The 57,671-nt window shown below is 40.7% G+C and carries 52 protein-coding genes and 1 riboswitch (2 of these 53 cut by a window edge); of the genes, 34 read left to right on the forward strand and 18 right to left on the reverse strand.

The features are described 5' to 3' along the window. From BP74_RS10055 to BP74_RS10070, 4 genes are all read right to left on the reverse strand, one after another. Positions 1–1,561: the 5' portion of a TonB-dependent receptor gene (locus tag BP74_RS10055; RefSeq protein WP_496373661.1), read on the reverse strand. 920 nt of this gene lie to the left of the window's left edge; 1,561 of the gene's 2,481 nt are visible here — the first part of the coding sequence; the start codon lies at positions 1,559–1,561; its stop codon lies off the left edge, out of view. 46 nt (positions 1,562–1,607) lie between these two features. Further along, positions 1,608–2,354 carry a class I SAM-dependent methyltransferase gene (locus BP74_RS10060; protein ID WP_496373663.1) on the reverse strand — a complete coding sequence of 249 codons (747 nt, stop codon included), beginning with the start codon at positions 2,352–2,354 and terminating at the stop codon, positions 1,608–1,610. A gap of 76 nt (positions 2,355–2,430) precedes the next feature. After that, a complete protein-coding gene (rpe, locus tag BP74_RS10065; protein WP_496373665.1) occupies positions 2,431–3,081 on the reverse strand; it encodes a ribulose-phosphate 3-epimerase in 651 nt (216 codons plus the stop codon). A gap of 84 nt (positions 3,082–3,165) precedes the next feature. Continuing rightward, on the reverse strand, positions 3,166–4,143 hold the full coding sequence (locus BP74_RS10070) for a tetratricopeptide repeat protein (protein WP_496373667.1): 978 nt from the start codon (positions 4,141–4,143) through the stop codon (positions 3,166–3,168). 110 nt (positions 4,144–4,253) lie between these two features. On the opposite strand from BP74_RS10070, the gene BP74_RS10075 reads away from it, so the two are divergent. Together BP74_RS10075 and BP74_RS10080 are read left to right on the forward strand one after the other, a co-directional pair. Further along, positions 4,254–5,306 (forward strand): TolB family protein, encoded by a 1,053-nt coding sequence (locus BP74_RS10075; RefSeq protein WP_496373669.1) that lies wholly within the window; start codon positions 4,254–4,256, stop codon positions 5,304–5,306. Between the two features lie 125 nt (positions 5,307–5,431). Beyond that, a complete protein-coding gene (locus tag BP74_RS10080; RefSeq protein ID WP_496373671.1) occupies positions 5,432–5,905 on the forward strand; it encodes a hypothetical protein in 474 nt (157 codons plus the stop codon). Positions 5,906–5,964: 59 nt separating this feature from the next. Here the strand turns inward: BP74_RS10080 and BP74_RS10085 are convergent, their stop codons facing one another. Both BP74_RS10085 and BP74_RS10090 read right to left on the reverse strand, forming a co-directional pair. Further along, positions 5,965–6,480: a metallophosphoesterase family protein gene (locus BP74_RS10085; RefSeq protein ID WP_496373673.1), complete on the reverse strand. Its 516-nt coding sequence runs from the start codon at positions 6,478–6,480 to the stop codon at positions 5,965–5,967. Between the two features lie 187 nt (positions 6,481–6,667). Beyond that, positions 6,668–8,746 carry a protein kinase family protein gene (locus BP74_RS10090; RefSeq protein ID WP_496373675.1) on the reverse strand — a complete coding sequence of 693 codons (2,079 nt, stop codon included), beginning with the start codon at positions 8,744–8,746 and terminating at the stop codon, positions 6,668–6,670. A gap of 216 nt (positions 8,747–8,962) precedes the next feature. On the opposite strand from BP74_RS10090, the gene BP74_RS10095 reads away from it, so the two are divergent. The 3 genes from BP74_RS10095 to BP74_RS10105 are packed head-to-tail and all read left to right on the forward strand — an operon-like array spanning position 8,963 to position 12,446. Next, on the forward strand, positions 8,963–10,930 hold the full coding sequence (locus BP74_RS10095; RefSeq protein ID WP_496373677.1) for a PKD domain-containing protein: 1,968 nt from the start codon (positions 8,963–8,965) through the stop codon (positions 10,928–10,930). Continuing rightward, positions 10,908–12,170 (forward strand): PKD domain-containing protein, encoded by a 1,263-nt coding sequence (locus BP74_RS10100; RefSeq protein ID WP_496373679.1) that lies wholly within the window; start codon positions 10,908–10,910, stop codon positions 12,168–12,170. The genes BP74_RS10095 and BP74_RS10100 overlap by 23 nt, the downstream gene beginning before the upstream one ends. A 3-nt stretch (positions 12,171–12,173) precedes the next feature. Beyond that, positions 12,174–12,446, forward strand: coding sequence for a hypothetical protein (locus BP74_RS10105; protein ID WP_496373681.1), 273 nt, complete (start codon positions 12,174–12,176; stop codon positions 12,444–12,446). A 126-nt stretch (positions 12,447–12,572) separates the two neighbouring features. After that, positions 12,573–12,689, forward strand: a riboswitch (SAM riboswitch). Positions 12,690–12,767: 78 nt separating this feature from the next. On the opposite strand, the gene BP74_RS10110 is transcribed toward BP74_RS10105, so the two are convergent. Continuing rightward, a complete protein-coding gene (locus BP74_RS10110) occupies positions 12,768–12,947 on the reverse strand; it encodes a hypothetical protein (RefSeq protein ID WP_496373683.1) in 180 nt (59 codons plus the stop codon). 49 nt (positions 12,948–12,996) lie between these two features. On the opposite strand from BP74_RS10110, the gene BP74_RS10115 reads away from it, so the two are divergent. The 9 genes from BP74_RS10115 to BP74_RS10155 all read left to right on the forward strand — a co-directional run bounded on the left by BP74_RS10115 (position 12,997) and on the right by BP74_RS10155 (position 26,156). Next, a complete protein-coding gene (locus BP74_RS10115) occupies positions 12,997–13,719 on the forward strand; it encodes a phosphoadenylyl-sulfate reductase (protein WP_496373685.1) in 723 nt (240 codons plus the stop codon). Positions 13,720–13,727: 8 nt separating this feature from the next. After that, a complete protein-coding gene (gene cysD / locus BP74_RS10120; protein ID WP_496373687.1) occupies positions 13,728–14,633 on the forward strand; it encodes a sulfate adenylyltransferase subunit CysD in 906 nt (301 codons plus the stop codon). A 35-nt stretch (positions 14,634–14,668) separates the two neighbouring features. Continuing rightward, on the forward strand, positions 14,669–15,907 hold the full coding sequence (locus tag BP74_RS10125) for a sulfate adenylyltransferase subunit 1 (protein WP_496373689.1): 1,239 nt from the start codon (positions 14,669–14,671) through the stop codon (positions 15,905–15,907). A gap of 42 nt (positions 15,908–15,949) precedes the next feature. Beyond that, complete coding sequence (cobA, locus tag BP74_RS10130) at positions 15,950–16,786, forward strand: uroporphyrinogen-III C-methyltransferase (RefSeq protein WP_496373691.1); 837 nt, start codon at positions 15,950–15,952, stop codon at positions 16,784–16,786. A 9-nt stretch (positions 16,787–16,795) separates the two neighbouring features. Beyond that, positions 16,796–18,472 (forward strand): diflavin oxidoreductase, encoded by a 1,677-nt coding sequence (locus BP74_RS10135; protein WP_496373693.1) that lies wholly within the window; start codon positions 16,796–16,798, stop codon positions 18,470–18,472. Between the two features lie 45 nt (positions 18,473–18,517). Next, a complete protein-coding gene (gene cysI / locus BP74_RS10140; protein ID WP_496373695.1) occupies positions 18,518–20,191 on the forward strand; it encodes an assimilatory sulfite reductase (NADPH) hemoprotein subunit in 1,674 nt (557 codons plus the stop codon). Between the two features lie 8 nt (positions 20,192–20,199). After that, a complete protein-coding gene (locus BP74_RS10145; RefSeq protein WP_496373697.1) occupies positions 20,200–21,711 on the forward strand; it encodes a TSUP family transporter in 1,512 nt (503 codons plus the stop codon). A gap of 222 nt (positions 21,712–21,933) precedes the next feature. Beyond that, complete coding sequence (locus tag BP74_RS10150) at positions 21,934–24,918, forward strand: TonB-dependent receptor domain-containing protein (protein WP_496373699.1); 2,985 nt, start codon at positions 21,934–21,936, stop codon at positions 24,916–24,918. Positions 24,919–25,040: 122 nt separating this feature from the next. Next, positions 25,041–26,156: a sulfatase-like hydrolase/transferase gene (locus BP74_RS10155; protein WP_496373701.1), complete on the forward strand. Its 1,116-nt coding sequence runs from the start codon at positions 25,041–25,043 to the stop codon at positions 26,154–26,156. Positions 26,157–26,180: 24 nt separating this feature from the next. Here the strand turns inward: BP74_RS10155 and BP74_RS10160 are convergent, their stop codons facing one another. Together BP74_RS10160 and BP74_RS10165 are read right to left on the reverse strand one after the other, a co-directional pair. Beyond that, a complete protein-coding gene (locus BP74_RS10160; protein WP_496373703.1) occupies positions 26,181–26,396 on the reverse strand; it encodes a hypervirulence associated TUDOR domain-containing protein in 216 nt (71 codons plus the stop codon). 210 nt (positions 26,397–26,606) lie between these two features. After that, entirely contained in the window at positions 26,607–27,278 is a 672-nt protein-coding gene (locus tag BP74_RS10165) for a BON domain-containing protein (protein ID WP_496373705.1), read from the reverse strand. Between the two features lie 286 nt (positions 27,279–27,564). Between BP74_RS10165 and BP74_RS10170 the strand changes: the two genes are divergently transcribed. The 13 genes from BP74_RS10170 (at position 27,565) to aroQ (ending at position 37,417) form a co-directional block, all read left to right on the forward strand. Then, positions 27,565–28,224, forward strand: a complete 660-nt coding sequence (locus tag BP74_RS10170; protein WP_496373707.1) for a dienelactone hydrolase family protein — start codon at positions 27,565–27,567, stop codon at positions 28,222–28,224. An 11-nt stretch (positions 28,225–28,235) separates the two neighbouring features. Further along, positions 28,236–28,868 (forward strand): phosphoribosyltransferase, encoded by a 633-nt coding sequence (locus BP74_RS10175; protein WP_496373709.1) that lies wholly within the window; start codon positions 28,236–28,238, stop codon positions 28,866–28,868. Positions 28,869–29,199: 331 nt separating this feature from the next. Further along, positions 29,200–30,357 carry a homogentisate 1,2-dioxygenase gene (locus BP74_RS10180; protein WP_496373711.1) on the forward strand — a complete coding sequence of 386 codons (1,158 nt, stop codon included), beginning with the start codon at positions 29,200–29,202 and terminating at the stop codon, positions 30,355–30,357. A gap of 796 nt (positions 30,358–31,153) precedes the next feature. Beyond that, the gene (locus BP74_RS10185; protein ID WP_496373713.1) at positions 31,154–31,561 is read left to right on the forward strand and encodes a hypothetical protein; all 408 of its coding nucleotides are present in this window, start codon (positions 31,154–31,156) and stop codon (positions 31,559–31,561) included. Positions 31,562–31,665: 104 nt separating this feature from the next. After that, positions 31,666–31,884 (forward strand): translation initiation factor IF-1, encoded by a 219-nt coding sequence (gene infA / locus BP74_RS10190; RefSeq protein ID WP_072833861.1) that lies wholly within the window; start codon positions 31,666–31,668, stop codon positions 31,882–31,884. Positions 31,885–31,906: 22 nt separating this feature from the next. Further along, a complete protein-coding gene (gene ykgO, locus BP74_RS10195; protein ID WP_072833860.1) occupies positions 31,907–32,023 on the forward strand; it encodes a type B 50S ribosomal protein L36 in 117 nt (38 codons plus the stop codon). Positions 32,024–32,094: 71 nt separating this feature from the next. Continuing rightward, a complete protein-coding gene (gene rpsM / locus BP74_RS10200; RefSeq protein WP_496373716.1) occupies positions 32,095–32,475 on the forward strand; it encodes a 30S ribosomal protein S13 in 381 nt (126 codons plus the stop codon). 192 nt (positions 32,476–32,667) lie between these two features. Then, positions 32,668–33,090 carry a 30S ribosomal protein S11 gene (gene rpsK / locus BP74_RS10205; RefSeq protein ID WP_072833858.1) on the forward strand — a complete coding sequence of 141 codons (423 nt, stop codon included), beginning with the start codon at positions 32,668–32,670 and terminating at the stop codon, positions 33,088–33,090. Between the two features lie 137 nt (positions 33,091–33,227). Next, complete coding sequence (gene rpsD / locus BP74_RS10210; protein ID WP_072833857.1) at positions 33,228–33,833, forward strand: 30S ribosomal protein S4; 606 nt, start codon at positions 33,228–33,230, stop codon at positions 33,831–33,833. Between the two features lie 120 nt (positions 33,834–33,953). Beyond that, on the forward strand, positions 33,954–34,955 hold the full coding sequence (locus BP74_RS10215; RefSeq protein WP_072833856.1) for a DNA-directed RNA polymerase subunit alpha: 1,002 nt from the start codon (positions 33,954–33,956) through the stop codon (positions 34,953–34,955). Between the two features lie 144 nt (positions 34,956–35,099). After that, on the forward strand, positions 35,100–35,624 hold the full coding sequence (rplQ, locus tag BP74_RS10220) for a 50S ribosomal protein L17 (protein ID WP_496373719.1): 525 nt from the start codon (positions 35,100–35,102) through the stop codon (positions 35,622–35,624). A gap of 153 nt (positions 35,625–35,777) precedes the next feature. Next, positions 35,778–36,878 (forward strand): glutamine-hydrolyzing carbamoyl-phosphate synthase small subunit, encoded by a 1,101-nt coding sequence (gene carA / locus BP74_RS10225; protein ID WP_496373720.1) that lies wholly within the window; start codon positions 35,778–35,780, stop codon positions 36,876–36,878. 119 nt (positions 36,879–36,997) lie between these two features. Continuing rightward, positions 36,998–37,417, forward strand: a complete 420-nt coding sequence (gene aroQ / locus BP74_RS10230; protein ID WP_496373722.1) for a type II 3-dehydroquinate dehydratase — start codon at positions 36,998–37,000, stop codon at positions 37,415–37,417. Here the strand turns inward: aroQ and BP74_RS10235 are convergent. Next, positions 37,392–39,539, reverse strand: a complete 2,148-nt coding sequence (locus tag BP74_RS10235) for an FUSC family membrane protein (protein ID WP_496373724.1) — start codon at positions 39,537–39,539, stop codon at positions 37,392–37,394. The two genes, aroQ and BP74_RS10235, sit on opposite strands and share 26 nt — an antisense overlap. 121 nt (positions 39,540–39,660) lie before the next feature. Between BP74_RS10235 and BP74_RS10240 the strand changes: the two genes are divergently transcribed. Then, positions 39,661–40,947, forward strand: coding sequence for an acetyl-CoA hydrolase/transferase family protein (locus BP74_RS10240; protein WP_496373726.1), 1,287 nt, complete (start codon positions 39,661–39,663; stop codon positions 40,945–40,947). Between the two features lie 269 nt (positions 40,948–41,216). Next, a complete protein-coding gene (locus BP74_RS10245; RefSeq protein ID WP_496373728.1) occupies positions 41,217–42,386 on the forward strand; it encodes a zinc metalloprotease in 1,170 nt (389 codons plus the stop codon). 22 nt (positions 42,387–42,408) lie between these two features. Here BP74_RS10245 and BP74_RS10250 read toward each other — a convergent pair whose 3' ends face one another. Then, on the reverse strand, positions 42,409–44,916 hold the full coding sequence (locus BP74_RS10250) for a WD40/YVTN/BNR-like repeat-containing protein (RefSeq protein ID WP_496373730.1): 2,508 nt from the start codon (positions 44,914–44,916) through the stop codon (positions 42,409–42,411). Positions 44,917–44,961: 45 nt separating this feature from the next. On the opposite strand from BP74_RS10250, the gene BP74_RS10255 reads away from it, so the two are divergent. Continuing rightward, positions 44,962–45,660 (forward strand): toxin-antitoxin system YwqK family antitoxin, encoded by a 699-nt coding sequence (locus BP74_RS10255; protein ID WP_496373732.1) that lies wholly within the window; start codon positions 44,962–44,964, stop codon positions 45,658–45,660. Positions 45,661–45,697: 37 nt separating this feature from the next. On the opposite strand, the gene BP74_RS10260 is transcribed toward BP74_RS10255, so the two are convergent. Beyond that, on the reverse strand, positions 45,698–46,570 hold the full coding sequence (locus BP74_RS10260; RefSeq protein ID WP_496373734.1) for an alpha/beta hydrolase: 873 nt from the start codon (positions 46,568–46,570) through the stop codon (positions 45,698–45,700). Positions 46,571–46,799: 229 nt separating this feature from the next. On the opposite strand from BP74_RS10260, the gene BP74_RS10265 reads away from it, so the two are divergent. The 3 genes from BP74_RS10265 to BP74_RS10275 all read left to right on the forward strand — a co-directional run bounded on the left by BP74_RS10265 (position 46,800) and on the right by BP74_RS10275 (position 49,826). Continuing rightward, positions 46,800–47,225, forward strand: coding sequence for a single-stranded DNA-binding protein (locus BP74_RS10265; RefSeq protein ID WP_496373736.1), 426 nt, complete (start codon positions 46,800–46,802; stop codon positions 47,223–47,225). Positions 47,226–47,366: 141 nt separating this feature from the next. Next, complete coding sequence (locus BP74_RS10270) at positions 47,367–48,458, forward strand: Ldh family oxidoreductase (RefSeq protein WP_496373738.1); 1,092 nt, start codon at positions 47,367–47,369, stop codon at positions 48,456–48,458. A 48-nt stretch (positions 48,459–48,506) separates the two neighbouring features. After that, positions 48,507–49,826, forward strand: coding sequence for an aspartate kinase (locus tag BP74_RS10275; protein ID WP_496373740.1), 1,320 nt, complete (start codon positions 48,507–48,509; stop codon positions 49,824–49,826). A 68-nt stretch (positions 49,827–49,894) separates the two neighbouring features. Here the strand turns inward: BP74_RS10275 and queA are convergent, their stop codons facing one another. From queA to BP74_RS10295, 4 genes are all read right to left on the reverse strand, one after another. Continuing rightward, on the reverse strand, positions 49,895–50,944 hold the full coding sequence (gene queA, locus BP74_RS10280) for a tRNA preQ1(34) S-adenosylmethionine ribosyltransferase-isomerase QueA (protein ID WP_496373742.1): 1,050 nt from the start codon (positions 50,942–50,944) through the stop codon (positions 49,895–49,897). 314 nt (positions 50,945–51,258) lie between these two features. Next, positions 51,259–52,944: an ABC transporter ATP-binding protein gene (locus BP74_RS10285; protein WP_496373744.1), complete on the reverse strand. Its 1,686-nt coding sequence runs from the start codon at positions 52,942–52,944 to the stop codon at positions 51,259–51,261. Positions 52,945–52,952: 8 nt separating this feature from the next. Next, complete coding sequence (locus BP74_RS10290) at positions 52,953–53,330, reverse strand: hypothetical protein (RefSeq protein WP_496373746.1); 378 nt, start codon at positions 53,328–53,330, stop codon at positions 52,953–52,955. A gap of 2 nt (positions 53,331–53,332) precedes the next feature. Further along, the gene (locus BP74_RS10295; protein ID WP_496373748.1) at positions 53,333–54,103 is read right to left on the reverse strand and encodes an AMP nucleosidase; all 771 of its coding nucleotides are present in this window, start codon (positions 54,101–54,103) and stop codon (positions 53,333–53,335) included. A 30-nt stretch (positions 54,104–54,133) separates the two neighbouring features. Here BP74_RS10295 and BP74_RS10300 point away from each other — a divergent pair, with 30 nt between their 5' ends. After that, positions 54,134–54,580: a type I restriction enzyme HsdR N-terminal domain-containing protein gene (locus BP74_RS10300; protein WP_496373750.1), complete on the forward strand. Its 447-nt coding sequence runs from the start codon at positions 54,134–54,136 to the stop codon at positions 54,578–54,580. Between the two features lie 88 nt (positions 54,581–54,668). Here BP74_RS10300 and BP74_RS10305 read toward each other — a convergent pair whose 3' ends face one another. Next, entirely contained in the window at positions 54,669–57,059 is a 2,391-nt protein-coding gene (locus tag BP74_RS10305; RefSeq protein ID WP_496373752.1) for a M1 family metallopeptidase, read from the reverse strand. Positions 57,060–57,154: 95 nt separating this feature from the next. After that, positions 57,155–57,671 carry the 3' portion of a HupE/UreJ family protein gene (locus tag BP74_RS10310; protein ID WP_496373754.1) on the reverse strand. The gene runs 194 nt beyond the window's last position, so only the last 517 of its 711 coding nucleotides appear in the window; the start codon falls outside the window, past its right edge — the gene reads right to left on this strand; the stop codon is at positions 57,155–57,157.

Genomic DNA, 57,671 nt, shown 5'->3' on the forward strand with positions numbered 1-57,671 from the left:
TAAATCTTACGCCTCCATTGAAAGTATATGTATTGCCTTTTTGATGAAAAGCAATATTATCCTGCAGATAACCATTAAACTTATTGATATCCAGGTTGGCTGATGAATTCAATACTTTGTTCAATTTGAGTACATCAGGTTGATAGGGGAGTGAGTACCCTGCCGAATCCTGGTACTCCCATTCATGGAGCTTGTCCTCAATTTTCGTTTTATCATATCCTAATCCCCATTGAATAAAATGCTTTTTCCATTCATAGCTTCCTTTGTGAGACAGGTTATAATCAACAATGTTAAGCCGGTTGCGGGCAAAGTTCTGGTTGATGCCTGCTCCTAATGGGTTAACAATAACTCCATAAGAAGTGCTGGTCTTATCAAAATCCCTGTCACCAAAAAGGTAAGCTCCGGCTATATCTATATTTTCCTGTTCATCATTTTCAAAACGAGAGGACAGCCATTTTAGTTTTAATCTTTTATTGGGCTGGTAAGTGGTAGATATACCTAACATTGCGGTACTGTATTGATCTTTTTCCCTTCCTTCAAAATAAATATCCACTCCAACATTGGCTGTGAAAAAAGGAGAGAAAACACTGGAGGTTAACTGGCTGAATTCAGGAATGAGACTGAAATTTGTTTTTGATATATTTCCCAATAATTCAGTACTCCATTTTTCATTGATTTGGTAATTCACCAATGCTTGCAGGTCAGCTGAAGATGGCGTATAGCTTCCTTGGGTCTCCTGGCGTTTTAAAAGGTTTTGATTGCTGCGGTTCCTTACGCCCAACAGGTAGGTAAGCCTATTTTTTGAACCTATTCCTTCCAAATGGAAACCTTGTTCCAATAAGCTTATATAAGCAGAACCTCCTGCAGTTTTTGGCTTATTGTACTGGATGTCGAGAACAGAACTCATTTTATCTCCATACCTGGCCTGGAATCCTCCATTGTAAAAGCTAATGTTGCGAACCAATTCTGGGTTAATAAAACTGAGGCCTTCCTGCTGTCCATTTCGTACCAGGTAAGGACGAAAGATCTCGAAGTCATTTACATATATCAGGTTCTCATCAAAGCTTCCACCCCGCACATTATATTGTGAAGTAAGCTCATTGTTAGAACCCACGAAAATCTTTAGCATACTTTCCACACCCATTATGGGAGATGGAATATTAATGATTGTTTTGGGATTGGGTTTAATGAGGCCGATCTCTGTTCGTTCTCTCTGGTCTTTAACTACTACTTCTTCCAAAACTCCGGTGCCCTGTTCAAGCCTGATTGTTACATGTTCTGTTTCCTCCTCATTGAGCAAGAAATTTTGTTGGGCAGTCTTGAAGCCACTGTGTGAGAAGACGAGGGCAAAAGCTTTTTCTGCGGGAACTTTTAAGGTAAAAGTTCCGGAATCTGTTGTGGTTACCCCCTGTTGGCGACCCAGAATTGTTACTGAAACATGCGATAATGGCCGTTCTGAATCATCAAGCACTTTGCCTGTAACATTTGCCATTCTTTTTTGTGCAAAACATACAGAAGCAAATAGCAGGCTTATAATAAGGATTGGATGTCGGAGGTTCACAAAAGCAGATTTGGAATAAAAGTAATAGATAAACCAGGAAACTATATTATTTTATGATTCGCCCCATTCTCAAAGCCACAGGAAAATAAAACGGCTTTGCTTCATTGCCTGGCCATAACCTGTTCAGATCTTCCGTTATTAAAGGAAATGGTGATTTGCCGGTTTGCTTATAATAGGACCTGGCGCCAGACCAGGTAGACAAATACCCCAAAAACTGGTCTTTGGTATAAGTTAATTCAATGGTGAATGTTTTAGAAGGTAGTGGTGCAAAGTCAAATGGCACTGACCGATATCCTTCTTCTACATATTTCCTGGCACTGTCCCAGTAAGGTCCCGTAATGTCCCTGTAAAAATGTTCAATGATGCGGTTGAGTGCTTCTTCTTGCGAACGTACTAAATTATAGGTCCAGACGGCTACAACAGCAGATGGCTTGCCCACGCGGGTAGCTTCACGGTAAAAATTCTCCCAGTTCAGCCAATGATAGGCCTGTGCAACAGTAATAAGGTCAAAGGAGTTGTCTGGGAAATCTGTTTGTTCGGCTGGTGCTACAATATATTTTATATTGGGTTTATGAATAGCATTATTTAATTGTTCGGTACTTATATCAGATGCTGTTACTTTTTCAAAATAGAATGCTAATATAGAGGCCGCCTGTCCATTCCCAGTTGCGCAATCCCATGCTGCTTTACGTTCCCGGACAAACCCTAATATATATTCAAAAAGCTGGGATGGGTATACCGGACGGTATTTGGCATATGCCTCTGCATGTTCTGAAAACAGGTCTTTGGTCATATGACAAAATTATAAACTAGCCAGGCAAAAATGTTATTAAGAAACATTTGCGACATTGAAACTCAGAACAAGAGCGTTACCTGATATGTTTCAGTTGGCTGATTGTCTTTTGCGGATCACCAGAGCGGAATACCGTATTTCCTGCCACCAGGGCATGGGCCCCGGCATCAATAATATCTCCCGCATTTTCTAAAGTTACCCCACCATCCACTTCAATTATGACATTTAGTTTATTATCGTCTATCATTCGGCGCAGCTCCCTTATCTTATCCAAAGTACGGGGAATAAATTTCTGCCCTCCAAAACCCGGGTTTACACTCATCATGCAAACCAGGTCAATATCACCCAATACATCCTGCAGGGATGAAACGGGTGTGTGGGGATTGATGGCTACCCCCGCTTTCATGCCGAGTGATTTGATCTGCTGGATATTTCTGTGCAGGTGAACGCATGCTTCAATATGTACTGATAACTGATCTGCACCTGCAGCTTTAAAAGCTTCAGCATAGCGTTCGGGTTCCAGGATCATCAAATGAACATCGCAAACTTTTGTAGTTGCTTTGCGGATATGTTCTATAATTGGGAAACCAAAAGAGATATTGGGAACAAAACGCCCATCCATAACATCAAGGTGAAACCAGTCAGCTTCACTTTCATTGAGCATTTTACAATCTTCTTCTAAGCGTAAAAAATTTGAGGATAATAAGGATGGTGCAATAATTGGCATGAGATAAGATTTGCGGCCGCAAGATAAAGGAATTTATAGAGTCAGCTTTTCTTTGAATACCGGGCTCCATCTGAAGCCGGCATACTATAATTTTTCTGCAGCATCTTTTGCCTCCGAAAGCGTTTTATCCAGGCCATAAGCCCTTAGATAATTTAATTTTGCTTCCGTATTATCCCCCATGGCCTGTTGCGTTTTTCCTAAAAGGAAATAAAAGTCTGCTGATGCCGGGGCTACCTTCAGCGCAAGCGTATAGTTTTGGATTGCTTCCTTGTATCTTTTTCGATTCATTAGCAATTGACCTTTGTCCCTATAGGCATCTAAAAAATTGTAATTGAGTCTTATTGCATGATCAAAACTCTCAAGTGACTTATCTCCATTTCCTGTATTAGCATAATAGACTCCTTTGATATACCAGGCTTTTTCGCTTTCGTCCGCATTGGCTTTGATCAATGAATCGGAGAGTGTAATTGCTTTTGGATCTTTTGCATCAGCATAGGCATAAGCAAGATCATAGGCGATGGATGGGTCTGAAGGTGCAATACTATAAGCTTTTTCTAAGCTGGCCAGTGAGCCTTTTTTATCATCCTTACTGGCCAGAATCTCTGATTTAATGCTTAGTGCATCTAATTGACCAGGGTAACGGCTTATGATGCTGTTTGTAATATCCAGGGCTTTATCCAGCTCACCTTTATTTTGATACCCTCTTGCTAATCCAACCTGTAAGGCCACGCTTTGCGGAATCTTCCTGTTAGCATTTTCCAAAAATAAAATAGCAGAATCAGGAGAGCTTTTCTTTAAAAGAGTTGTCATGCTTAAGGCATATTCTTCACGAGGCGAAATTTGCCAGGCCTTCTGAAAATCCTGTTTTGCAAGAGTTAATTGATCATTTTGGTAAAGTAATACTCCTCGCTTGTAATACAGATCTGCGCGTTCAGGCGCCCTGGAAAGACTATCTGTAAAACTTGCATAGGGAGGTTGATATAAAACATTATCACGTCCTGATTCATTGCTGTTACAGGAAAATAGTATTAGTATCATTACAAATGAACACAAACTGCGCATACCCAAAACTAAATAAGGAAATCATCATATGATAATTCCCTGACAACTTTAGAGGCTTCAATTCCTATTTTTGAAACAGTTTAACAACTTATAAATTGGTTATGATGAAGATGTCTTTACTATTTTGCGCGGTTTTATATTCCTGTTGCTTACTGGCACAAGCCGATACCCTTCATTATCCAGAGGAAAAACATTTTAAGAATATCCGGCAATTGACTTTCGGAGGAGATAATGCTGAAGCCTATTGGAGCTATGATGGGAAAAATCTTGTTTTTCAAAGAACCTCTGTGAAAGATGGTATTCCCTGCGACCAGATATTTATTGGTACTCTTCCTAAAAATGATGGGAAGTTCAGTTACAGGATGGTTAGTTCTGGGAAGGGAAGGACGACCTGTGCTTTCTTTACAAAAGATAATAAGCATATTATTTATGCCTCTACCCAGCAGGCGGGTGATCAATGCCCCCCTGTTGTTGACAGGTCAAAATATGGCAACCGATATATATGGCCGGTTTATGCAGGTTATGATATCTATATGGCAGATACCAAAGGGAAGATCATTAAAAAACTTACAGATTCACCGGGTTACGATGCAGAAGCCACACTTTCCCCTGATGGGAATAAAATGTTATTCACATCCGTCCGGAATGGAGATCTTGACCTGTACCTAATGGAATTGAAGTCCGGGAAAGTAAAACAAATAACCAATACACTGGGATATGATGGTGGCGCGTGGTTTAGTCCTGATAGTAAAAAAATAATTTGGAGAGCCAGCCGCCCTTCTACTCCTGCAGAAGTCAAAGACTACAAGGACTTGTTGGCAGAAGGACTGGTGGCACCTACACAGATGGAAGTTTTTATAGCTAATGCCGATGGCACCGGGGCGAAGCAAATAACAAATTTGGGTCAAGCCAATTGGGCGCCGAATTTTTTGCCGGATGGGCGTATCATATTTTGTAGCAACCATGAATACAAAAGAGGTTTCCCGTTTAACATGTATATCATTAACCAGGACGGAACCGGATTGGAGAAAATTAGCAGGGATAAAGGGTTTGATGCATTTCCCATGTTCAGTCCTGACGGAAAAAAGATCCTTTTTTCAAGTAACAGGAATAATGGAGGAACAAGGGATACCAACGTATTTGTTGCAGATTGGATTAATTAACAGGGCTGCATACAGTCTCGAAATACAGCCTGGTAAAGAATCATGACCTAAAAAAGTCCATTTATGTATTCCGGTTGATGATTGCCGTTTCTGTTGTAGATTTGGCGCAACCAAAATCATTCAGCATGGATACCAGTTTATATGACGTTTTACTACATGTGCATAGCATAGGACGTTGGATAGTTTTATTATTGCTTCTATTTGCAATTATCAATAGCCTTATTGCTGGCAATCGTCCCTATATAAGAACTGATAACCGCCTTGGTCTTTTGCTTACAATCTCTGCAGATTTGATGTTGGTAATTGGTATTGTGCTTTGGTACTTTGGAACGCGTGGATATAAAATGATAGAGGCAGCAGGGGGAATGAGTAATGCAATGAAGGATCCTGTTACCCGGTTTTATGCTATTGAGCACCTTGTAGGTATGTTGATAGCAATTATACTTCTGCATATCGGCAAAGCCCAGGGCAAAAAACGTATAAGCGATAAAGCAAAACATCGAAGGACACTGATATTTTACTTTTTGGCATTATTGATCATCCTGGCTTCTATTCCGTGGCCATTCAGAGAAATTGGTGCTGGCAGGGGATGGTATTAATGTCTTGAAAATAAGCAACAATGAAAAGCCGGGAACTTCCCGGCTTTTCATTGTTATGGTTAGCGGGCACCCAACTCGATCACTTCGCAATCTCTAATAGCAGAACCATCAATCGAAAAGCGCAGAAGTGTCCGTACTTTATGCCACCCTTGCTTTCCCGCGGCGCCGGGGTTCATATGCAGACAATCAATTTTGTCATCATAGATCACTTTTAGAATATGCGAGTGGCCAGATATGAACAGCTTTGCTTTGTTGCTTATGATCTCCTGTTTTACACCAGGAGCATACCTTCCGGGATATCCTCCAATATGTTGCATAAAAACTTTTACGTCCTCGCAATTCCATAATAATTTTTCCGGGTAGATACTCCGTATATCATAACCATCAATATTGCCATATACACCCCTTAAAATAATATTTTTTCCGTGCTTCTTTCCAAAATCGATTAACCTATTGGCTATTTCAATTGTGCCAAAATCCCCGGCATGCCAAATTTCGTCACATTGGTCAGCGTGAATAAAAACTGACTCATCCAAATAATTATGTGTATCAGAAAGTAAAACTATTCTTTTCAATCTTTTAGTTTTGAAGCCTGAAGTTCCATTTTTTGATTAAAATCTTTTGATGTGAAATGGTCTGTCATCATTGATTCTAATCCGCTCCATTTTATGGAGATCACTTTTTTATATTTTTAGAATATTCGTTGTAGTCAATAGATAACATTTATTTGAATACTGCGAATTGTTGTTTGTCGCTTAATATTTAATTTGCCGTTTTCTCAGCCAAAATACTATAAGAGGGATCAAGTGTATACTTTATAGTTGTGTTGTAATTTTCAGTTCTGCTTCTTCTTGTCTTTTTCAGTTTTTCATTGATTGTTATTTCAACCTGGCATGTTTGATCACCGGGGTGAATGGTCATACTTGAAAAATCTGGTGCGCATTTATAAAAAGCCGGTTTAATAAAAAGGTCATTGATAAGGACCTGGAGCGAATCTTTGTTTAATTGATTGGAGCTATAATATTCATTGATGACAGGAGCGTAAAATTTCATAATAGATTGTATGTTTCTATTATTATAAGAATCATAAAGGTTTTGCAGTAAGCTGGTTACTTTGTCTTTTGTAAAGGAAACTGTTTTAGTCACTGATTGCTTTGGTGCTGTGACTGCAGTCCTGGTCGCAGCTGCTACTTGTGTATTGCTCTTATTAGAAGAAATATAATTGAACATTAAAAAGCTAATAACAAGGACTAATACGAAAACTATTGCACCAATCTTCAACTGATTGCCTTTCGCGGATTTGTAAGTGGGTTCAGGAATAACATAAGATTGTTCAGTTTGACTGATTTCGGGGACAGCAATTGGGGCCTGTGGAATAATTCGCTGAGGTTCAGGTTGAACATTTATAGTTAAGGACCTGTTTTTGGATCCGATGGTTAAAACATAATCCGTTGTATTTCTCAGAACAACCTTTTTTGTACCTGTTTTTTCAGCAACATCTCCCATGTTAGATATATGAATCCTGCTGTTGCCCCTGACTTTCCAATTGATAGTAGCCAATTCTCCTTCCCGTACATTGTATCGATCTGCATTGAATTCCAGTATCTCATCCTGTTCCACGATAGGTGGAGCTATATCTGGTTCTTTTACCGTAAAATCAAACTCGTAGATCTTTTTCCCTTCCTGTATAGGTACAATCGTTTTTTGCGACCCATTATAGATCGTAACATGATCAAAATCTTTTCTGAGAAGGCTTAACCTAAGTGGGGTAATGCCTTTTTTTATGCCATAAACCATTACATCCTTTCCTGATGGAATAGACTTGATCTCAAATTCAAACCTTTTCCATAAGTCATCATTTTCTTGTTCTTGCTTAGTTAATGGGGTTGGCGGTATGGTCCATTTTTGATGGGAAACGGGTATACCAGAAGCATCTTTATACAGCCTTGGTTTTTCAATAGTGTTAAGATCACTGAATTGGCTGAAACGTATTAGCTTATCCAGGTAAAACTGCAGGTCTTCATTAATTCCTTTTAATTTCTGAATTGTTTTGGAAGCTGAGGGATTAAAGAAATCAGATGCAGTAAAAAGTGAATGTTCATTATTGAACCCACCTTGCTCAATGTTTTCCCATATGGCAACATCTGATTTAACAGCTTCAAGGGTGGTAAGCATTACCCAAATGGAAAAACGATCTATAGATTCAAAGAAATGGGAAGACAATCTTTTTAGAGGCTGGAAGCCCGGGCTTCCTGTCTCCAGGTTTTTTCTGCCCCTGAAAGCAGGTATAAACATAGAATCATAATCTATAAGCTTTAGGTTGAAATCTGTAGCAGAAGGATGGATAAGGATATTATTGTATTTAAGATCGCCATGCCCTATTCCATCTTTTTCAAGCCCGGAGGAAAGATCTACCAATTTTTGCTGAAGAAGATAAAGTGCCTGGCTATCAGTCATATATCTATCAATGAACCGATGAAGGGGTGTGCCTTCGTCCCAATCCATTTTAACTACGGGGTAATAATGGCCGTCAATGAGTATCTCGTTATCAAGAAATTCGAAATTTACACGCCAGGACGGGTTTTTAGCATCCAGAAAAGCTGAAAGCTGCTCATATCTTTTAAAAGTTTCCAGTTCCCCCCTAAGGAAACATCGTATCGCATAGGTTTTACCATCTTTTACAGCTTTAAAAACCGCAGCTGATGTTCCAACATTAAAGCAATACTCTTTTCCAAATCCATTATCTGCATACTTAAATTCATGATCAAAAAGTGTAGAAAGGGTAGTGGGGTCTTTTCTTTCAAAAACATGGGAATATTGCTCAACTGATGGTAAGGGCATGATAAGGGTTTCTTTTATCCTGATTTTCTAATGGTAACAAGTAAAAAATTATAGCCATAAAGTGGTATAATTTTTTCTGTACATGAATAATACCAAACTTTTTAAACACCATTCTTTACATGCAGAGAATTCTTCCCGTTGCCAGCCTGTGTATAAAGCAATTTAACATTAATTATGTGAACCCTGTGGAAACGAAACTTATTGAAAACTAGTGTTATGAAGATTAGAACCCTGATTTTCCTAACCTTTTGCATTCTTTTTATAGGGTGTAAAAAATTTATAGATACTCCAAAGGAGACCTGTTTTATTCCTTATGTGGATTTTGTAGCCTATAATGTTAACCCAAGCACTCTTGAAGTTAGTTTTTCATCCATTTCTTCTTATAATGGCACTATTTCTTCGCATCACTGGGATTTTGGTGACGGTACCAGTTTCGATGGGGAAATTCCGCCAGCTCATAAATATCCCACACAGAATGCAAATTCAGCTGATAACATTTACAGGGTAAAGTATACAGTCACCAATGCCTGTGGTGAAGCTTTTTGGACAGATGATATCAAGATAAGCAAGTGCCTGGCTGATGTAAAGTTTTCTTACAAGCTTTTAAACGATTCTACAGTTCAATTTACCAATAGTACTACCAGTTCCTCCCCTGTAACCTATGTCTGGGATTTTGGAGATAGTACCAAAAACACTTCAGGAGCTACCAGCATCAATAAGGTCTATTTGTTTGATGGTAAATACACTGTAACATTAAAAGCTACAAATGCCTGTGGAGTCAATTATTTTATTGCAACCATTCCGGTATGTAAAAAACCGGTTCCATCTCAAAAAGTTACCCAATCTGGCTGTTCTACAATTGATATTGATGCTTCCGGATCGAAGAATGGAGCTTTCTATCAATGGGATTTTGGAAATGGGACAGTATTGCCTGAAACTTTTTCCCCTTCATCTCATATTAGTTATACGTATCCCAATAGCGGATCTTATAAATTGACCCTAACTGTAGTTAATAAAAACGGCTGTGACACTGTCCGGTTATCTACACAAGTAAAGATCAATGCTGTTAATGTGGTTCCAAATAATCAGTGGAGTTATACCTCTGACGATCTTGAATTTGATTTTAAACGTGAACCTGTGATCAATGCTACAAGCTATAGCTGGGATTTTGGGGATGGCACCACCTCTAATGAACAAAATCCAGGGAAAAAAATATATAGTAAACCAGGTGTTTATACACTAACGATTGGTGCAAAGAATGCATGTGGCGAATATAGTTTCACTTCATCCTTGAATGTTCCTGACTACAAGGAAATTAATAATGCCCCCAATACCAGCTTTACTGATGTTGAAGTATATTCAGCACAGGAAATATATTTCCTTGGTACCAACGGTAAATTATATAGAACAGATACTGCAGGTCATTGGTCAAATGCCATAAGCCTTCCCGGAACACTGGCTTTTAATAATGAAACCAGGTTATTTGTTGATGTCAATAATGATCTTTGGGTATATGGTAAAAAAGAGATAGCAAAGCTGGACAGGTCCTCCTTAACATGGAATTCTTTCTTTAATGAAACAGGATTTGACCGCAATACTACTATCACATCAATGGCTGTTGATAAGGCAGGAAATCTCTGGACAATTGGAGACAGGGAAGCCAGGAAAAATAATAAACCGATCAACCTGCGAAACACGAATTTTTCTTCGCTTGCTTATGATGCTTCTACAGAAAGAATCTGGTTACTGGCAAGCAATAAAGATGTACTGTATTATACCAATACAAATAGTGTTGATATTAAGAGTGTTGCTGTAAATGGAATGAGTAATGGCGCAACTGATATTAAAGTGCAACCTAACGGCGAAATATTTTTTAGCACTGTTTCAGGCATAATGAGGGTAAATAATACAGGAACAGTATTGGGAAACTTCAATGCATCAAATACAGGTGGATTGCTGGCAGGTTCGCCTAAAGATTTCGTTTTGGATGGAAGCGGCAATATCTGGGCTATTCATGTAGGTCGTTTGTTAAAGATCCCACTTAATGGTGGTGTCACTCAGAACTATTCCATTACCCCCGGCCTTACCAATCCTTCTTCACTGGATATTTTAAAGTTGTCAGCAACAGATAATGATATTATACTTTCAAAAACAACAGGTGATGCGGCTATCCAAATTAAATAAAGCATGGTTGCTTTGCCTGGTATTCCTTTTCAGGTTCTCAGCCAGTGAGGCCCAGGAAATTGTCAATAACGTTAGCATTGAAAAGGATAATGCCTCACAGTTCAGGGTCAGGTATAAATTAAACAGGAATGATGATAGCTTGAAATATAGTTCTATCCAATTAAAGATCTATCGTAAAAGAGCAGAAGCAGTTGAAGAAATATTCTCAAAAATAATCCTGGCAGACAGTGCGGCTATCCAAACTGAGAAAACCTATAGTTATACCTGGAAGCCTGTTGGTGGTACAGTTATTAACGGTGATGAATTACAGGCCCGGATCATAGTGAATTATCAAAAACCTGTTCCCAGGATTGAAGCTCCCGCACTACCTGTGAATGTGCCACCAAAAGCTAATGCCGGAGGTAATATTTCCATTCAATTGCCATTGAACCTGGTGGTTATTTTAGATGGCATCCGGTCTTATGATGAGGATGGAAAGATTGTCGCCATCCAGTGGCGACAGCTATCAGGTCCCAATAACCTTAATATATCTTCACCAACCTCCTATAAAACGTACGTAACAGGTAATTACCAACCTGGCATATATACTTTTGAATTAGCAGTTACGGATGATAAGGGAACACGTTCTACTGACCTGTGCACCATTTCGGTGAAAGCTGCTGCAACACCTGCACCGGTAGGTAATGCCGGAACTACTATAAAAAAAAAGGATAGCACCGTAGTTCGTCAGCCCGTTAAATATGAGATGCCTGCTTTGAAGGGCGGACCAGGAAATGCCCTGATTAATATATTATTGCCGGGTTTAGGACATTATTTTGTAAGCGGCGATCATTACGGAAATGACAGAAATCCTAAGGTATTTATTGTAACAGCCTTATATGCAGGTTCAATAGGTGGAGCGGTTTATTATAAACTAAAATCCAACCGGGAGTATAGTAAATACCTGCAACTGGCTCAGTATCGTGAATTTCAATTAGATACAGATGGAAATATTATTGGAGTCAGAGGCTACAACCAGGCAGAGGCAACTCAATACTTGTCTGATTCCAAAAACTCAAGGAACAACTTTTTAATTCTTACGGGTGTCAGTGCCGGTATTCTGGTTGCTGACCTAGTTTATACCTTTATAAAGGGTAATAAAAATAAAAATGCATGGAAAGTTGAAGGGGGAATGACGGTTCAACCCATACTTTCTTCTGATGGCCGCAATTTTATTGCTGGTGTTCATTTAAATTTTTAAGCAATGACCAGATCAATCATAGTCTTTTTCTTTTGCTTGTGGAGCTCTGTGGCTTTCTGCCAGGATGAAAACGTAATGCTAACCGCAGAGAAATCAAGTGATTGGATCAAAGTAGAAATGCCTGCAAGCACTGTTTCGCGCAGTCCTGCCACAGCAAGAAAAAAAACGACCCGTCCCCGTTCGCAAACTTCAGACAGGCAACCAGCTTTGCCAGCAACTCCAAAAGATGATTTTGATAAAACCAATAACAAGGTAAAAAGGTTTAAGAAAGGTTAAATAGTTACAAAAGAGCTATATTCTATACGCTATGAGCATATAAATTGAAACATGGTTGAAAAAATAGCAGGTAATTATTATTGAATATATCAATGCGAAGCCTACATTTGTAGCAGTTCTTTTAGTCACTTATCAAGAAAGGTGTAGGGAATTGGCCCGATGATACCTTAGCAACCGCTCACGATTTCTAAGGAACTTGTGAAAAAGGTGCTACTTCCATCCCGGGAACGGGAGAGATAAGTCAGATGCTACTATTATTTTAACGACTGTTACATAATGAAGCACTTCTGATTTATCAGGAGTGCTTTTTTTTGCCCTGCATTAAAAGCTCCTGGTAAGTCTTGATGGGTGATTGGATTCAATCACGTTTAATTTAAAAAAGATGAAAAAGGCAACAACATTTACAATGACGAACACAGGCAAATCTTCCAATATTTTGGATGCTTGTTGTTGTTGCTGCGCTTCTTCCTGTTGTATGCAGTAGTATATCCTTCTCTGCATTTTCCCGATTGCTTACTATTTACTGGTTCACTAATTAATACTTAACAGTATGTCTGTTTTATTAAAAGACAGTTTCCTGTCTTTAAAAAAAGATGTTTTACAATTATCTGTAACGGACACCCTGAAAAAGCTTTATGAAGCTTTCCCTGGGAAACTGGTCTTTTCTACCAGCTTTAGCTATGAGGACCAGGTAATTACAGATCTTATTAGCCGATCGGCTCCTGTTCAGATATTTACTTTGGATACAGGACGCCTATTCCCTGAAACCTATACTACATGGACAAGGACACTTGAACAGTATGACATTTTTATACATGCCTATTATCCAAATGAAGCTGATCTGAAACAGTTTGTTACGAGCAATGGTCCTAATGCTTTTTACCAGTCCGTAGAGCTTAGAAAAAATTGTTGTGCTATCCGTAAAGTGCAACCTCTTAAATCTGCACTGGCAGGCAATGCCGTATGGATCACTGGCCTTAGAGCACAGCATTCCGCAAATAGGAATGACCTGGAAGTTTTGGAATGGGATGAAACAAACCAGATCATTAAATACAATCCTTTATTGGATTGGACAACAGACCAGGTTAGAAATTATATTGATGAACACAATATACCATACAACGCATTGCATGACCGGGGTTATGTAAGCATCGGTTGTGCTCCATGTACAAGGGCTATAAAACCAGGAGAAGATTTTCGCGCCGGAAGATGGTGGTGGGAAGATGAAAATAAAAAGGAATGTGGATTACACGTTCACACGATAAGTAAATAAATATTTCTATGAGTTATCAACTGGATTATCTCGAACAACTGGAATCTGAGGCTATCTATATTTTAAGAGAGGTAGCCGGGCAATTTGATCGCCCCGCATTGCTTTTTTCGGGCGGCAAGGATTCCATAACCCTTGTTCACCTGGCATTAAAAGCTTTCCGCCCGGGTGCATTTCCTTTTCCATTAGTGCATATTGATACTGGTCACAACTTTCCTGAAGCTTTAGCTTTCCGTGATCAACTGGTGGAGAAACTTGGCGAGCGTCTTATTGTTAGAAAGGTTGCAGATACTATTAAGAAAAAAGGATTGAAAGAAAAATCGGGAAAATTGGCAAGTCGTAATGCACTGCAAACATTTACCCTTCTGGATACCATAGAGGAATTTGAATTTGATGCCTGTATTGGAGGTGCACGCCGTGATGAAGAAAAGGCCAGGGCAAAGGAAAGGATCTTTTCAGTGCGTGATGAATTTGGAGGATGGGAACCGCGCAAGCAAAGACCGGAATTATGGAATATATATAATGGTAAGATCAATAAAGGAGAAAATGTTAGAGTATTTCCTATCAGTAACTGGACCGAACTGGATGTTTGGAATTATATAAAAAGGGAAAACATTGACCTGCCTGCAATTTACTTCTCCCACGAAAGAGAAATCCTGGAATATGAAGGACAGTTGATAGCTGCATCTGAATACATAAAACTGGAAGAATCTGACATCATAACCACGAAGAGAGTAAGGTATCGTACAGTTGGAGATATGACCTGTACAGCTGCTGTGGAAAGCCAGGCAAATACATTGGACGAAGTCATAGCAGAGATCACAGCTACAAGAATTAGTGAGCGCGGCGAGACCCGAATTGATGACAGAATATCAGAAGCGGCCATGGAAGACCGTAAAATAAACGGATACTTCTGATAGAAATTTATTAAGCAAGTTAAAACCATATTATAATGGATCTATTACGATTTATCACGGCTGGTAGTGTTGATGATGGAAAAAGTACGCTTATTGGTCGTTTGCTGTATGATAGTAAAAGCATTCTGGCGGACCAGTTGGAAATATTAAAAAAACAAAGCAGGCACAATGAACATGCTGATATTGACCTTGCCCTGTTGACGGATGGACTAAGAGCTGAGAGAGAACAGGGAATTACCATCGATGTTGCCTATAAATACTTTTCTACCCCGGTTCGTAAGTTCATTATTGCAGATGCACCAGGCCATATTCAGTATACCAGGAACATGATCACAGGCGCATCAAATTCTGATTGCATTATTATACTAATAGATGCAAGGAACGGAGTGATTGAACAAACACGAAGACATTCCATTATTGCTTCCCTTTTAAAAATACCACATGTTATAGTGGCTATCAATAAAATGGATATGGTGGGTTATGATAAGGCGGTTTTCTCCAATATTGTTTCTCAATACCAGGACGTTGCCAGGGAACTTGAGTTGAATGATGTGTATTATATTCCCATTAGTGCGCTCAAAGGGGAAAATATTATTGAGCCCTCATCAAACCTTCCATGGTTCAAGGGTGATACACTTCTTTCCCACCTTGAAAATATTGAAGTGGCAAAAGATGAAAGAACACTATCAAGATTTGCAGTACAGTATGTAATCAGGCCCCAGGCCGATGAATTACACGATTACCGTGGATATGCAGGAAGAATTTCCAGTGGCACTTACAGCAAAGGAGATGATGTCAGGATCTTTCCATCCGGCTTTTCCTCCCGGATCAGCCAGATAGAGGTGAATCAAAAAGAGGTGGAAACAGCTTTCGCTGGTCAAAGTATTATTCTCCACCTGGCTGATGATATTGATATAAGCCGTGGTGACGTTATAGTAAAATCCAATCAATTACCCCGGATAGAGAACGAATTCCAGGTGCTGATGTGCTGGATGGACAATACTGAATTAACTACTGGCAACAGGTATATACTTCAACATGGCAGTCGCAGGGTAAAAGCCCTGGTTAAAGGAATTGACTATAAGCTTGATGTGAATACCCTTTCCCGTGAACCATTTCCCGGCTCCGTGAAATTGAACGATATAGTGAGGGCTACAATTAAAACAGCAGAACCTCTGGCTTTTGACCGCTACATTGATCTTCCGGTTAATGGTTCTGCTATACTTATTGACCAGACAAGTAATATGACTGTTGGGGCTTGCCTGATACAGTAAACAATAAAACAAGAATTCATTTTATCCTCCAATGATGCGGCAATGAATAACATAAATTATGGAAAAGTATACCTGATAGGTGCAGGGTGTGGCGATCCTGATCTAATCACTGTTAAAGGAATGCGCCTTCTTCAGCAGGCGGATGTTATATTGACAGATAGGTTGGTAAGTGCGGAAATCATAGAGCGGTACACATCTTCAAGTGCTGAAGTTATTTATGTTGGTAAGCAATGTCGCAAAGGTGAATCTACTCCACAGGCAACTATTAACGAATTGATGGTATTATATTCAAGTGAAGGCAAAAATGTGGTTCGGTTAAAAGGTGGAGATGTATCCGTGTTTTCCAACATACTGGATGAACTGGAAATTCTTCATAAATATTCCATTCCATTTGAGATTGTTCCAGGAATTACTGCGGCTCTTGGTGCGGCTGCTTATGCGGGTATCCCCCTTACTGCAAGGAATTATGCAACGGCAGTCCGTTTCTTAACTGCGTATCGTTCGGATGTCGTTTCGGAAGAATATTGGAAGGACCTGGCACGAACTGAGGATACCCTGGTTTTTTATATGTCTTCGGAAACATTGCCGGATGTCATCAGCAATCTGGTACAGCATGCTATAGATCCAGCCAGGTTGTTGGCGGTGATCGAGCAGGCCACAACTCCTTTCCAAAAAACATATGTGGGTTCATTGTATGAATTTGAAGAGAAATGGGGGCACAAGCATTTTTTATCTCCCAGCCTGGTCATAATTGGAAAAGTAGTGTCCTTACACCAACAGTTTGATTGGTTCAAAGGAGCAAGGACAAACGGTAAGTATTTCGATGCTGAGCATGAACGCACAAGGGTATCACGGGAATCTTTTGGTTTAACTGCATAAATAAACATGATGTTACCAGATCCAAAAATGAAAATAGTCCAGGATTTAGTTGCAGATCTTTCGAAGGAGGAGATCATCTGGCTTAATGGTTATTTATCAGGTGTGGCTTCCCTGGATAGAAAACAGGAAACTGTTGCAGCAAATGTGCGTAAAATAACCATTGCTTATGGTACAGAAACCGGCAACTCGAAAAAGCTGGCTACCAGTTTTGCAGCACGAGCCAAGAAAAACGGGATTCAATCCAAACTGGTTTCGTTGGATCAATATCGTCTTTCTGATCTTTCTAAAGAGGAGTGGTTTTTTACCATCATTAGTACACAAGGTGAAGGAGAACCACCTGCTACTGCTAAAAAGTTTTATGACCACCTGCACCAGGAAAATATTTCTTTGTCCAGTGTGCGCTATGGTGTGCTGGCTTTGGGAGATACAGCCTATCCTTTGTTTTGTAAAGCGGGTGAAGATGTAGATGCCCAATTTCAAAGGTTAGGTGCCATCCGTGTTATGCCCCTTCACAAGCTTGATACTGATTATGAAGTGGAGGCTGAAAACTGGATCACGAGTTTACTGGATTCATTCACCACATCATCTCCGGCCGCGCCCCGGGTGGTTCAGCCATCAAACACTAAAACCAAGCAGCATTATAAAGGCAAAGTATTGGCTTCTATCAACCTTAATGGTTCAGGTTCATCTAAAGAAACCTATCACATTGAAATTGCTGCCAATGGAGTCCATTATGAACCTGGAGATGCACTTGGGTTGATTCCAATGAACTCCAAAAATGTAGTAGACAAAATTATTAACCTGACTGGTGCAGATGAAAACAAACCGGTAAGTTATAAGAATACAGAAACACCACTTGGGGAGCTTTTGAGATCCAGGTTATCTGTGGTTCATCTTTCTGAAAGAGTGGTTAAAAAATATAGTGAAATCGTACAACAGGATATACCGCTTACCAGGATGGACCTGCTTGATCTTTTAAGGATCTATCCGATAAGTCAACCTTCTCAATTCCTGCCAATTGTCGAGGCCATGGATTCAATCACGCCGAGGTTGTATTCGATTGCTTCTTCGCCATTGGCACACCAGGATGAAGTGCACCTTACGGTAGCCAAAAACACATTTCTGATTAATGAACAGAAAAGAAATGGTTTGTGTTCCTCTTTCCTGTCTCAACTAAAGGAGGGAGATGATTTTGATTTTTACATTCATAAAAACCAGTTGTTCAAAATGCCTTCCCGGGATAAAGATATTATCATGATCGGGCCGGGAACTGGAATAGCCCCTTTTAGATCTTTTGTAGCCCAACGGGATGCAGAAGGCGCTGAAGGCAGGAGTTGGTTGTTTTTCGGTGATCAACATTTTACAACTGATTTCCTTTACCAGGCTGAATGGCAAAACTGGTTACAGGTAGGAGCTTTAACCAGGATGAATGTAGCGTTTAGCCGGGACCAGGATCAAAAGTTATATGTGCAGCATAAGCTGTTACAGCATGCCGGTGAATTGTTTGAGTGGATGGAAGGGGGTGCCTATGTGTATATATGTGGTACCAAGGATCCAATGAGTGTTGATGTTGAAAATACCCTGTTGCAGATCATAACTGAATACAAACATCTGGATGAAACACAGGCTATGAATTACCTGTTTGAAATGAAAGAGAACGGCCGCTTATTAAAGGATGTCTATTAAATAATAGTTCATCACACAGGAATATTCCTGGAAAAAGAAATAACAATGGCAGAACAAAAGAATTTATCGGTGGTTGAAAAGATCAAGAAGTCAAGCGATGGGTTGAGAGGCACACTGAAAGAGAGCTTACAGGATGAGTTGACCGGAGCTGTCCGGGAACAGGATCATGCTTTGATTAAGTTTCATGGCATGTACGAACAGGATGACCGTGATCTAAGGGAAGAACGAGCAATGAAAAAGCTGGATAAGCTCTATTCGTTTATGATCCGGCTGCGTATCCCTGGTGGATTGATCACTCCGCAACAATGGATCGCTGCCCATCACATTGCAGGTCATTACTCTACTGGTGTCATAAAGATCACCACAAGGCAAACTATACAATTACATGGCATATTAAAGCGTGATATAAAACCAACCTTAAAGGATTTTAATGCTGTGGCATTGGATTCAATTGCAGCCTGCGGTGATGTGAACCGCAATGTTATTTGCAGCAGTCATCCTTCCCAATCTCCATTACATAAGCAAATACATGATTACGCAGGGAAATTAAGTGAAGTCCTGCTTCCAAAAACAAGAGCCTTTTACGAGATATGGCTTGATGAAGAAGTGCTGGCAGATAAAAAGGAGGAAATAGATCCATTGTACCAGGATCATTATTTACCGCGAAAATTCAAGATAGCCATAGCCATTCCACCTAATAATGATGTAGATGTATTTGGTAATGACCTGGGGCTGATTGCAATCATTGAAAATGAAACCCTGCTTGGTTTTAACCTTGCAATAGGCGGAGGTTTAAGTTCCACGCATGGCAATCCTTCTACCTATCCAAGATTAGCTACAGTAATAGGCTTTGTACCTGCAGATGATAAGTTGATGAAGGCTGTATATGAAGTGCTAACCATACAAAGAGACTATGGTAACCGCAGTGATCGCAAACAGGCACGGTTGAAATATACAATAGATAACATGGGCGTAAATTCCTTTAAAGCAGAATTGGAACTAAGATGTGGATTTCCCTTAGAAGAAGCAAGGCCTTACCAGTTTACTGAAAGAAAAGATTATTATGGCTGGAAGCAAAATAGTGAAGGGAAATGGCATTATACCATTTTTGTTGAGAATGGCAGGGTAGTGGATGATGAGCAGGTATTATTAAAAACTGCATTATTAAAAGTTGCAGAAACAGGCTTTGCCCAATTTCGTTTTACACCCAATCAGAACCTGATCCTAAGTGATATTGATGAAAGCCATAAAGATCAAATCGAAGAAATATTAGATCAATTTGGGATTATTGGCCATACCAATAATTCCAGTTTCTTAAGAAAAAATGCCATTGCCTGTGTGGCTTTTAATACATGTCCTCTTGCATTGGCAGAAGCACAGCGATATTTACCTGAACTCATTAGTAAAATAGAACCCTTACTTTCAAAATATCACCTGGAGTCAGAAGAAATAAGTTTACGAATGACTGGTTGCCCCAATGGATGCGGCCGATCTCCTTTAGCAGAAATAGGTTTTATTGGAACAGCATACGGGCGCTATAATCTCTACCTCGGAGGTGACAGGTTGGGAGAAAGATTGAACCAAAAATTCAAAGACAATTTGGATGAGCAAGAGATACTTACAACTTTAGATGAAGTATTTTCTGATTACAGTTTGAGCAGGTTAAATGGTGAGACTCTGGGCGATTTTGCCAGGAGGAAATATTCTGAACAGCGATAAAAAAATTTATGGAATCAGAAGTTTTACATAAGGAAGAATTAGGCCAGGTTGAAGAAGGCATCAATCGCCTGTTCCCTGTTTTTCTCAAGTTGGAAAATTTGCACGTGTTGCTGGTAGGGGCGGGAAATGTAGGATTGGAAAAACTAAAAGCGATGCTTCAAAATGCACCCAATACCCACATCACTGTAGTGGCTGGTAGGGTGTCTGAAGAAGTGAGGCATTTCTCAACCAGTGCTCCTTATGTAACTATTATTGAAAGAGATTTTGAACCAACGGATCTGTTGTTGATAGATATTGTTGTTATAGCTGTAAATGATAAGAATGTAAGCCAGGAGATCCGTTTATTAGCAAAAGAGAGAAACTTATTGGTAAATGTTGCCGATACTCCAGGTCTTTGTGATTTTTATCTCGGATCGATCGTCCAGAAGGGTTCTGTAAAAATTGCCATTTCCACTAATGGCAAATCTCCTACTATGGCCAAAAGGTTGAAAGAAGTATTAAATGCTGCTATACCTGCAGAAATAAATAATGCAACTGACAATCTGCATATTATACGTAACAGGCTGAATGGAAGTTTTGCCACCAGGGTCAAAAAGCTGGATGAACTTACGAAGGGACTTGTGGAAAAGGATAACGCCGAAAAAGAAAAACAATGGAAAAGAATTGCCACTATCAGTATCACAGCTTTTGCATTAATGCTGCTGGGACATTTTATATTTTCTTATATACCATTAAAAGAATTTGCGATAACGGCAATTGATTGGACCAAAACCCTGGACCGAAATTTTTTATGGATGATCCTTGCAGGTTTTCTTGCCCAAATGGTTGATGGAGCCACCAGTATGGGATATGGAGTTACAAGTGCTATTGTACTGATGTCAGCAAACGTAAGTCCCGCAGCTATTAGTGGAAGCATTCATACAGCTGAAATGTTTGCCAGTGGTGCTTCCGGGTACAGCCATTACAAGTTTGGAAATGTAAATAAAAAGATGTTCAAGGCATTGCTTATACCAGGTATTCTCGGTGCGGTGCTCGGGGCGGTGTTGTTGGTTAAATTGGGCGAGTCACACATATCCTATTTAAGGCCGGCCATGGCAGTATATACCTTGTTCCTGGGAATAAAGATTTTTATCAATGCCTTTAAAAAAACCAATGTAAAAAAGAAATTTAAACATTATGGATGGTTGGCGGGTGTTGGAGGTTTTCTGGATTCATTCGGAGGTGGGGGCTGGGGGCCTATTGTTTCTGCTACACTGATAACTAAAGGTAGAACACCACGCTTTGTGGTAGGATCTGTTAGTCTTACCGAGTTCTTTGTGACCCTGGCAAGTGCGTTTACCTTTTTTACCCTGATAGGTGTTCAACATTGGCAGGTTATACTTGCCTTAGTCATTGGAGGCCTCATTGCTGCTCCGATTGCAGCCAGGCTTTCAGGCAAATTGCCCAAAAAGGCTTCCTTTATTTTATTGGGTGTTATAGTAGTGCTCTGGAGTGTGCGCATACTAATCAAAGTTTTGTAAGAAAATATGAAACAGCCTTATATAACAGCCAGGATCTACTATTTTTTAGATTGTCACATTCTAATGACTCAACATACAAGCGTTTCTCTTATTCGATGTTGTGTCGTTTAGTTCTCTTCCCTTCAGATCTTAATTTAAAAGATCACCAGCAGATATCGCCGGCCGGTAAAACCCTGTTTGCCTGCCTGGCATTTTAATCACACGATCCATAATCAACTAACAATGCATTCCATAAATTATACATCATACATACTTCATACATTTATTAAGTCAGGACAAAATAAAAAAGCCTTCTTGTTATCCTGGTCCTTAGTAATTTCTATTCTATTATCTGCACAGGAAACCATTGAAATTTCCGGGCTGGTTACAGGCCGGGAAAACCACGACCCTTTAGCCGGTGTTGCAGTAAATATCAAAGGCACTGTAGTAGGAACACTCACCAATAACAACGGTGCATTTGTTTTAAGAACCAGGCAAAAACTTCCCTTTACACTTTTATTTAGCTCGGTTGGTTTTGCGCCTGATGAAGTTGAGGTGACAAGTATTAGTTCTCAATTAAAGGTTGCTTTATCTACCAGGGTCGTTTTAGGAAGTGAGGTTGTCGTATCCGCATCCCGTGTACCTGAAAATATCCTTCGTTCTCCTGTTGCTATAGAAAAACTGGACATAAGGGCCATTAAGGAAACTCCATCACCGGGTTTTTATGATGCCCTTGAAAAAGTCAAAGGCGTGCAGATGATCACAGCCAGCCTAACCCTCAAAGTGCCCAATACAAGAGGATTCAATACATCCAATAATTTCCGTTTCATGCAAATGGTTGACGGCATTGATATGCAGGCTGCTACCCTGGGTGTTCCGCTTGGCAATGCCATAGGGCCCTCTGAACTTGATATTCAAAGTGTAGAGATCACTCCAGGAGCGGCATCAGCATTATATGGAATGAATGCTATAAATGGAATGGCTAACCTGATAACAAAAAATCCGTTTGATTTCCAGGGCTTAAGTATTTATCATAAAACAGGGATCAACCATGTTGATGGAACCGATCATGCACCAGCCATGCTTACAGAATCTGCCATTCGTTTTGCCAGGGCATATAACAATCATTTCGCGCTTAAAGTGAACTTTAGCTATATGCAGGGAATTGACTGGCGGTCAAATACAAGGGCTGATCAAAATCCCAATAATTTGAAAACATCAAATCCGGCCTACCCGGAATTGAACGGGATTAATAATACAGCATTTGATGGCTGGAACAAATATGGCGATGATGCATTGGCGGGAAGTAACCTGGTATCACTAAGTGGCCTTACCATTAATGGCAAGGCCAATCAAACATTACGTATAGCGCGAACAGGTTATTGGGAAACGGACCTGGTAAAACCCCAGGTGGATAATCTCAAATTGGATGCATCGCTGCATTACCGCTTTTCAGAAAAAGCAGAACTGTCCTATACCTATAGAGCAGGCAAGATGGATGGCGTATTTCAGCGAGGGAATAAAATTCAACTGGACAATGTGATTGTCCAAAACCATGCCCTGGAATTGAAAGGAAATAAATTCCTGGTAAAAACTTATATCTCATTGGAGAATACGGGTGATTCCTATAATGTCAAACCACTTGCAGATAACCTGGATCTTTACAGTGGAGGCTCTAATTCTGCCTGGGCAACCAAGTATAAGAATGCATTATTAGCATATGGCAGCGCTAATGGTGGCGCATTATCTTCATCCAATCTGGCGGCGGCTGCAAATTACGCCCGCAGCATTGCAGATGCCGGCCGTGTAGTGCCTGGAACCGCTGCATTTGAAGCGCTGAAGAATCAGATCATCTCTATTAATAATTGGGATATTCGTTCCGCTTCTATACCTGATGCGCCGGAGACCGGTGGTGCTGCCCTTGTTCAAAAAAGCAGGTTATACCATGGCGAAGCTCAGTACGATCTGTCCGGGAAGATTAAGATTGTTGATATCCTGGTTGGAGCAGATGCCCGTATATATGAGATCATACCAGATGGGAATAATTTCGTTGATTTCTCAAGGCCAATACCAGAAAGAAATCTTCCATTGAAGGATGGCAGTTTTGGAAATAATGTATATTATAAAAAGTATGGTGCTTTTTCCCAGTTGACCAAAAACCTGTTTCATTCCAAATTAAAACTTTTTGCTTCTTTACGCTACGATTATAATCCTGAATTTAATCCCAAATTTACTCCAAGGGTAGCAGCTGTATACACCTTTCATGATAAGCATAATTTTCGTTTGACGTTCCAGCAGGGTTATCGATTCCCGGCTTTATTTGAGGCATTATCCTATGTGAACAATGGGAGGGTCAAAAGGGTTGGTAGTCTTTCCTACATTAATGAGGGATTGGGATACCTGGAGAACAGTTATACACAAGCATCAGTTATTAATTTTAATGCAGCAGTGAGTGCGCAAGGTAATAGTGATTCGGCGGCTCTTGCCAACCGTAATTTATTAGTGGTGGCTAACCTTCCCAGGGCCAGGCCCGAAAAGATCAATTCCCTGGAAGTAGGGTATAAGGCAGTTTTATTGGATAATAAACTAATCATTGATGTCGACGCCTATAGTAATCAGTATGATGGATTTTTAGGGCAAGTGCAGGTATTTGTGCCAAAAAATGAGAAGGTAGGAACTGACGAAGCAGTGCTTGCCATGCTGGACCGGAACAGGGATGCAACCACCGCTACCTCTACTACGGCAGCAAGCCAGGGACAGGATCGCTACCGGGTTTATACAAATTCAAAAAATACCTACAGGAACTATGGCGCAGCTTTGGGCTTTCTCTATAATTTTTACAGGCGTTATAGTTTTTCTGGAAACGTCAATTATAATAATATTAGGGAGCTGGATGCAAAAGATATTTTTGTCACAGGATTTAATACACCGGTATGGTCAACCAATATTGCTTTCAGCAACAGGGAGATACTTAATAATATTGGCTTTGCCATTGCCTGGAAATGGCAGGATAGTTATGTTTGGGAAAGCCCTCTTGTAAATGGTAACATCCCTGCATTTCAAACGATTGATGCACAGGTTAGTTTTCGTTTGCCAAAGATTAAATCCCAGTTGAAGATAGGAGGTGCTAATATTTTAAACAAGCGCCATATTGAATATGCAGGAGGGCCAACTATAGGAGCGATTTACTATGTAGCAGCAACAATGGAAGGATTATTTAATCATTGAAATGGAAAGCGGTAATTAATCAGTAATAAGAATACTTCTTCATTATCTTAGTTGAAATAAAAGATGAAGCTATAATTGACTTTCAATATAACGGAGGCTTTTATTTTCTTTTAACTACCATTATGAAGAAGATTCTTTTTTTCGGGTTTTTGCTCATGGTGATTGTAGCCCAGGCCCAGCATAAGACAGTCACTATTCCTGCTCAACCTATTTCCCAAAACATTATTATAGTTACAACGGATGGATTTAGATGGCAGGAAGTATTTGGGGGTATGGATACGGTAATTGCCAATAATAATAAATACAACGAAAGTGATAGTTCTTATTTGTACCAGGCCTATTGGAATACCAATAGTGAGGAGCGGAGAAAGAAACTAATGCCTTTTTTATGGTCCGTAGTAGCAACAAATGGACAACTGTATGGTAACCGCAATTACGGAAACAAGGTGAACACAGCCAATCTTTATTGGTTCAGTTACCCGGGCTACAGTGAAATTTTGACAGGCTTTGCTGATACAGCAATTAATTCCAATGAATATCCTCCTAACCCAAATACAAATGTGCTGGAATATTTAAACAAACAACCTCGATTTAAAGGAAAAGTTTCGGTATTTGGTGCATGGAATGCTTTCGACCGCATTTTAAATGAGAAACGAAGTGGCATGCCCGTTATATCTGCTTTTGACCTTGTAGGGGGGAAGTTTCCAAATGCCAACCAGCAATTGATAAATAAAATGAGGAGTGATTCTTACAAGCCATGGGGCAGGGGTGAATGCCTTGATGTATTCACGCATTATGCCGCCCTGGAAGAACTGAATAATAATAAGCCCAGGGTTTTGTATATAGCTTACGGTGAAACTGATGAATGGGCGCATTCAGGTAAATACCGTTCTTACCTGGATGCAGCGCACCAGGTAGACGCATGGATCAGGGAACTTTGGGAAAAGGTGCAATCAGATCCACACTATCGCAATAAAACTTCTTTGTTTATTACTACTGATCACGGGCGGGGAGATATTATAAAAGACCAATGGAGGGATCATGGGAGCGATGTGCCAGGTGCTAATGAAATATGGTTTGCAGTAATGGGTCCAGGTATTATACCCGGTGGAGAAATAAAAAACGATGGTCAATGGTACCAGCAACAATTTGCACAGACCATTTCCAATCTATTGGGCTATGCATTCAGGGCAGAACATCCCATTGCACCAGCTATTGTTCCTATCAGGGGAAAATAAAATTCACCAAAAAAATTGGAAAAACTATTTCTTCAATTTAGTAAGTGCAGAGCCTTTATGTGCTGCAATATGATCTGATTTATCACTCTTTATCTCATATTGCGGCTCTTCTTTCGATGCATGGTGGGTATATCCCTTGTAATCAAAGTCTTCATAATGTATCTTAACGATCGTCCCTGAAACATGACCGGCTTCAGAGTTCCAGCTTACATGGTCACCAACTTTAAATTTCTCAGGCATATTATAATAGGTGAAGTATGTTTTCGGTTCAACTATGGTACAACAAATACCTATCCGAAGATCCTAATTCTGTTGCTTTAGATCTTAATAATTTTAAGGCCCCTCAAACCAATGCCTTTTGCGCATGATGGTGCATAACCAAAAGCCCGATTTCTATTGTCTCAACAAAAACAAACAGGCAATGCCTTTTGAGACATTGCCTGGTAATCATTAAAACATAAACTCTTCCTGGGGTATCAATTCAAGGTAACTTTCAACCGTTGCAATACCAGGTGCAAACCAGGCAGCTTCCTCGGCATCCTCCTTCTCAGTGAAAGAGCGGACCTTTCCCCTTAATATTACTTTATTGCCGATTACTTCTACGGAAATTCTTTCAGCATCTATAGTTGCTGTTCTCAGTAAGGCATTACTGATCTTGGATTTTACATCCCCAGCCGAAGCTTTAGGCTTAATAGCAATATTGTTGATCACGCTGCGAACACCTACCAGGTTAACTACCGAGTTACGTGCAGAATTTCTTTGATATTCCCATTCAACTTCACCACCGAGTGTTACTATACCGTCTTCTACTTTAACTTCCAGCTTATCTTCTGGTACTGCACTGTGCCATTTTAAAGCATTCAATACAGAGGCTGCAATTTCTGTGTCAGACTTCCTATAACTGGGAGATACACCTATTTCAATGTCTTCTGCAATTGCTTTTACGCCTGCAACCTTTCTTACAGTGTGTTCAGCTTCAATTTTTTGAGCATAGCTGTCTACCTGCCCTGAAAGTGTAACAATTCCATTTTTAATAGATACACCTATCTCGGATGCTTTTAAAAAGGGATTCCATTTTAATTGGTTCAATACATCCTGTTGAATTTCGAGATCATTTTTCATGATAGTATTTTAAAATGATGAATAATATAGTTCTCAACCGGTGCTCTGGACTTACTGGCGTCATTAAGATTGTGATAAACCTGGCTTTTTCTTACTAGGGATATGGCGCTTATCCAGGTAGGATAACAGTCCATAATTCAGGATTTCCTCAAAGCAAATTCAATTCAATATGCCTGGCAATGAGGACTGTCAAAGAAAGGCGTGATGGTGGTCATTGCCTCTGAAATCCAGGTGAGATAGGTTTACATTATATAAGTTAAGCTATTTGTAAGAGTAAATATTCTGTATGAATGCCCAGGAAAAAATAACGATGACGATACCATTGGATGAGGTGGAACTTAAGGGTGATTTGGCAATTCCTGCAAATGCACATGCACTGGTGATATTCGCACATGGAAGTGGAAGCAGCAGGTTGAGCCCTCGTAACCAGATGGTTGCGGCATACCTGAACAGCATAGGACTTGGTACCTTACTCTTTGATCTGCTGACCTATGAAGAAGACAATAATTATTCAACACGTTTCGATATAAACTTACTGGCACATAGACTTTGGGAGACAACACTTTGGGTGGAAGGGCAGAACTGGGGCAAAAATATTCAACTCGGTTTTTTTGGCGCCAGCACTGGCGCAGCAGCTGCACTGGTGGCAGCATCTACATTGCCCCAGGTCCTTGCAATTGTTAGCAGGGGAGGAAGACCTGATCTTGCCTTTACTGCCCTTCCAAAAGTGAAGGCCGCTACCATGTTGATCGTAGGCGGTAATGATACCCAGGTTTTGAAACTCAACCAGAAAGCTTATAACGAATTGAGGTCAGAAAAGAAACTGGAACTGGTGCCCGGTGCCTCTCATTTATTTGAAGAAAAAGGTACTATGGAACAGGTATGCCTGTTGGCAGGAAGCTGGTTTGAAAAACATCTGCATCCAATTCCTCTGCTTAACGATTAAAAACTAATAAAATGTTTACAAACAGAAGCGAAGCAGGTAGAATGCTAGCTGCCCGGTTGCGGAAATACAAAAATATTCCCGGTGTTGTACTGGCAGTTCCGCGGGGTGGGATACCAGTTGCTTATGAAATAGCAAAAGAATTAAATATTCCCCTGGAAGTGATCCTCGTTAAAAAGCTGGGACATCCTAATAATAAAGAATATGCTATCGGTGCGGTAGGTTTGAAAGACAGTTTTGTCCTGCCACATGAAAATGTAACACAGTATTACATCGAAACGGAAATGGCCAATATCAGGGAGCGTTTAAAGGAAATGCAAGCCAGCTTCCTGGGAGATAGGGAACCAGAAGACCTGGCTAATAAAACCGTGATTGTAGTTGATGATGGGGTAGCTACAGGAAATACACTATTAGGAACGCTCCAGGTGCTTAGAAAAAGTCATCCTCATAAAATTGTACTGGCAGTACCGGTTGCGTCCCAGTCTGCAGTTGAAAAGCTTGAACCTTTTGTTGAGGAAATGATTGTACTACTCAGTCCCGAATCATTCAGAAGTGTGGGATTATTTTATAGCGATTTTTCGCAGGTAAGCGATGAGGAAGTGATGTATTACCTGGATAAGCTCAATGCCATCAAAAAAATAAGTTGACTTATAACGCAGGTCAGATGGGACTGCTTATTTGCCAGATGAGCAAGAAAAATATGCTGGCTTATTTCAACTCTTCCATAAGTTGTCAGGTATTTACCATCTTATTGTCTGTAGAAATATCTATATTAGTTGCAAGGATTGCAGGTTATGTTGTTTTGCCGAAACTTTACTTATTGGATAGATAAACGCAGCTGGAAGTATATATTCCTGCTTACTACCCTGGACCTCTCTGGAATAAGATAATTTCCTTCACAAATCTTCCGGCAGGCTGTATTCAAATGTTTGGGTATTTGCCTACACCGGTTATTTTCAAACTACTCAAAATTGTACTATGCCCTATTACCATAAGTTGGGTGAGATCCCCCATAAAAGACATACCCAATTCCGCAAACCTGATGGCTCATTATATTCGGAACAATTATTTTCTACCGAAGGCTTTTCAAATGATTATTCCCTGTTGTATCATGTATATCCACCCACACAGATCATAAAAACCGAAAAGCCTGTGAATGTAGCGCCGCAGGTGGCAGAAGAAAAAATGTTAAGTCACCGCAGTTTTGAAGGCTTCAGGATCAGGCCTGAAGATGATTACCTAGTTAGCCGGATGCCTGTGTTAGTGAATAACGATGTTCATATAGTTTTAGCAGCTCCCCGAAAAGGCATGGAAGATTATTTTTTTAAGAACGCAGATGCTGATGAAATGATCTTTGTACATGAAGGAAGCGGAGTGTTAAAGACCATGTATGGTGAATTAAGTTTTGGTTATGGGGATTACCTGGTCATACCCAGGGGTACAATTTACCAGGTAAGTTTTGAACACCAGGATAATAGACTGTTCATAGTGGAATCTTTTAGCCCGATACGTTTTCCTAAAAAATACCTGAGCAAGAGTGGACAATTGCTGGAACATTCACCTTTTTGTGAAAGAGATATCAGGGCTCCACAAAATTTGGTAACACATGACGAAAGAGGGGATTTCCTGGTCCGTACAAGGAAAAAGGGGATCCAATATAATATTCATTATGCTGCCCATCCTTTTGATGTAATAGGGTGGGATGGTTGCTGCTATCCTTTTGCTTTCTCTATTCACGATTTTGAGCCGATCACCGGCAGGGTGCACCAACCGCCGCCTGTTCACCAGACCTTCGAAGCGAATAATTTTGTGGTTTGCTCTTTCTGCCCGCGATTGTTTGATTACCATCCCGAGGCCATTCCGGCTCCCTATAACCATAGCAATATCGACAGTGATGAAGTATTGTATTACGTGGATGGGGACTTTATGAGTCGCAAAAATGTCACCAGGGGAATGATTACCCTACATCCTGCAGGCATCCCTCATGGACCACATCCCGGAGCAGTGGAGAAAAGCATCGGGGCTAAAGAAACGAAAGAACTGGCCGTTATGGTGGATACTTTCCATCCACTTATGCTTACCAGGCAGGCCCTCGATATTGAAAATGATAATTATGTGATGAGCTGGGCAGAATAGTCGACAAGTACCCATACCAGAGCAGGGGAAGGCCAAACTAAATTCCAGGTGGCTCTTCCCCTTTTTGCCTTTTGACTTCTTATTAATCCCTATGTATTATGGATAAATGCAATTTTAAGTATCCCCCGACCCCCTCGATTTATCCAATCTCTAAAATAATCTTTAAACATTGAATTGTGTAAAAAGATCATGTCTCCGGTTAAAAACACTCCTTCAATTTCCTGCTTCCTTAATTGATAATTCCAACTTTCGACTGGCTGATTCCTCAGTTATTCCAGGTTAGTTCCATATATCTGCCATAGACCTTCCATAGATGTCCCAATGTTTATATAGGTGGGACATCTATGGGACAACTATGGAACATCTATGGGACATCTATGGGACATCCTGCTCTGTAGTATGGCTTTGTGTAGTTCCAAAATAGGTTGTCACTTTTTAATGTTATTCCAAAATATGTTGTCATTTTAGTAGTTAATCTATTTTGGTTACAGTCCTGAAATTGGTTTTTTGACTGCCTTGATTTTGTTTTGGATTTGAACTGGACCAGGCTTTACTGATTTTGGTATGCAATTAATACATGATTAATTAATATAATACCTTGTGACCTGAAGAAGTCGATCCTTACTTTAGTGAGAATTTGACTGATTTTATAATTTATTTTTAACAGGGATTATCATAGTTATAGCTGGAGTCAGATAACAGGCTTTCCTTTTTGTCTTTTAAGTCTTGATTATTTGAAATTGACTGGAAGTTCTTTCCTGAGTATTTTTTATATTTAAAACTAAATTATTCAGTTATGGTAAAAGTTGCAGATCTGAAAGCAGGGGACATAGTTCATGTTCTTTATGAAGGCGATGAAAGACTTGGTACTGTTGTGGATATTAACCGGATGGATAACCTGGCCTGTATAGATAATGGGGTGCAGGAATTCTGGTACCCGCCTGAAGAAATAGTTCCGGTGCCGTTAACGGAAGCTCATTTAATGAATACCCTTGGATTTGAAAAGGAAGAAAATGGCGAGGGGGTTAAGTATAAAAGAGGACCATTTCGAATCCTGGTTCATGACCCGGGCAATTATACAAATATGGATGTATGGTACCGTGAGGATCATCGCCATTTTAACCATCCCATTTATTTACACGAATTGCAAAATCACTACCTCGCCATGACCAAAGTGCCATTGGAAAGGGCTCAAATAGATTAAAACTTCTTAATTTTTTGGGAAAAACAAGCATTAGAGTCGTAAAAAACGGCTCTTTTTTCTTTTTTCGGGGGAAATACCTATATCTTTGCGCTCCCAAAATCTGTATGTCGAAACAGCCATTAATTAAACAGGACGGAACTATTATCGAAGCTTTGTCCAATGCTATGTTCAGGGTAAAGCTTGAAAACGGACACGAAATTCTGGCTACGATCTCAGGCAAAATGAGAATGCACTACATACGGATTTTGCCAGGAGATAAAGTTGGCGTGGAAATGAGCCCTTATGACCTGTCAAGGGGCAGGATCATTTTCCGTTATAAATAAATAAACGATTAATAACCTAACAATGAGAGTTAGAGCATCCATCAAGAAAAGAAGCGCCGACTGCAAGATTGTACGTCGCAAGGGAAGACTTTATGTAATTAACAAAAAGAATCCCCGCTTTAAGCAAAGACAAGGATAATACATTGTCAGTTGGCTGATGTCAATTGATGATCTGAATTGAAAATTGAAAATTAAAAATTACAAATAACTATGGCTCGTATTGCCGGCGTTGACTTACCAAAAAACAAAAGAGGCGAAATAGGCCTGACCTATATCTTCGGAATAGGACCCGCCACTGCCCGTTACATTCTTGACAAACATGGTATTGACCGTAGCAAGAAAGTAAATGAGTGGAATGATGATGATCTGAACAATATTCGTACTACCATCACTGAAGAGTTCAAGGTAGAAGGACAATTGCGTTCGGAAGTGCAAATGAGTATCAAGCGTTTACTGGATATCGCTTGTTACCGTGGTCTGCGCCATCGTAAAGGTTTGCCGGTAAGAGGTCAGCGTACTAAAACCAATAGCCGTACACGTAAAGGAAAGCGTAAGACGGTTGCTGGTAAGAAGAAAGCACCTAAGAAGTAAGATCTGAAGGCACAAGCATAGGGAACAAGGATGAAGATATTTTCTTTCATCTTGTTCCTTACTCCTTGAGCCTTCTTTCTATATGCACCCATTTACTGGAACAATTACGGATACCCCGGTGCAGGTGGAGGATTGGTCCAGGACTTTCTGCCAAAGCAGGAAGTTTATCATTAAAAAGATCACCTAAGTAAAATGGCAAAAGCACAACAAGGCGGCGGAAAAGGTCAGCAAAGCGCAAAGGCCGCTGCAAAAAAGAGGATCGTTAAGGTTGATACCTATGGCGATGCACACGTAAACGCTACGTTCAACAACCTGATCATCTCTATTACCAACAAACAAGGTCAGGTTATTTCCTGGTCAAGTGCTGGTAAAATGGGTTTCAAAGGTTCTAAGAAGAACACCCCCTACGCTGCACAAATGGCTTCTTCAGATGCTGCCAAGGTAGCATTGGATGCCGGAGTGAAGAGAGTGGATGTATTTGTAAAAGGTCCTGGTGCCGGTAGAGAAAGTGCTATCCGTGCATTGGCCCAGTCAGGAATAGAAGTAACCATGATCAAGGATGTAACTCCGTTACCTCACAATGGTTGCCGTCCTCCAAAGAAAAGAAGAGTTTAATTAACAGGTGGCTTTATGGCCACCTTACATATAGTTGAGCCAATTTGGTTTCATTTAATAAAAGGGTGCTTCATTAATTTTTACCGCTTTCAACGATGAACGCACCGGTTTCTAAAAAGCGGAAATGAAAAAAAACTATGGCACGTTACAATGGTCCCAAGACCAAGATCTCCCGTATATTCGGTGAGCCCATTTTAGGAAATGGAAAATGGTTAGGTAAAAATTCCAACCCTCCCGGACAACATGGTGCACAGCGTAAGCGTAAAAGCTTAGGTGAATATGCACTTCAGTTGCGTGAAAAGCAAAAAGCTAAGTACACTTATGGTGTATTAGAGAAACAATTCCGCAAGACCTTTGAAGAAGCTTCCCGTCGTAAAGGTGTTACCGGTGAAAATTTGATCAAACTTCTGGAATCCCGTTTGGACAACACTGTTTTCCGTATGGGTATCGCTCCTTCCCGTCCTGCTGCCCGCCAATTGGTGAGCCACAAGCACGTTATGGTGAATGGTGATGTAGTTAACGTTCCTTCATACCAGTTAAAGCCAGGTGATGTTGTTGCATTGAAAGACAAATCAAAAGACAACACATCGGTTACCAGCCAGATTCGTGGCCGTAACCCGAAGTTTACCTGGGTAGATTATAATGAAGCTGAGTTCCAGGGAACATTCATCACTTATCCTGAAAGAGAAAGCGTTCCTGAAAATATCAAAGAGCAGCTGATCGTCGAATTGTATTCCAAGTAATCATAAATAGTGGTTCATCCTTTTATGGATGGTTCACTGTGAGGAAAGGACTGACAGAGCAGGTGATCTGATGCGAACCCGCTGGTAATTAAAAAACAAACCTTAAATCTGAAATAACAAATGGCAATTTTAAATTTTCAGAAGCCCGACAAAATCGTTCTTCAAAAAGTTACTGATTTCGAAGCGCAATTCGAATTCCGTCCGCTGGAGCCAGGTTATGGCGTAACCATCGGAAACGCCCTTCGCCGTGTGTTGCTTAACTCTTTAGAGGGTTATGCTATCATTGGTGTAAGAATTGAAGGCGTAGATCATGAATTTGCAACAATCAAAGGTGTTTCTGAAGACGTGGTTGAGATCATCCTGAACCTGAAGCAGGTTCGTTTAAAGAAGATCGTTGACCATGATGTTCAAAATGAAAAGATCACTCTTTCTATAAAGAACAGAACTGAGTTCACTGCCGGTATGATGGCAGAAGGAACACAATCTTTCCAGATCATGAATCCGGAATTGTTGATCTGTACTTTGGATAATTCATCCAAATTAGATGTGGAGATCACTATTGGCAAGGGTCGTGGTTATGTTCCTGCTGAAGAGAACAAGCCAAAAGATGCGCCATTAGGATATATTCCTGTTGATGCTATTTACACGCCTATTAAAAATGTAAAATACAGTATTGAAAATACCCGTGTTGAACAACGTACTGACTATGAAAAGTTGGTGATGGAAGTTAACACAGATGGTACCATTCATCCTGAAGAAGCAGTAAAGCAGGCAAGCCGTATCCTGATCCAGCACCTGATGATCATCACTGACGAGAACATCACCTTCGATAATAAAGAAGAAAAGAAAGAAGATATTGTTGACGAACAGACTTTACAATTGCGTAAGGTATTGAAGACTCCATTGGAAGATCTTGATCTTTCCGTACGTGCCTTTAACTGTTTGAAAGCAGCCAAGATCAATTCATTGAGCGAGCTGGTTCAATATGAGCAGGAAGATTTGATGAAGTTCAGAAACTTCGGTCAGAAATCCCTGTCAGAGATCGAGCAGGTGTTAAATGAAAGAGGCCTTCATTTTGGAATGGACCTTGGTAAATTAGGAATTGATAAGGACGATTATTAAAATAAAAAGTAAAAAGTCAGAAGTAGAAAAGGTGACTTGAAACATAGGAACCCTTTTGAATTTTACCTTTTGACTTTTGACTTATTCTATAACAGTAGGCTGCAAATCCTGACACGGTGCAGCTGAATCTAAAACTTAAATGTCATGCGTCACGGAGACAAAATCAACAACCTCGGTCGTAAGAAAGCGCACCGCGAAGCGTTGTTAAGAAACCTGGCTTGCCAGTTAATTCAGTACAAGCGAATCGTAACCACTTTGGCTAAAGCAAAAGCACTTCGTGTGTATGTTGAGCCATTGATCACAAAAAGCAAAAAGAATGAAACACACCAGCGTCGTGTTGTATTCAGCTATTTGCAGGATAAGGCAGCTGTTACTGAATTATTTTCCACGATCAGCGAAAAGATCGCAGGCCGCCCTGGAGGTTATACCAGGATCATTAAGTTAGGCACACGTCCTGGTGATAATGCCGAACTGGCAATGATCGAGCTGGTAGATTTCAATGAGATCTATGGCAAAGGCAAGGAAGAGAAGAAAGAAGGTGCTAAAAGAACACGCCGTGCCGGTGGTGCCAAAAAGAAGGCGACTTCTGAAACACCTGCAGCAAAGGCTGAAACTGCAGCTCCTGCACCAGAAACTCAAACAGAAGCAACTGAAGAGCAAGCTAGCTAATGATTGCATGTTTCATATATCAAGGCAAGATTTTTTAATCTTGCCTTTTTTTATGCACTCACTGCAGAATATGCTAAAATTCAGGTGAGTGGATAAGTTTAACGTTGGGAAATTATTTGAATATTTTTCTTTGCATAATCTTTAAAATAATCAATGGAACAAAGACAAGCAATTTTAGTTCTGGCAGACGGTACAACCTGTTATGGTAAGGCATTTGGTGCTATCGGCACAACCGGTGGAGAGATCTGCTTTAATACTGGAATGACCGGGTACCAGGAAGTTTTCACTGATCCAAGCTATTACGGGCAGGTTCTTATAATGAATACGGTTCATATCGGCAATTATGGAGTTGCAGATATTGATGTGGAAAGCGACAGCATCAAAATAAGGGGCCTGATAGGGAGGAACCTGGAAGAATTATTCTCTCGTCGTAAAGCCCAGATGTCGCTTGATGAATACCTGAAATTGCAGAATATTGTTGCCATTGAGGGTGTAGATACCCGTGCGCTGGTTTCCCAAATAAGAAACCAGGGAGCTATGAACTGTATCATTTCTTCAGAGATACTTGACCCGCAGGTATTGAAAGAAAAAATGAAAGAAGTTCCGGACATGTCCGGGCTGGAGCTGGCCTCTATAGTGAGCACGAAGGTGCCTTATGAATTAGGCGATCCTGCATCTCCTGTTAAGATCGCGGTACTGGATTATGGTACCAAGAGGAATATTCTCAATTGCATGGTGGAAAGAGGTGCCTATGTGAAGGTCTTTCCTGCAAAGACTTCGCTGGAAGAATTAAAGGCGTTCAATCCTGCTGGTTATTTTATCAGCAATGGCCCTGGTGATCCTGCGGCCATGGAATATGCGGTTTCTACTATGAGGGAGATCCTTAAAGAGGAAAAACCAACTTTTGGTATTTGCCTGGGACACCAGTTACTGGCATTGGCTAATTATATTCCAACTTTTAAAATGCATCATGGACATAGAGGCATGAACCACCCGGTTAAGAACCTGGTCTCGGGTAAGTGCGAGATCACAACACAAAATCATGGTTTTGGTGTCGATCCTGAAGCAGTGAAGAAAGCAGAAAATATAGAGATAACGCATGTAAACCTCAATGACCAATCAATTGAAGGTATACGTGTGAAAGGTAAGCCGGCCTTCTCCGTGCAATACCACCCGGAAAGCACTCCAGGACCACACGACAGCCGTTATCTTTTTGATGAATTTATTGAAATGATCCAAAAGCACATTGCTTAATATTAATCCCGCATCTGCGGGATTTTTTTTGCTTTCACTTTTATAGGTTATTGGAAAGAAAGCTTTATAATCATTAGCCATGTTATTGTTCTTGGCAGAGATGAATTACATTCGTAAGCATGAAGATTGCCATTATCAATGGGCCTAACTTGAATCTGCTTGGCAAAAGGGAGCCAGGTATTTATGGAAGTACTTCTTTTGAACAGTTTTTTGATGAATTAAAAAGGAAATACAGCCAGGTAGAACTACACTATTTTCAAAGTAATATAGAAGGGGAATTGATCAATGAATTACAAAGGGTTGGTTTTGATCATGATGGTATCATCCTCAATCCCGGAGGATATACGCATACATCTGTTGCCATAGGTGATACTTTAGCGGCTATTACCACACCCGTAGTGGAAGTGCATATTTCCAATGTACATGCCCGGGAAGATTTCAGGAAGCTATCACATGTTTCTGGTAAAGCGGTTGGCAGCATCATTGGCCTGGGCCTGAAAGGATATGACCTGGCTATTCAATGGTTTTTGATGAAATGAGTTGAGTGGTGGTTTTATCGAGGTCTATGATGACTCTCTGAATAAAATCCAACTGGTCTTTAATCAACTGATCATCCGGTGTAAGGTTTGCCGTGGATTGTGCAATGGATTCAATTGGTCTTTCATTCTTCAATAAATTCTTTCCACCCGTTTTAGCAATGGTTTGATTGATCAATACTGTTGATCGCTTAACAGATTGGATCAATATGGGTGCATGCACCATGGGTGTCTTATTAAGCAGGGATGTAACCACTGTGGCAATATTAGAAAACAAGATATGGTTCAAAACCACGAACTGGTGCATTACTTTGCTGTTCCGTTGTTTGTTTTTAGGTTCGGACAACATGCGCTGAAATGCAGCAGCTACGTTGGCGGAACTAACATACACTTCCTTTCTCACTAATTTATATTCAAGCAGGTTGATCTGTTTGCCGTAAAGACCCTCATAAATTTTATCCAGGTATTCTTTGTTTGCCTGCAGCATTTTTAATAAATAACCTTCCAGTTGCTCGGCTTCCCATGTGGGAAATAAAAAGTAACCCGCACTAAACGCAATGGTGCAACCCAATACGGTATCGAGTATCCGCTCTTTGGCTACATCCAGTACACTTAATCCCAAAAGGCTGAAAAGTATGAGCACAAAAGGAGTCAGGCAAAGTACCATAGCCAGGTAATTGATCCTTACCAGTGAATAATTCAGGATCATCAACACCACCATTATTGCAAATAATACTTCTTTATTAGAAACGAAAAGCAATAAAACTATTCCCAATAGCCCACCGATCACTGTTCCTGCAATCCTTTCAATATTTCTTTGCTTGGTCAGGCTAAATGCAGGTTTTAGCATGAATGTAATGGTCATTAATACCCAGTAGCTATGGTGTCCATAGGCAAACAGGTTTACAAATACATATCCGACAATTGCCGCTATGGCTACTCTTACTGCATGTTTAAAAGCGGAAGATTGTATGGAAAGGTTATTCCAGAAAATTTTTGGATCGAGGGATTGGTGCGAAACGAAATGGGAGTGGTCCAATGTGATTTTCTCTTTTCCAGGTGATTTTTTCTCAAAATATTCCTGCAATTCCAGCACCCGCTGCACCAATCGCCTGACATTGACAAGGATCTTCTTTAAAACAAGATTGCTTTCACCTTCTGCCTTCTCGGTTTCATTAATAGCATCTTTCAATTGAATAAGTTGTTGCTCAAAATCAAAACGTTGCTTATAGGGTCCATTTACCTGTATGGCAATTCCCATCTGGTCCAATTCAAACGCTACATCCTTGATGAACCATGAGATCTTTTCCAGGACACCTGTATGCTCATATCGTTTTCGCAGGGAAGCATAATCATAATAAGTGGCGGTGATATCTTCAAAAAGATCAACTGTTTCCACAAAGGTCAAGACCAGCTTTCTGCCCATAGAGGTACTTTCACTTACAATCTGTCTTGTCTTGAATAAGATTTCCCTAACAGCATCCTGTTTTTCATTGACCACAACCTGTTGTGATACCAATTTGGAGTAATCCTTGTCCAGGTCTGTTTTGGGATTATAAAAATCAGCCTTAATAGAAAGAAAGGTGGCGATATTCCGGATGCATTCACCCAGTATACGTTGCCCTGCCCTGTAGGGTTGGATCTTATAAAATGTAAGGCTTATTATTAAGTACCAGATAGCGCCCAGGAGGATCAGCACACTCTCACTTAATATCTGAGGCTTGGGAACTATCTTATCCATAGTCAATATCATGGCAAGAAGCGCCCCGCTGCCTACTGCACTTGCCCTTACACCATATACATTGAACATGGAAAAGAAAAAAGTGGAAAATAAGATAAGGGTTCCCATGGTGTACACATTGGAACTGGCGAGTGAAGTAAGCAGGGTGATAATAAATACGAATACCGCTGCAAAGAGCATCCCGTTGCGCTTATGAATGATGGGTCCGGGAGCATCAGCAAGACTCACACACAAAGCGCCCAGAGATATACTTAGACCGGCATTTAATAATTTGAAATAATACAGGATAAGGGCGGGAAGCAGGATGGAAATGGTAGTCCTGAATCCATCGGCAAAGGCCTGGCTATAAAAAAAGTATTGGATTTCCCTTGCTCGTGGCTGCATGAACTTAAATTTCTATGTCCTTTCTATGCTAAAGCTATGCCTGCAAATTTGATCATAATTAGTTTATCTTATAATTATAATCAGCCCGGATGAATTTTTTATGTAGTCATTTTGCAGTAATATGAAAGTCCCCATAGTATTTAAAACGCCAGAAGAAGCACTTGACATCATTCAATCCGGCAACCGGGTGTTTGTCCAGGGAAGCGCACAAACGCCAACCTGTTTGTTAAGAGCCCTGGCAAAACAGGCCTATCGGTTGAAAGATGTTGAATTGGTGTTTATAAGTATCTATGGTGACATACATGTGGATAGGCCGGATTTGGTAAATAGTTTCAGGATCAACTCCCTGTTTGTGTCAGCTGCCATAAGAAATGCTGTGAATGAAGGTCTGGCAGATTATGTGCCTGTTTTCCTGAGCGAGATACCGGAATTATTCAAACAAAATATTCTGCCTATTGATGTAGCCCTTGTACAGGTATCACCTCCAGACATACATGGTTATTGCTCCCTTGGAGTTTCGGTGGATGTGGCCCGATCGGCAGTAAATACAGCGAAATACGTAGTGGCACAGGTAAACCCCAATGTGCCCCGGACACATGGGGATGGGTTGATACATAGCAGTCGGTTTTATGCTATGGTGGATTGCAATGAACCACTTTATGAGGCAAATTTTGGTGAAAAAGCTGGTCCTGCTGAAATGCGCATTGGTGAATATGTGGCCTCACTGATCGAGGACAGGAGCACCCTGCAAATGGGTATTGGCTCCATCCCGGATGCAGTACTTCATTCTTTAGCAGGGCATAAGGACCTGGGTGTTCATACAGAGATGTGTTCTGATGGCATTGTGGACCTTTTTGAAAAGGATATCATCAACAATAAGTATAAACGTATTCATCCTCATAAGGCAGTAGCTGGCTTTGCACTTGGAACGCGAAGACTGTATGATTATGTAAACGATAATCCTGCCTTCCAATTCCTGGATATCGATTATGTCAACGATCCTCATATTATCAGGCGAAATAATAAAATGGTAGCAATCAATAGCGCTATAGAAATCGATATTACCGGGCAGGTATGTTCTGATTCCATTGGCACCTACCAGTTTTCAGGTGTTGGCGGGCAAATGGATTTTATGCGTGGAGCTGCCTTGAGTGAGGGGGGGAAGCCTATCATAGCCTTACCTTCCCGCACTGCCAAAGGGGTGGCCAGGATAGTTCCTATGTTAAAATCAGGAGCTGGGGTTGTAACCACAAGGGCCCATGTACATTACGTGGTGACTGAATATGGTATTGCTTATCTATTTGGGAAGAACCTCCGGCAGCGGGCAAAGGCCCTGATCAATATTGCACACCCCGATGACAGGGAAGCATTGGAACGGGCATGCGTGGAACGATTTAAAATATTCTGAGTAGTGCAGGCTTACCCAAGTAGAAAATTAAATATCCCGTTTATAGTTAGTTGCAGACTATTGTCAAGATTATTCCCCACTTCTACACCTTCATGCATAAGGATGAGCTTAGTTTAATGATAATTACAGGCTAAAAGGAATTGGCACATTTTTCTTTTTATCATATATAAATTCATTAAATTTAATAAGCCACTTCCTTTTGAAATCCTGTTCACTTCACGTTCCAGCTGACCATGATTCCATACCGGAAGGTAAATGAAGGAATAATTATGAGAATTTCACCTGTTGTGCTTCTGATACTTATAATATCCTGCACAAAAAAGAACCTTGAAACACCTGCTACACTACAACAACCTATTTCAACCAATACGATGGCAGGGAAGCCTGAAGCCTGCAACTTTGGTATACAGGTATTTAATAAAGCCAGGCGTGCAACTTTGCCGGATGCAAGTATTTTTAAAAAGAAACCCAGGCAGAGTGGCACCATAACACCCCCTAATGCGACAATTCTTTTAGATTTCGATGGGCAGGTAGTGGCCAATACATTGTGGAATACCTCAGGTCCTATCAATTGCGCCCCGGCTAATATTGCTGCCCTTGATGCCGATAAAATCATTGACAGGGTTAGCGAAGACTTTTCACCTTTTAACGTGGTAGTTACTACTGATGAAGATGTATATAATGCTACCAACCCGCAAAAAAGAATGCGTGTAGTTATAACGGAAACATGGGATTGGTTTGGAGTAGTAGGCGGCACTTCCTACAATAATTCCTTTGTATGGGGTAACAACACACCATGTTTTGTTTTTAGTACTTTACTTAGCTACAATGAAAAATATATAGCTGAAGCTATCTCGCATGAAGTTGGACATACGTTAAACCTTCAACACCAGGCCTTTTACGATAACGCAGGCAATTTTATTTCAGAGTATAATGAGGGCTCAGGCGATGGCCGGATAGGATGGGCACCGATAATGGGAATTGGTTATTATCGCAATGTAACCACCTGGTATAATGGCCCCACAGTTGGTGGGTATAAAAACCTGCAGGACGATGTTGCCATTATATCAAATGTATTAGGGTTGAAGCCTGATGATAATTCAGAAATGCATCGGTCAGACCGTTTCAACAGCATTGAAGAAGGGATCATTAACAACGGAACTGACATAGACTATTTCTATATTGATGTAAAGGATGGAGCTTCGATTGTTAAAGCAGAACCAAAATGCTTAGGTAATGGTGAAGGTGCTAACCTGGCATTGCGCATGAGGATCTTCGACAAGCAGGGTGTTTGTGTAAAAACCATTGAAGATCCAGGCGCCCTTTCTGCATCAGTGTCCCTGGCACCTGATAAATATTTCATTGGAATCGAATCCAAATCCATTGAAGGTGGATCCCGGAATGGAATGTTGGGAAGATATACTGTAAGTATACAGTAATCTTAAGGTTATTGTATACAGGTTATGGTTTAAGCGCTGTCTTCTGAACCTCCTCCAATGAAGCAACATACAGGCTGCGACCATGCGTTCCCAGTATAATATCATTATCTCTTTCCTGTATGGCAATATCATGTACAGGAACGGATTTGGGGAGCCCGGCATTCCAGGCCATGAAAGTTTTTCCCTTGTCAAAACTTACATACAAGCCACCGTCGGTGCCTACATAAATAATATTTTCATTTTTCGGATCTTCTTTTACTACATTGATTGATTCTGTAGGCAGATCTTTTCCAATGACAGACCATGTTGCGCCATAATCTTCGCTGGTGTACAGGTAAGGTGCAAAATCATCACTGCGATAACCATTGTATGAAAGATATACCCTTCCTTCCCTGAACCGGGAAGCGGTCAGCCGGCTTACCCAAAGATCTTGTGGCAGGATGGATTTCTTTTTTCCTTTTACATTGATCAAATTCCAACTGGCGCCTGCATCTTTAGTAACATAAATGTTTCCATCGTCAGTGCCGGTATAGATAAGGCCAAAGCGGAGAGGGGATTCAGAAATAGTTGTCAAAGTGCCATAGGGAATGTCACCTGCTCTTCCGCCTTTTGTCAGGTCACCTGTAAGAGCGATCATGGTATCTCCCTGGTTAAAAGAGCGGTGAAATTTATTGCTTCCAAAATAAACAATGTCATTATTATGGGGGCTAAGTAAGATAGGCGCCTGCCAGTTGAAGCGCAGGGGTTTTTCTCCCAATTCATGTTTAGGCGTTATGCTCTTTGTACCTTCCCTTGTTAAGCGGTTGGTACGTGAGTAATTTCCAAACTGCGAACCATAGTATGTTGTCAGGTTATCGCGCAGGTCTACCTGCACCTGCATGCCGTCTCCGCCACCTATGTTTTTAGCACGGTCTTCCAATTGTCCGAGCCCAGTCTCGGTAAAGGAATTACGAAAATTGGTCGAAGGCACATACCATACACCATTATCCTGCAAACCGCCATAAACATTATAAGGTTTGGCATTATCGACAGTAATATTGTAAAACTGGCCTACAGCCGGCGTATTGGCTTTGAACCAATGATCACCATTATCATAAGTGATATTAACACCTCCGTCATTTCCATTGATCAGATGTGAATCTCTTTTCGGATCTATCCACAGGGCATGGTGATCACTATGAACATTTTGTTTATCCATACTCTTCCAGGTCTTTCCACCGTCAACGGAAACCTGGGAGGTAAGTCCAAGTGTAAAAACTTTATCAGGGTTATAAGGTGACACATAGATCTTGGCGAAATAATAACCGTAAGAAAAAAATATTGCTATTTCTTCTTTATTCGTTTTGTGCCATGATTTGCCTCCATTATCACTTCTATATACTTCAGCACCGATGGGATTTCTCTCAAAACCAGTATTTACATATAAATAGTCATATAAAGAAGTTGGCTTTAATTGGTTGCGGGCAACCATTTCTTTCACCATACGTGCATTGTATTTTTGTAAAAGCCCGTTCCTTTTAAATAGAGTATCAAGCCTGTTTTCATTGAGGCTTGCAAATTGTTCGATGGAAAGGTTTTTCAATTCATCGAGTGCATACACCAATGTATCTTTTTTCGCGGTATCAGGCTTCGCCTGCTGGTTATCCAATATTGCATATACTATTTGAGGATTTTTTGGGTAAACAGTCACACCCATTCTGCCAATGTTCGCTCCGGATGGTAATCCTGATTCCTGGGTTGAGATAAGATTCCATGTATTGCCACCATTAGTGCTTTTATATAGTCCACTTGATTTGCCAGCTTCTTCAAAATTCCAGGCTCTACGGGTACGATACCAGGCTGCTGCATATATCTCGTCAGGATTTTGCAAGTTGATATCCATATCTACCACCCCCGTATTTTCATCTATTGCCAGGGTTTGTTTCCAACTCTTGCCTCCATCTGTAGTTTTGTAAACACCTCTTTCTTTATTGGGGGAATACAAATGACCCAGGACAGCCACCCAGGCAGTATTATCATCATTGGGATGTAGCAGGATCTTTCCAATATGATGTGATTCGGGCAGCCCCAGGTATTCCCATGTTTTACCCTCATCCCTGCTTTTATAAACTCCAACACCAGAGTAGGAAGATCTGCTGCTGTTAACTTCTCCCGTGCCTACCCAAATGGTGCGTGTTTTCCAGTTAACTGCAATATCTCCAATACTGATAACTTCAGCACTGTCAAAGATGGAGGTAAATGACTGTCCGTTATTAGTGGTATGCCATAAGCCACCTGAAGCGTAAGCAACGTAGAATTCCGTGGGATCTTCCGGGTTGGCTTCAATGTCATCAACCCTGCCACTCATGACAGTAGGACCGATATTCCTGAATTTGGTATTATTTACTAATGATCTTTGTACCAGGGCATGTCTTTGCCTTAAACTTTTCAACCGGGCATCTCCCGGGGTGTACCCGACCTGTGCATTTGACAAAATTGTAACGAGGAGAAGGATAAGGAAAGTGAGACAATAAGTTAATTTTGAATGCATAAAATCTTCCTTTGTACGTTTAAAGGATTTCAAACATACTAAACAATGCGCTACCTGTTCATTCTTATCCTTCTGGTGTCTGTATCTGCACAGGCACAATGGAAAAACTACATTATTGGAGCGAAAGGCGATACGTTAAACCGTATTGATATGAAGGGCCAAAAACAGGGGCCTTGGGTGGCACATGTGGATGATTTGAGAGGAGAAAGGGGGTATGAAGAAGAAGGTGTGTACTGGAATGATAAAAAAGAGGGTACCTGGCGTAGGTTTTCGCTTGAAGGTGATCTGATCGCTATTGAAAATTACAGGTTTGGTTACAAGGATGGAAAAAATACTTATTTCAATTACCAGGGAGAGCTAATGAGGGAGGAATCGTGGAGGGCTATAGATCCCCAAAACCCTTATGATACCGTTAATGTATATGATCTGCAGGATCCTACAAAGGTTGTAGGCAGGAAAGCCATTAAGGTGGAACCTAATTCCTATAAAAATGGTACATGGAGATTTTATGACCCGCAGGCGGGAACTATCGAAAAGACTGAAGAATGGGTGATGGATAAGCCAAAAGAAAAGCCCAAGCCTGTTGAAGATGATATGTCTCCCATAGATGTCAATACAGGTGAGGCCACGGTGAAGAAGGATGATAAGAAAGCAATGACCAAACCCCAGGCTGTATTGGATTTTGAAAAGAAGAATGCCGGGAAGAAGAAAATAAAAGTAAGAACAGGCAGCACCGGAGGATAAAATAATTTAAGGCACCTAACCCTGGTGCCTTTCTCAATTAATTTTTGTTCGCTTTCGTCTTTTGGCCAGGTGCAGACATTGTATTATACTTATTATCATTGCCCTCAAAAAAATTGTGGAAATATAAAAGCTGGTATTGTATAGCATTGGCCCAATAGACCCAATCATGTTTACCTGGTCTCTCAATATAATCGTGTGAAATTTTAAGATCCAGCATTTTTTGATGAGCCTCACGACTCATTTGAATGATATTATCCTCTGTACCGCAATCCATTATTACGGACAGTGAGTCTTTTCTTAGATGCTCCATTTCATTGATTATAGATAACTCCTTATAATAATGCCTGTTCTCCAGGGTATCCCCAAGCCTTTTGTCCACTTCATAACGCGGGTCGGTAATGTGATCAATAACAAGGGCACCGCTCATACTTCCGCAAGCTCCAAAAAATTCTGAATGCCTGAATCCAAGGAACAAGCCGCCATGACCACCCATGCTTAATCCTGTTATTGCCCTTGCCCGTCGATCCTTTACTGTTTTGTAATGGGAGTCAATAAATGCCGGAACCTCTTTTGAAATATAAGTTTCGAATTTCATGGTACTATCCACAGGGCTATCAAAATACCAGCTACTATACCCACCTTCAGGACATATAATAATAAGCTGGTACTGATCTGCATAATCCTTCAACCGGGGCACCTTTTTGATCCAATTGCTGAAAGCACCAGAATACCCATGTAAAAGGTAAACCACTGGAAAGTTTTTTTTCTTTTTATAAGAATCCGGAGTAATGACTACACAATTATAGGACCGGTGCATGGCATTACTGTATATACTCAGTGAGTCAACTTTGCCGGCAAAGGAAAAATTAAAATAAAGCAGGGAAAGGAATGTTATAAGGTATTTGCTCATAAGAAAAGAATGTTGGTAAATGTAACCAGGTGAGGTTAATTGTGTTCAGGTTTACTGGTAAATCATCAAATTACAAGTTATTATGAGAAGGGATTGATACACCGCAGCAATTTCTGCCTGGTAGGGGAAAATTGTAATAATTGGTTCTTTAGAATAACAAACTTCATGTATTTTTTGGGCCATCAAAAAGGGCAAAATTCCGTATCTTTTCCGCCTAATATTGAGCACTATGATTAAAATGCAAGTAATTGGCAATCTTGGAAAAGATTGCGTAGTAAACACAGTAAACGGAAGAAATGTAATCAATTTTACAGTAGCGCATACTGAAAAGTACAAGGACAGCCAGGGCAATAACCAGGAGAAAACTACCTGGGTTGACTGCGCCTACTGGACCGACAGAACAGCGGTAGCCCCATACCTTCAAAAAGGAACACAGGTTTTTGTGGAGGGTGCCCCTGAAGTTCGCAGTTTTACCCGTGCTGATGGTACAGCCGGAGCATCCCTTTCTTTGAGAGTAAGGGAAGTACAATTATTGGGTCGTAAAGGAGATAATGTTGGTGGAGGCCCAAGCCAGTATGAAGCACCATCTGCCAGTCGCCAGGAATCTTCAGCACCTGCCAGTGTTGATGATGTAGCTGATGATTTGCCATTTTAAGAATAACTTATTGCGATAGCTCAGGTAATGATTGTCTAATGCTCCTGGTAACAGGAGCATTTTTTTTGTAAGCATCTGATGAACATAACATTGTAAAGGGTGCGGCTTTTATCTCTTGCCTGTTTTGTTGTTTCTTTGCGCATGTCCCAGATTTTCAGTTACCGCGAATTATTTGATTTTGCCCAAAAGGTTTTTCTGCATATTGGCTGCAATGAAGAGGATGCAGCGCTAGCTACTAAAGTTTTGCTTTCTGCGGACCTGAGAGGTGTAGATTCCCATGGAATTGCCCGGTTAAGTGGGTATGTGCGTTTGTGGGATGCTAAAAGGGTCAATGCCTGTCCTGAAATTAAAATTATTCATGAAACACCATCTACCGCAACAGTGGATGGTGATAGTGGTTTAGGATTGGTTGTAGCCCCAAAGGCTATGAAGATAGCTATCGGGAAAGCGAAGCTCGCTGGTACCGGATGGGTGAGTGTTCAAAACAGTAATCATTTTGGTATTGCAGGGTATCATTCCATGATGGCGCTGGAAGAGGGAATGATCGGTATTTCAATGACCAATGCCAGTCCGCTGGTTGCGCCTACTTACTCCGTCGAAAGATTATTGGGAACTAACCCGATCTGTGTGGCCATCCCTGCCGGGGAAGAGCCTCCATTTGTAGCTGATATGGCCACTACAACGGCAGCCAATGGAAAGTTAGAAATATTGCAAAGAAAGGGAGGTGTAGCACCTCCGGGATGGATACAGGATAAATCGGGAAAGTCATCTACTGATCCCCATGAACTAAAAATTGGAGGGGCCTTATTGCCACTTGGAGGCGATAAGGAACACGGAAGTCATAAAGGGTATGCATTGGGAGCTATAGTGGATATATTTTCTGCCGTACTTAGTGGAGCCAACTATGGTCCCTGGGTGCCTCCTTTTCCCGCTTATGTTCCAATGCCAACCAATATGCCTGGAAAGGGCATCGGCCATTTTTTTGGGGCTATGCGCGTTGACGCTTTCAGGCCTGCTGAAGAGTTCAGGCAGCATATGGACCAATGGATACGGCGATTTCGGGAAGCCAAAACCGCTTCCGGTTTTGAAAAAGTACTGATTCCCGGTGATCCTGAACGGGAAATGGAAAAGATCCGAATGGAGAAAGGAATTCCATTACTAGGTCCTGTAGTTGATGATCTTCAATACCTGGCGGAAAAATTTGGACTGGATATGGCGAATGTCAAGGCCTGAAAACTTTGGTAGACCTATATTTGCGGCCAAATAAAGCTTTTAGGGAAAATGAAAGTTATGAAGTTTGGCGGCACCTCAGTAGGTAAGCCGCAACGTATGCACGATGTGGCCAGCCTTATCACCGCTGATAGCGAGCCAAAGATCGTAGTTCTCAGTGCTGTTTCCGGAACGACCAATGCCCTGGTGGAAATTGGAACTTCACTATCCAATGGAGATAAACAGTCAGCAAAGAGCAAGATTGATGCTCTGGAAAATCAATATAAAGAATTTATTGCCGAATTGGTGAAGCAGCCAACTTCAGTGCAGAAAGCTGAAAACATTTTAAAGGAGCATTTTGAGTTCCTCAACATTATATTGCGCATCTCTTATAATGAGGCACTTAATAAAGACATACTGGCGCAGGGAGAATTATTGTCCACTAAATTATTCAGTGTTTATTTATCTGAAAAAGGTATAGATCATGAATTACTTCCCGCACTGGAGTTCATGAGTATTGATGCCAATGATGAACCACAGGTGGAAGTAATAAGAGAGAAGTTGAAAAGGCTTTTGAAGCAGTATGGAGAGAAGTCATTATTTATTACACAGGGTTATATCTGCCGTAATGCAAAAGGTGAAGTTGATAATTTAAAAAGAGGCGGTAGTGATTACAGTGCTTCCCTGATAGCAGCCGCCATCAAGGCATCTGTCTGCGAGATATGGACAGATATTGACGGTATGCATAATAATGACCCCCGGATTGTAAATAAAACTGTTCCCATTGAGCAATTAAGCTTTGACGAAGCAGCGGAGTTGGCCTATTTCGGCGCCAAGATACTTCACCCTGCATCTATATGGCCGGCCCAGCAATATAAGGTCCCGGTAAAACTTCTAAATACAATGGCGCCTTCAGCTAAGGGAACTTTAATTGCTGAAGAAGCAGCTTCTAAAGGTGTTAAGGCTGTTGCCGCAAAAGATGGCATCCTCGCTATCAATGTAAAAAGTAGCAGGATGCTGCTGGCTTATGGATTTTTAAGAAAGGTTTTCGAAGTGTTTGAAAAATACCGGACTCCTATTGATATGATCACAACTTCAGAAGTTGCAGTTTCCCTAACCATAGATAACGAAAATTCACTACCGGATATCATCAGGGAACTAGAGGCATTCAGTTCGGTAGCAGTTGATAGAAATCAAACCATTGTATCAATTGTGGGTAATGAGATCGCCTCAGATGCCAATACATTAAAGAAGTTGTTTGATTGCCTGGCAAATGTAAATGTGCGCATGGTATCCTATGGCGGAAGTATTCATAATATTTCAGTATTGGTGGCGGCCGATGAAAAAAAGAAGGTGCTGCAACAATTAAACAGCGGCTTGTTTGGATTATAACATTTGGTAAACATCTATAATAAAAAAACCTCCCGGAAAGGAGGTTTTTTTATTATTCAATAATCAGGTTAAACGATCAGCAGGGCATCACCATAACTGAAGAACCTGTATTTGTCCTTGATTGCTTTTTTATATGCTTCCATTGTAAGGTCATAGCCTGCAAATGCACAGGTCATGATCAAAAGACTGGTTTTTGGAAGATGGAAATTCGTAACCAGGGAATCGGCAATATTAAAATCATAGGGAGGATGTATGAAAATATTAGTCCATCCTTCAGAAGGTTTTAATAGTTTTTGAGCGGTTACTGAAGATTCCAGTGCCCTCATGGTAGTGGTACCAATAGAGCAGATACGATGGCTGGTTTCTTTTGCCTTATTCACGATCTTACATGCAGCATCTTCAATGCGATAATATTCAGCATCCATCTTGTGTTTGCTCAGGTCCTCCACTTCAATGGGACGGAAAGTACCCAGACCGGTATGAAGTGTGACTTCGGCAAACCGGATACCCTTGATCTCGCAACGCTTGATCAGTTCGCGGCTAAAGTGTAAACCTGCTGTAGGTGCAGCAACTGCACCTTCATGCTTGGCATAAACAGTCTGGTAACGTTCGCGGTCTTCTTCATCCGGCTTGCGCTTGATATATTTAGGTAAAGGCGTTTCTCCATATTTTTCCAGTACCTGCCTGAATTCATCTTCTGAACCTTCATGAAGGAATTTGATGGTACGGCCACGTGAAGTCGTATTGTCTATAACTTCAGCTACCAGTTCTTCCGTATCCCCAAAGTATAATTTATTGCCTACACGGATCTTTCTTGCGGGATCAACGATCACATCCCAAAGTCGGTGTTCTTTGTTCAACTCACGCAAAAGGAATACTTCGATCTTGGCACCTGTCTTTTCTTTACGGCCATACATTCTTGCGGGAAAAACCTTTGTATTGTTTACTGTAAAAACGTCCTTGTCATCAAAGTACTCAAGGATATCCTTAAATAATCTGTTTTCAATCTGACCCGTTTTGCGGTGTACAACCATCATTCGGGCATCTTCACGTTTTTTAGCAGGATGTTGGGCAATGAGATTTAAGGGAAGGTCAAACTTAAATTGTGAAAGCTTCATGGACTGTTTTAGTGTTTATGAATAGCCAGTGACTTTGATCGGGCAGCAGGGAGGGGCAAGAGAAGGGGAGAAGAGCTAAGGGATTACCTTATGCTCATAGCCCTTAACATATACCTCGGTCTTACGGCACCGGGGAAGGTCATTTGGCTTAAAGGCCGCAAAAATAAGATATTTAAAAAAACAGGCCCTGTTTTTTTATAGAAAATGTGCCCGGAATGGTCTTTAAACCAATTTTGGGAGGTGCTTTTCCGGAAAAAATTTAGCCAAAGGCTTAATAAAAAGAGAAGTGTAGGCAAGAATAAGGAGTCTTCCTTTTAAAGGTCAGGTACTGATTCCAGTAACTGGCGGGTATAGGCATTTTGCGGATTCTTATAAATGTCTTCGGAAATACCTTCTTCCACGATCTTTCCTTTATTCATGACCATGATACGGTCGCTCATATATCGGACCACGGAGAGGTCATGGGAAATGAATAATAAGGTTAATCCCAGTTTAGTTTTCAATTCATTTAACAGGTTTAGCACCTGTGCCTGAACACTTACATCCAATGCAGAAACAGATTCATCACAAACAAGGAAATCAGGGTTAAGCGCCAATGCTCTTGCAATAACTATTCGTTGTCTTTGTCCACCCGAGAATTCATGCGGGTAGCGGTTCATAACGTTCCCAGAAAGATTTACCTGGTCTAAAAGTTTGGCAACTTTTGATTTTCTTTTTCGATTATCCATTTCCAGCCCGGCTATTTTCATGGGTTCTGCTATAGCTGCTCCAACCGTTAAGCGTGGATTCAGTGAGGAATAAGGATCCTGGAAAACCAACTGTACATCTTTTCTTAAATGTTTGGTCTCTTCAGTGTTTAGGTGAGTGATATTCTTCCCTGCATATAGAATTTGCCCTTCTGAAGGCTCAATAAGTCCTAAAATTGTTCTGCCCAGAGTTGTTTTTCCACACCCTGATTCGCCTACCAAACCTAAAGTCTCCCCCTTATAAACGGAAAAGCTTACGTGGTCTACCGCGGTAAAATGGCTTTTCACTTTCCCGAAAAAATTGCTGCGTGAAGGGAATCTTACTACCAGGTCTTTTACCTCCATGAGTATTTGCTCTTTCGAGTTGTTCCTGGTGCCTGTATTTTCACCGGGTTCATTTTTTATTCCTTCAAGGAAGTCGCTCACCACCGGAAGTTTTTCACCTTTTGAATGTAAAGCTGGCCGGCAGACAATAAGTGCCTTTGTATAGGGGTTGATGGGGTGGGTAAATATGTTGCTTGTTGTATTTTGTTCTACTATGGCTCCTTTGTACATGATCACTACCTTGTCTGCAATATCTTTAACCACACCCAGGTCATGGGTAATGAAAATTACGCCCATATTTTGTTGCTGCTGCAAATCCTTGATCAACAGCAGAATGGTTTTTTGAACAGTTACATCCAGGGCTGTAGTAGGTTCATCGCAAATCAACAATGAAGGATTGCAACACATAGCCATAGCTATCATCACCCTTTGTTTCTGGCCGCCACTTAATTGGTGTGGATACTTTTTAAAAGTAGTTAGGGGGTCGGGAAGCTTTACTTTTTCCAACCATGAAATAGTTTGTTCTTTAGCTTTTGCAGCAGATATTTTCTTATGGGTCTGCAATGCTTCCATCACCTGTCTGCCACAGGTAATTACAGGGTTAAGAGAGGTCATGGGCTCCTGGAATATCATTCCGATCTTGTGTCCCCTGATCTCCTGGATGGTTGTTGCAGAACATTGAAGAAGATCTATGCTTTCAGATCCATTCTCTGAAAATAAAATTTTTCCATTATTATATTTTGCCGGTGGTGAAGGCAACAGTTGCAATATGGAAAGTGATGTAACAGATTTGCCGGAACCACTTTCACCCACAACGCCAACAATCTCACCCCGAAACACATCTAAAGAAATATTTTTAACAGCCGTGAAGGTTTGTTCTTCCGTCACAAAATCAATCGATAGATCCCGGATGCTTAAGAGTGGATTCATGTATTAACCTATTTGTAGGTGCCCGGAAGCACCTTGATCGATAATTGTTTGTGAGGCACAGGATAATACATCATGCATACAGCGCACTTTTGTACAGTGGTTTTATCCAGGACGAAATAAAATTCCTGTCCTTCCTGGATGTCTGCAGGGAATGAACACCTGCTTCCCAGCGCAAATACATTAGAGTAAGATTTCCCCGTACTTTCATTGGTCCATTTTTGCACAATAAGACTTGTATCCATGTCACCACCAATCAGCTTTATTGTATAATTCATACAAGCTGCTTTGATTTCCAGCCTGCCTTTAAAACAAGAAGCATTTCCAGGCTTAACAGTTTTGCATGACCAAACCATTAAACAAGCCACCAGGTAGAAGAGTACTTTCATATTTAAAAGCGAAGATGTCTTACTGTTAACCCATTATTGATCAACTGCTTTAATGAATCGATGCCAATGCGTATATGCCGTTCTACAAATTGCTCTGTTACTTTTTTATCACTTTCCTCTGTTTTTACACCTTCAGGTGTCATTGGCGAGTCTGATACAAGCAACAATGCCCCGGTAGGAATTTTGTTGTAAAAGCCCACTGAAAATATGGTAGCTGTTTCCATGTCTATGGCATAAGCCCTGATCTGTTGAAGATATTCCTTGAATTCTTCATCATGTTCCCAAACCCTTCTGTTGGTAGTGTATACGGTTCCGGTCCAATAGTCTACCTCATATTCCCGTATGGTGGTTGAAATGGCTTTTTGTAATGCGAACGCAGGAAGCGCAGGTACCTCCACCGGGAAATAGTCATTAGAAGTTCCTTCACCCCTGATAGCGGCAATTGGTATAATAAGATCACCTAATTTATTCCGCTTTTTCAAACCGCCGCATTTTCCAAGAAATAACACAGCTTCGGGTTGAATGGCTGTCAATAGATCCATGACTGTGGCTGCTGTAGGACTTCCCATTCCGAAATTAATTATAGTGATCCCATCTGCCGTAGCGCATTGCATTGGCTTGTCTGTTCCTATAATTTTAGCTCCATGCCATTGGGCAAACAATTGTACATAATTGCTGAAGTTTGTCAGTAATATATACTTTCCAAAATTTTCCAGAGGCTGTCCTGTGTACCGTGGCAGCCAGTTGTGAACGATGTCGTCTTTAGTCTTCATGGCTACGAATTTAATGATTAGGTTTGATGCATGATAGCAGTTCAATTTCCGGAGCCGCAATTCAATATCAAGGTGGAGGGGAATAAGCGCTTCATTTTTGATGCTATACGTAGATCATGGCTTCTTTTGACTGAAGAAGAATGGGTGCGCCAGAATTTCATAAATTACCTTGTTCATCATTTAAAATATCCATCTTCTTTGATAGCGGTGGAGAAAGAAATTCAACTCAATGAATTAAAAAAACGCTTTGATGTTTTGGTTTATGATACCAACCATAAACCATGGATGATCATAGAATGTAAAGCCCCGGAAGTTAGTTTGAATGAAAATGTATTGCAGCAGGTATTACGTTATAATATGAGTGTCCCAGTAAATTTTATCGTGATCACTAATGGGCATGTGACTATTGGATGGGAAAAAACAGGTAACTCCTTATCACAGATAATGAGTTTGCCTGAATGGGAAACCGGGGAATAGATATCTAATTACCTGCCCGGAAACATAAGTTACTACATAAACAAAAGACCACCTGATCAGGTGGTCTTTTGTTTATAACTGAGTGCATTTAGAAATCTTTCTTTTCTTTTGCTTTCTGCATGGGATTGACACCCTGGCTTTGACCGCGGGCAGCTCCCTGTTTAGCTTTGAACACTGCAAATTTGGATGGTTCCTGTTGAACATTTCCCCAGGTATTGTTGCTTTCATCTATATCCGCTGTTTCGCGCATAGGATCCAGTTTGATACCTGCCACTTCTTTATCTTTCATAAAGAACTTGGTCACATGGTTTTCATTCAATCTCCATACTTGCGCAGGTATCCTGTCTACTTCCTTTGAGCCATCTTTGAAAGTCCATTCAACAATAATTGGCATGACAAGTCCACCTTTATTGGTGAAGCTTAATTCGTAAAAATATTTAGTGGCAACTTCCTGCTGTTCAGAATCATTCAGAGGTTCTACATTGGGACCACTTGCGGTTACTTCATATTTTGTTGAGTCATAAGGTTCTAGTCCCCTGTCATATCTCCAGTAAAAATCGCGCAGGGAAGTATCCACATCTGTCTGGAATTTAATTGATGCGTCTTGCCTATTCCTGATCTTGGAAATATCTTCAAAAGAATTGACCATTGGTTTTGGTAATGATTGCAGGTTTCCCTCATTACCTCGGCGTCGTCCTGTAGGCAATTCTTTGGATGCTACAGCACGGGCATATTTTACAGAATCCAGGGAAATGTCAGTTGCATCTGTGCTATAAAACCAGCCTCTCCAGAACCAGTCAAGGTCTTCGCCACTTGCATCTTCCATAGTGCGGAAAAGGTCGGCAGGGGTTGGGTGTTTAAAGGCCCAACGGCGAGCATATTCTTTAAAGGAATAATCAAACAGCTCGCGACCCATGATAGTCTCACGCAGAATATTTAAACCTGTTGCCGGTTTGCTATAGGCGTTAGGACCAAAACCAATAATGTTTTCCGAGTTGGTCATAATGGGTTCCAGTTGGTCCTTTGGCAACTTCATGTAATCAGTTATGGTAAATGCCGGTCCGCGGCGTGAAGGGAATTTATTATCATACAATTCCTCAGTCAGGTATTCAACAAATGTATTGAGGCCCTCATCCATCCAACTCCACTGGCGCTCATCGCTATTAACGATCATTGGGAAAAAGTTATGACCTACCTCATGGATGATCACTCCGAGCATTCCATATTTAGTATTCTCACTATAGGTACCGTCTTTTTCAGTACGGCCATAATTGAAACAGATCATTGGGTATTCCATTCCATTAGCTGCTTCCACACTTTGTGCTACAGGATATGGATATGGTATCGTGAATTTGGAATAGCTCTTAATAGTATGCGCAACTGCTTTAGTAGAGAACTTACGGTATAAACCATAGGCCTCTTTACCATAAAAACTCATACACATGATCTTTTTGCCTTCAACGGTTGCAAGCATAGCATCCCAAACGAACTTCCTTGAAGAACCCCAGGCAAAATCTCTAACATTTTCAGCCTTGAAGATCCAGGTTTTCGTTTTGGTGCTTTTTTGTTTTTCAGCAGCTTTAGCCTCTGCCAGGGTTACTACCTCAACAGGCTCTTTGGCCGTTTGCGCTTTTTGCCACCTGCCAAATTGTGCCGGGGTTAGAACCTGCTGATAGTTCAGGCATTCACCTGTTGATCCTATAATATGATCCGCAGGAACGGTCATTTGTACTTTAAAGTTTCCAAAGGTCAGTGCGAATTCTCCACGGCCTGTAAACTGGTGATTTTGCCATCCCTGGAAATCACTGTACACACAAAGGCGAGGGTACCATTGTGTCATGGTAAACAAATGATTGCCATCCTCAGGGAAATATTCATAGCCCCCACGGCCACCAATACTCATGCGGTCAGCAATCTTATAGTTCCAATCACAAGTAAAGATGAATTTCTGACCTGGCTTCAAAGGAGCAGGTAAGTCAACACGCATCATCGTTTTGTTTACAGTGTACTTCAGCGATTTGCCCGTAGCATCTGATAATTTCACAATGTTGACTCCATAACCATTTTCCTTATTATTATCCTCCATAGCCTTTATTTGCTGAAGAGTAGCATTTTGAGGCATGCTATTACTGTTTTGGTAATTAGCATTTTTTGAATTGGAATGCTGGTTCTCATCTAACTGCAACCATAAATAAGTGAGAACATCAGGAGAGTTGTTATAATAAGTTACTGTTTCACTACCAGTTAATTTAAGATTAGGTTCATCAAGTGTTGCCTTGATATCATAATCACATCGTTGCTGCCAGTACTTAGGTCCTGGTGCACCACTTGCTGTCCGGTATTCATTAGGAGTCGGAAGGGTAGTACCCATTTGCTCAAACTTGTTGGCATGATTTGAGCCTGGATTGTTTTGAATGTTTTGTGCATTCGCTGTGGCTATTAGCCCGGCTGATGCAAAAAACAAGAAAACTTTCTTCATGTGTGTTTATTATTTATAGTGTTAAAAAGTAAATACGCTATTTATTTAAAGCTTTATTCTTACTGGTTGTGTAAGCCCTGGCACCTAATCTTTTTTTAAATCAATTGATTTATTGATATTCCTCTTTCCCTAATATGAAGCATTGTCATTACCATTGGTTTTTGATAAGAATGGTGATTTATTGAAATAGTATTGGAATGGTTCTTCTTTTCAGGCCATCTTTGGGCAGCCATTTCCAGGGCCAGGGCCATAACGGCCGAAGACAAGAATATCACCCAATCACGCCTTGTAACCTTCCACATTCCTACAGAAAGCTCCGCCAACAACAGCACCATAAAAACAATGAGTATTTGGCCTGACTCAAGTCCCAGGCTAAAACTGAACATGGACCAGGCAAAGCTTTGATCCTGGGCAAGAAGCATTCGCAGTGTATTGGCAAATGCCAGGCCGTGGATAAGTCCAAAGAACAGGGCAAGGAGATAATTGATCTTAATGGCCTTTGATGAGAAATTTTTCAGGAATAGATTGGATAATGCCGTAAATACTATAGTACAGGGGACTAGAAACTCTACCCAGCTGGATGATATTTCTAACAGATCCAGGCTACTTAAT

This window comes from Flavisolibacter ginsengiterrae DSM 18136 (assembly GCF_059568575.1).

Bases quoted from the DNA above. Each gene is read 5' to 3' on its own strand.
- BP74_RS10060 (WP_496373663.1), bottom strand. From the start codon at position 2,354: ATGACCAAAGACCTGTTTTCAGAACATGCAGAGGCATATGCCAAATAC.
- rpe (WP_496373665.1), bottom strand. From the start codon at position 3,081: ATGCCAATTATTGCACCATCCTTATTATCCTCAAATTTTTTACGCTTA.
- BP74_RS10070 (WP_496373667.1), bottom strand. From the start codon at position 4,143: ATGCGCAGTTTGTGTTCATTTGTAATGATACTAATACTATTTTCCTGT.
- BP74_RS10075 (WP_496373669.1), top strand. From the start codon at position 4,254: ATGTCTTTACTATTTTGCGCGGTTTTATATTCCTGTTGCTTACTGGCA.
- BP74_RS10080 (WP_496373671.1), top strand. From the start codon at position 5,432: ATGGATACCAGTTTATATGACGTTTTACTACATGTGCATAGCATAGGA.
- BP74_RS10090 (WP_496373675.1), bottom strand. From the start codon at position 8,746: ATGCCCTTACCATCAGTTGAGCAATATTCCCATGTTTTTGAAAGAAAA.
- BP74_RS10095 (WP_496373677.1), top strand. From the start codon at position 8,963: ATGAAGATTAGAACCCTGATTTTCCTAACCTTTTGCATTCTTTTTATA.
- BP74_RS10100 (WP_496373679.1), top strand. From the start codon at position 10,908: ATGCGGCTATCCAAATTAAATAAAGCATGGTTGCTTTGCCTGGTATTC.
- BP74_RS10105 (WP_496373681.1), top strand. From the start codon at position 12,174: ATGACCAGATCAATCATAGTCTTTTTCTTTTGCTTGTGGAGCTCTGTG.
- BP74_RS10110 (WP_496373683.1), bottom strand. From the start codon at position 12,947: ATGCAGAGAAGGATATACTACTGCATACAACAGGAAGAAGCGCAGCAA.
- BP74_RS10115 (WP_496373685.1), top strand. From the start codon at position 12,997: ATGTCTGTTTTATTAAAAGACAGTTTCCTGTCTTTAAAAAAAGATGTT.
- cysD (WP_496373687.1), top strand. From the start codon at position 13,728: ATGAGTTATCAACTGGATTATCTCGAACAACTGGAATCTGAGGCTATC.
- BP74_RS10125 (WP_496373689.1), top strand. From the start codon at position 14,669: ATGGATCTATTACGATTTATCACGGCTGGTAGTGTTGATGATGGAAAA.
- cobA (WP_496373691.1), top strand. From the start codon at position 15,950: ATGAATAACATAAATTATGGAAAAGTATACCTGATAGGTGCAGGGTGT.
- BP74_RS10135 (WP_496373693.1), top strand. From the start codon at position 16,796: ATGTTACCAGATCCAAAAATGAAAATAGTCCAGGATTTAGTTGCAGAT.
- cysI (WP_496373695.1), top strand. From the start codon at position 18,518: ATGGCAGAACAAAAGAATTTATCGGTGGTTGAAAAGATCAAGAAGTCA.
- BP74_RS10145 (WP_496373697.1), top strand. From the start codon at position 20,200: ATGGAATCAGAAGTTTTACATAAGGAAGAATTAGGCCAGGTTGAAGAA.
- BP74_RS10150 (WP_496373699.1), top strand. From the start codon at position 21,934: ATGCATTCCATAAATTATACATCATACATACTTCATACATTTATTAAG.
- BP74_RS10155 (WP_496373701.1), top strand. From the start codon at position 25,041: ATGAAGAAGATTCTTTTTTTCGGGTTTTTGCTCATGGTGATTGTAGCC.
- BP74_RS10160 (WP_496373703.1), bottom strand. From the start codon at position 26,396: ATGCCTGAGAAATTTAAAGTTGGTGACCATGTAAGCTGGAACTCTGAA.
- BP74_RS10165 (WP_496373705.1), bottom strand. From the start codon at position 27,278: ATGAAAAATGATCTCGAAATTCAACAGGATGTATTGAACCAATTAAAA.
- BP74_RS10170 (WP_496373707.1), top strand. From the start codon at position 27,565: ATGAATGCCCAGGAAAAAATAACGATGACGATACCATTGGATGAGGTG.
- BP74_RS10175 (WP_496373709.1), top strand. From the start codon at position 28,236: ATGTTTACAAACAGAAGCGAAGCAGGTAGAATGCTAGCTGCCCGGTTG.
- BP74_RS10180 (WP_496373711.1), top strand. From the start codon at position 29,200: ATGCCCTATTACCATAAGTTGGGTGAGATCCCCCATAAAAGACATACC.
- BP74_RS10185 (WP_496373713.1), top strand. From the start codon at position 31,154: ATGGTAAAAGTTGCAGATCTGAAAGCAGGGGACATAGTTCATGTTCTT.
- infA (WP_072833861.1), top strand. From the start codon at position 31,666: ATGTCGAAACAGCCATTAATTAAACAGGACGGAACTATTATCGAAGCT.
- ykgO (WP_072833860.1), top strand. From the start codon at position 31,907: ATGAGAGTTAGAGCATCCATCAAGAAAAGAAGCGCCGACTGCAAGATT.
- rpsM (WP_496373716.1), top strand. From the start codon at position 32,095: ATGGCTCGTATTGCCGGCGTTGACTTACCAAAAAACAAAAGAGGCGAA.
- rpsK (WP_072833858.1), top strand. From the start codon at position 32,668: ATGGCAAAAGCACAACAAGGCGGCGGAAAAGGTCAGCAAAGCGCAAAG.
- rpsD (WP_072833857.1), top strand. From the start codon at position 33,228: ATGGCACGTTACAATGGTCCCAAGACCAAGATCTCCCGTATATTCGGT.
- BP74_RS10215 (WP_072833856.1), top strand. From the start codon at position 33,954: ATGGCAATTTTAAATTTTCAGAAGCCCGACAAAATCGTTCTTCAAAAA.
- rplQ (WP_496373719.1), top strand. From the start codon at position 35,100: ATGCGTCACGGAGACAAAATCAACAACCTCGGTCGTAAGAAAGCGCAC.
- carA (WP_496373720.1), top strand. From the start codon at position 35,778: ATGGAACAAAGACAAGCAATTTTAGTTCTGGCAGACGGTACAACCTGT.
- aroQ (WP_496373722.1), top strand. From the start codon at position 36,998: ATGAAGATTGCCATTATCAATGGGCCTAACTTGAATCTGCTTGGCAAA.
- BP74_RS10235 (WP_496373724.1), bottom strand. From the start codon at position 39,539: ATGCAGCCACGAGCAAGGGAAATCCAATACTTTTTTTATAGCCAGGCC.
- BP74_RS10240 (WP_496373726.1), top strand. From the start codon at position 39,661: ATGAAAGTCCCCATAGTATTTAAAACGCCAGAAGAAGCACTTGACATC.
- BP74_RS10245 (WP_496373728.1), top strand. From the start codon at position 41,217: ATGAGAATTTCACCTGTTGTGCTTCTGATACTTATAATATCCTGCACA.
- BP74_RS10250 (WP_496373730.1), bottom strand. From the start codon at position 44,916: ATGCATTCAAAATTAACTTATTGTCTCACTTTCCTTATCCTTCTCCTC.
- BP74_RS10255 (WP_496373732.1), top strand. From the start codon at position 44,962: ATGCGCTACCTGTTCATTCTTATCCTTCTGGTGTCTGTATCTGCACAG.
- BP74_RS10260 (WP_496373734.1), bottom strand. From the start codon at position 46,570: ATGAGCAAATACCTTATAACATTCCTTTCCCTGCTTTATTTTAATTTT.
- BP74_RS10265 (WP_496373736.1), top strand. From the start codon at position 46,800: ATGATTAAAATGCAAGTAATTGGCAATCTTGGAAAAGATTGCGTAGTA.
- BP74_RS10270 (WP_496373738.1), top strand. From the start codon at position 47,367: ATGTCCCAGATTTTCAGTTACCGCGAATTATTTGATTTTGCCCAAAAG.
- BP74_RS10275 (WP_496373740.1), top strand. From the start codon at position 48,507: ATGAAAGTTATGAAGTTTGGCGGCACCTCAGTAGGTAAGCCGCAACGT.
- queA (WP_496373742.1), bottom strand. From the start codon at position 50,944: ATGAAGCTTTCACAATTTAAGTTTGACCTTCCCTTAAATCTCATTGCC.
- BP74_RS10285 (WP_496373744.1), bottom strand. From the start codon at position 52,944: ATGAATCCACTCTTAAGCATCCGGGATCTATCGATTGATTTTGTGACG.
- BP74_RS10290 (WP_496373746.1), bottom strand. From the start codon at position 53,330: ATGAAAGTACTCTTCTACCTGGTGGCTTGTTTAATGGTTTGGTCATGC.
- BP74_RS10295 (WP_496373748.1), bottom strand. From the start codon at position 54,103: ATGAAGACTAAAGACGACATCGTTCACAACTGGCTGCCACGGTACACA.
- BP74_RS10300 (WP_496373750.1), top strand. From the start codon at position 54,134: ATGATAGCAGTTCAATTTCCGGAGCCGCAATTCAATATCAAGGTGGAG.
- BP74_RS10305 (WP_496373752.1), bottom strand. From the start codon at position 57,059: ATGAAGAAAGTTTTCTTGTTTTTTGCATCAGCCGGGCTAATAGCCACA.